Raw genomic sequence first — 57671 nt, forward strand, 5'->3', positions numbered from 1 at the left:
AGAAAAACATGGAAAACTGGGGGGCCATTTCGCTGGATATGACTCAGGCCTACAGCACCCTGGCTGATGACAGTGAGCATCAGGGGCAATCGCTGCGCGTGCTGTACGCGAAATCACTCAATCCGCTTGGTACCAACCTGCAACTGCTGGGATACCGCTACTCGACCTCCTCGTTTTATACGCTGGATGAAACGACGTGGAAAAGGATGTCGGGTTATGACGGCAATCGGGAAGACGATGGCGATACAACCAACGGGTCTGATTACTACAACCTTTACTACACCAAACGCGGCAAGGTGCAGCTGAATATCTCCCAGCAGCTAGGCCGCTACGGTTCCTTTTTCATTACCGCGAGCAAGCAAAGCTACTGGCATACCGATGAAACTAACTCGCTGCTGCAGGTGGGGTATAGCGATACCGTCGGTGGCATCTCATGGAGCGTATCGTACAACGACAGCCAATCGCCTGGGGAGGCGGAGAGCGATCAGATTCTGTCGCTGAACATGTCCTTGCCGCTGACGCAGTGGCTGAGCCATGGCGATGATCTCACGCGCTCGCCGCATAACGCCTACGCCACCTTTAGCGCCAGCAGCGACAAACAGCATAACGTGACGGAAAACATGGGGATTAACGGTACGTTGCTGGATGAAAACAACCTCAGTTATAGCGTTCAACAGGGCATGCAAAATCACGGTGGCGGCGAGAGCGGTGCGGCCAGCATGGAGTATGACGGCAGCCGCGGCGACGCGAGCGTGGGTTACAACATGAATGATAACGGCAACTACCAGCAGGTGAACTACGGCCTGAACGGCGGGCTGGTGGTGCATTCTCACGGCGTGACCCTCAGCCAGCCGCTGGGAAGCACCAATATCCTGGTGGCAGTGCCGGGCGCGGCGGATGTCGGTATTGAAGAGGAGTCCGGTATTCATACCGACGGTCATGGCTATGCCGTGGTTCCTTATGCCACGACCTATCGACAAAACCGGATGGCGCTCGACGTGAACACTCTGGCGAATGATGTCGATATCGATGATTCGGTGACCAATGTCGTGCCTACCGAAGGCGCGTTAGCGGTGGCTCGCTTTCAAGCGCGGGTAGGGCAGCGCGCGTTGCTGACCGTGCGCTATCACGGCAAGGCTGTGCCGTTTGGCGCGACGGCAACGACCGAGGGCATTGACGCCATTGTCGGCGACGATGGCGAGGTGTATCTGCCCGGGCTGGCGAATCAGGGCGCGCTGCAGCTTCAGTGGGGGAAACAGGCGAATCAGCGCTGTGAAGCGCATTACCAACTGCCAGCGGCCTCACAGGCGCTGGTCCGACAAACCGTGGAATGTAACTAAATGAAAGTACGCGTGTTATTACTCCTGCTGGCCGGTGTGCTGCTGGCGCAGCATGCGTTGGCCGACGTCTGTAAAAACGTGAACGGCTCGCCTTCCAGCGTGGATTACGACCTGACGACAACGCTGACTGCCGCGCAGAACCAGGCGGGCAAGACCGTGCAGCTGGCGAGAAGCCAGGAAGTTAACGTGCAGGCGGTATGTCCCGCGGGATCGGCTCCCTATAATCACACCTATCGTTCCTATGTCTCGCCTTATCCCGTCGTGGAAACCGACGGGCGCTGGCAATACTTAAAGCTCGACCCGGATTATCTGGAAGGCGCCATGCAGATTCAGGATTCGGCGGTGGGTAATTTCTACCCGCCTGTTAACTATTACATGATGGGGACTGACGGTAACGTCAACACCGGCACGCCATTCTATATTCGCGATTCCAACCTTATTTTCCAGTTGAAGGTTGTGAAGCCTTTCGTGGGATCCGTCGTCATCTCACCCAAGACGATGTTCAGCGTCTACGTAACAACCAACAACAGCGATCCTCTTACTGACGTGGTTTACAACATTGTCTACAGCGGCAGCATCACCGTGCCGCAAAGCTGCGAAATCAATGCCGGACAAACCATTGTTGTCGACTTTGGTTCGCTGTATAGCGGCAATTTTACGCATACGGGAGAGAAACCGCCGGGCGTGAGGACGCGCAGCTTTAACGTCCCGGTTAAGTGCAACGGCGTGGATTCGACGGTCAACATGAGCATGCGCGTGATGGCGACCGCCGACAGCCATTTTCCCCAGGCGATCGCCTCAAGCAACCCCGATGTCGGCGTGGTGGTGGAAACCCGCGACGGCAATGTGCTCACGCCTGATGACGCCAGCAGTCGCGACCCTTTTGTCACGGATGACAGCGGACGGGCGAATATCGCTCTGCAAGCTTATCCGGTGAGTACAACCGGAAACGTGCCGGCGGAAGGGGCCTTCACGGCGCTGGCTAACCTACGGGTGGATTTCGATTAAATGGACAAACGCCTGTATCTCTTTGCTGCGCTGGCGCTGGCGCCTTTATGCCGGGCTGATGATTCGGGCTACAACCTCGAATTTACCGGCACTATCGTGGCGCAAACCTGCGATGTTGATATCTCCAGCCTGAGCCAGAGTATCGATCTCGGGCAATTTTCGGTGGACGACTTTCCGTCCGCCGGAACGACGACAAAGTTTAAGCCTTTCAACATTAACCTGAAAAACTGCTCACGAGAGATCAGCGGTACCAGAATCTGGTTTACCGGCCAGGCCGACAGTGACAATCCGTCGCTGCTGGCGCTGACCGACACCGGAATGGGCAACGAAAATATGCTGGCCAGCGGCGTGGGCGTTGAAATCCTCGATGAAAACCAGAATGACGTCAGCATCAACAACAGCGACTCGGCGGTTTATCCGCTTAAAGCGGGGCGAAACACGCTCTCGTTTTACATCCGCTACAAATCCACTCAGCCCGTCGTGACCTCAGGTAATGCGACGGCGGTGATGTATTTCGATCTTCAGTATGAATAAGGGGCGGCAGTGAAAATTCATCTTTGCGCCGCTTGCGGCATTGCGTTGAGTCTGGCGGCGTTCGCGACGCTGGCCCACGATGGACGTGTCTACGTCACTGGCACTATCACCAATAACACCTGCACGCTTTCGCCAGATTCACAGAATATGACCGTGGCGATGGGCGACGTCTCTAACCGCCAGTTTTTGCATCCTGGCGAGGGGGCCGCCTGGCAGTCGTTTGCTATCGATCTGTTGAACTGTGGTTCAACCGCCAGCGGTGTTTCGGTGAGCTTTAGCGGCAGTGAGGATGAGAGCAATCACAATCTGTTGGCGCTGACGCCCGAAGAGGGCAATGCCACCGGCGTGGGGATCGCGCTGTATGACACAAACAAAAATGCCATCCCGCTGGGCGCTGACAGTGCGACGATGCCGCTGAACGGCGGGCAGGCGTCCGTACATTTACAGTTTTATGCGCGTTATGTGGCGGATGGCGGCACGGTCGCATCCGGCACGGCAAACGCTTCGGCGACGTTTAAGCTGACCTATGAATAAGTTGATTCTTCGCCTGGCGACAATCGGGTTATTGCTGTCGCTCTCTCCGGCACGGGCTGGCGTGGTGATTGGCGGCACGCGGTTTATTTATCCGGCTGGCGCCTCATCGCTCAGCGTACCGCTGCGCAATACCTCTGCCACAAGCTGGCTGATCAATAACCATATTCAGTCTGCCGTACGTTGGCCTGGCGCCGACCCGACCCCTGTCGCTTCACCGCCGTTTATCGTCACGCCGCCGCTCTTCCTGCTTGCCGCAGGCCAGGAGAATACGCTGCGTCTGGTATACAGCGGCGGCTCGTTGCCGAACGACAGAGAGAGCCTTTTTACGCTCAGTATTGCCGCGATCCCTTCCGGGAAACCGAGTGCCAACAGCGTGCAGATGGCTTTTCGTTCGGCCATGAAACTGCTTTATCGCCCCTCCGGGCTGAGCGGCGACCCGCAGCAGGCGTACCGGCAACTGCGCTGGAGCCTGGCCCCGGACGGCCTTTCGGTGCATAACCCAACGCCTTATTACATCACCCTTTTTTTACTGAACATTGACGGTAGCGCGAGGGATGGAGCGGGCGTCGTCGCCCCTTTTTCCACCCGGCGTCTGCGCGGATGCCAGAAGGCGGCGCGCTGCGCGATTCGTTGGCAAAGCATTAATGATGATGGCCGGGTGATGCCGCCGGTGGTCTTTAACGCCGTTGAAAATCGCTAATTTTTCCCCTTTAGAGAATGAGGACTCTCGTATGTTACATCCTGTTTTAGCACGCCGTTCATGGGCGGCGCTGGCATTGTTCAGCGCCATCTCGCTTCCCGCGATGGCGACCGATAACGCGCAGATTGGCCCAGAGGCCGAAGCCTATATTGCCAGCCATCCTGACAAAGTCGGGCAGGCGGTTGCGACGTATCTGGCGAATCATCCCGAGTTTTTAGTGGCGGCTAGCGAAACCCTGCATCAGCGCCAGCAAATTGCCCAGCAGCAGGCTTACGTGCAGCTGGCGTCGCAGTATCGTGCCGATTTGCTGAGCGATAGCAGCCCTTCCGTCGGCCCTGCCGATGCGAAAGCCGCCGTGGTCATGTTCTTCGATTACCAGTGCTCGTGGTGCAGCAAAATGGCGCCGGAAGTCGAAAATCTGGTCAAAGCGAACCCCGATACGCGCTTTATTTTTAAAGAGTTTCCGATTTTTGCCTCTCGCTGGCCGGCATCCGGACTGGCGGCGCGCGTCGGCGAGCAGGTCTGGCTGACCCACGGCGGCGCGAAGTATCTCGACTGGCACAATGCTCTGTACGCGACGGGTAAAGTGGAAGGCGCGCTGACGGACAAGGATATTTATTCTCTGGCGCATCACTATCTGAATGACGCGCAAATTGCGGCGGTGAATAGCGCGCAAAGCAGCGGCCGTATTCATGATGCGTTGATGCTCAATCAGGCGCTGGCGCAGCATATGGACTTCACCGGCACGCCAGCCTTTGTGGTGATGCCGCAGGCGGCCAATGCCGATAGCAAACGGATCTCTGTCGTTCCCGGCAGCACATCGCAGGATGCATTACAGATGGCGATCCTGAAAGCAAAAGGGTAATGCGCTGATGGCGAGGTTCACGGAATGAGAAATCGGGTAGGCGGCACGGTGCTTATTTTGCTATTGCCGTGGGCATGTACCACAGGCGCGGCCGCAATTGGCAATATTGTCTTTTCCGGCAGCGTGGTGGAAATGGGCTGCTGGAATGAGACGGATGCGCTTGAGATTCTTTGTCATCGTCACGATAGCGTTGAGCGTCACGTCATTGTGGAGAATCTGACCACGCCGATCGCGCAGCCGTACGCATCGGTCGAAACCCATTATCTCGATGAAGACAAGCAACTGACGCTGTTGCGCATTGTCTATGATTAACTTTTGCAACGCTGAATACTTCGGTATGTCCGGTTTTCTTTTGATTATATTTCGTTAAAAACGAATTGTTGAGCAATAATAATCTTATTTTTTCGAGCAGTTAAGGGGTTTAGAATGGTTTAAACGAGTTATTGACGGAACAGAGAGAGTAAAAGTGAAGCATCTTCAGCGTTTCTTTAGCAACGATGCCTCTGGGGGCATTATCCTCATTATTGCTGCCGTACTGGCGATGCTGATGGCGAACATGGGATTCACCAGCGGCCTGTATCGGGCTTTTTTAGATACCCCGGTGCAGGTTCGCGTCGGCGCCCTTGAGATCAACAAAAACATGCTGCTGTGGATTAACGATGCCCTGATGGCGGTGTTTTTCCTGTTGATTGGCCTCGAGGTTAAACGCGAGATGATGCAGGGATCGTTAGCGACGCGTCGTCAGGCGGTTTTCCCTGTCGTGGCCGCGCTGGGCGGTATGGTTGTGCCCGCGCTGGTCTATCTGGCGTTTAACGCGCAGGATCCGGTGGCCAGCAGCGGCTGGGCGATTCCGGCGGCAACGGATATCGCTTTTGCACTTGGTGTGCTGGCGCTGCTCGGCAGCCGGGTTCCGGCATCGCTCAAGATCTTCCTGATGGCGCTGGCAATTATCGACGACCTGGGCGCTATTGTGATTATTGCGCTGTTCTACACCAGCGATTTATCGCTGCTGTCACTTGCCGTCGCGGCCGTTGCTATTGCGGCGCTGGCCGTCCTGAATCTGAGCGGCGTACGGCGCACCGGTATTTATATTTTGGTCGGCGTCATTTTGTGGACCGCGGTGCTGAAGTCGGGTGTGCATGCCACGCTGGCGGGCGTGATCGTGGGCTTCTTTATTCCGCTGCGCGAGCAGGACGGCAAGTCGCCAGCGAAACAGCTTGAGCACGTTTTACATCCGTGGGTGGCCTTTATGATCCTGCCGCTATTTGCCTTTGCGAATGCGGGCGTCTCGCTGCAAGGCGTGACGCTGGACGGGCTGACTTCGCTGCTGCCGCTGGGCATTATCGCCGGTCTGTTTATTGGCAAACCGCTGGGCATTAGCGTGTTCTGCTGGCTGGCGCTGAAGCTGAAGCTGGCAAAGCTGCCGGAAGGCACCAGCTTTGCGCAGATTATGGCCGTGGGTCTGCTGTGCGGGATTGGTTTTACGATGTCTATTTTTATCGCCAGCCTGGCCTTTGGCAGCGTCGATCCGTCGCTGATTAACTGGGCGAAGCTTGGCATTCTGATCGGCTCCGTCCTGTCAGCGGTGGTGGGATACAGCTTGCTACGTGCACGCTTAAAGCCGGTAGCGAAATGAGAATGAAAGGAGAGGGGAGCACAGGGCATGTCGCATATTAACTATAACCATCTTTACTACTTCTGGCATGTCTACAAGGAAGGTTCTGTCGTGGGCGCGGCGGAGGCGCTGTACCTCACGCCGCAGACCATTACCGGACAGATTAAGGCACTGGAAGAGCGCCTGCAGGGCAAGCTGTTTAAGCGTAAAGGGCGCGGCATTGAGCCGACGGAGCTCGGGGAACTGGTCTTCCGCTACGCGGACAAAATGTTCACCTTAAGCCAGGAGATGCTGGATATCGTGAACTACCGTAAGGAATCGAACCTGTTGTTCGACGTCGGCGTAGCCGATGCGCTGTCGAAACGGTTGGTCAGTGGCGTACTGGATGCCGCGGTGGTGGAAGGTGAGCAAATTCATCTGCGCTGTTTTGAGTCGACGCATGAAATGTTGCTTGAGCAGCTCAGTCAGCACAAGCTGGATATGATTATCTCTGACTGCCCGATCGACTCCACGCAGCAGGAAGGGCTGTTCTCGGTCAAAATCGGTGAGTGCAGCGTGAGCTTCTGGTGCACCAATCCGCCGCCGGAGAAACCTTTCCCGGCCTGTCTGGAAGAGCGGCGTTTGCTGATTCCGGGCCGCCGCTCCATGCTCGGACGTAAGCTGCTGAACTGGTTTAACGTGCAGGGGCTGAAGGTCGAGATACTCGGTGAGTTTGACGATGCGGCGCTGATGAAGGCCTTTGGCGCGGCGCATAACGCCATATTTGTCGCGCCGACGCTCTATGCCCACGACTTTTATGCCGACGACAGCATTGTGGAAATTGGCCGTATGGATAACGTGATGGAAGAGTATCACGCAATTTTTGCCGAACGCATGATTCAGCATCCATCGGTACAGCGCATCTGCCATAGCGACTATTCGGCGCTGTTTGCCGAACCGTCGAAGTAATCTTGTCGCCCGGCATGCCGGGCGACGTCAATCGCAGGCATAAAAAAACCCGCTTTACGCGGGTTTTTCTACAAAGCTGATAACAAGCGGGCGATTAAGCCAGTTTGTTGATCTGTGCAGTCAGGTTTGCTTTATGACGTGCAGCTTTGTTTTTGTGGATCAGACCTTTAGCAGCCTGACGGTCCACGATCGGTTGCATTTCGTTAAATGCTTTCAGTGCAGTAGCTTTGTCGCCAGCTTCGATAGCTGCGTATACTTTCTTGATGAAAGTACGCATCATAGAGCGACGGCTAGCGTTGTGTTTGCGAGCCTTTTCAGACTGAACGGCGCGCTTCTTAGCTGATTTGATATTAGCCAAGGCCAACTCCCAAATGTGTTCTATATGGACAATTCAAAGGCCGAGGAATATGCCCGTTTAGCCTTCTTTTGTCAATGGATTTGTGCAAATAAGCGCCGTTAATTTGACAACGCTGCATTACGTATTGATGGCGCAGGATTCTACCAGCTTGTCGCCGATGAATACAGTCTTTCCGGCACAAAAATCACGCGTCTCGACTATATTTTCTTGCCTTTTTAACGGATGCTGATGAAATCATTCCCTCTTTCCGTTACGAGGTGTAATCGCCGGTTAACCTTGACTGCTGTACAAGGTATACTCTGACGATTTTCACTCTTTTGAGCCAGACATGAAGCTGATACGCGGCATACATAATCTCAGTCAGGCCCCACATGGGTGCGTTCTGACCATTGGTAATTTCGACGGTGTGCATCGTGGGCATCAGGCGTTACTGCAAGGCTTACGTGCCGAGGGCAGAGCGCGCGGTTTGCCTGTGGTGGTGATGATTTTTGAACCGCAGCCGCTGGAGCTCTTCGCGGCTGACAAGGCCCCTGCGCGCTTGACGCGCCTGCGCGAAAAGCTGCGCTATCTGGCCGAGAGTGGAGTGGACTACGTCCTGTGCCTGCGTTTTGATCGCCGCTTTGCGGCGCTGACCGCGCAGGACTTTATCAGTGAGCTGCTGGTGAAGCGTCTGGGCGTGCATTTCCTTGCCGTGGGGGATGATTTCCGCTTTGGCGCTGGTCGTCAGGGGGATTTCTTGTTATTACAGAAGGCGGGCGCGGACTTCGGTTTCGACATCACCAGCACGCAAACCTTCTGCCATGGCGGAGTACGCATTAGCAGCACCGCGGTGCGCCAGGCATTGGCCGACGATAATCTCGAGCAGGCGGAACGTCTGCTGGGTCATCCTTTTATTATCTCCGGGCGTGTGGTGCACGGCGATGAACTGGGCCGCACAATCGGTTTCCCGACGGCGAATTTACCGCTGCGTCGTCAGGTTTCCCCTGTTAAAGGGGTTTATGCGGTGGAAGTGGCAGGGCTGGGCGACAAGCCGCTGCCGGGCGTGGCTAACATTGGCACGCGTCCAACGGTTGCGGGCATGCGCCAGCAGCTGGAGGTTCATTTGCTGGACGTTGCAATGGACCTGTACGGTCGCCATATAGATGTGATACTGCGTAAAAAGATACGCAACGAGCAGCGATTCGCGTCGCTTGATGAGCTTAAGGCTCAAATCGCACGCGATGTGCTAACGGCCCGGGAGCATTTTGGGCTATCAACACCGGCTTAATGCCTGAACACGTTTTAAATACGGAATCGATAATCTGATGAGTGACTATAAATCTACCCTGAATTTGCCGGAAACAGGGTTCCCGATGCGCGGCGATCTCGCCAAGCGTGAACCGGGGATGCTGGCGCGTTGGACCGATGATGACCTGTACGGCATCATTCGTGCAGCCAAAAAAGGCAAAAAAACCTTCATTCTGCATGATGGCCCTCCATATGCGAATGGCAGCATTCATATTGGTCACTCGGTTAACAAGATTCTGAAAGACATTATCGTGAAGTCCAAAGGACTTTCCGGTTACGACTCGCCGTACGTCCCGGGTTGGGACTGCCATGGCCTGCCGATCGAACTGAAGGTAGAGCAGGAATACGGTAAGCCAGGTGAGAAATTCACTGCGGCAGAATTCCGCGCCAAGTGCCGCGAATATGCCGCCACTCAGGTTGACGGCCAGCGTACCGACTTTATCCGTCTGGGCGTGCTGGGTGACTGGCAGAAGCCGTACCTGACCATGGACTTCAAAACCGAAGCCAACATCATTCGCGCGCTGGGTAAAATTGTCGCTAACGGCCACCTGCACAAAGGCGCGAAGCCGGTGCACTGGTGCGTTGACTGCCGTTCTGCGCTGGCGGAAGCGGAAGTTGAGTATTACGACAAAACCTCCCCGTCTATCGACGTCGCGTTCCACGCCGCCGATCAGGACGCGGTAAAAGCGAAATTTGGCGCGTCCAACGTGACTGGGCCTATCTCGCTGGTTATCTGGACCACCACGCCGTGGACTCTGCCAGCTAACCGCGCCATTTCCCTGGCGCCGGACTTCGATTATGCGCTGGTGCAGATCGACGGTCAGGCGGTGATTCTGGCGAGCGATCTGGTCGAAAGCGTGATGAAACGCATGGGCGCCGCTGACTACACCATCCTCGGTACCGTCAAAGGCGCTGAGCTGGAGCTGCTGCGCTTTACCCACCCGTTCATGGGCTTCGATGTGCCGGCTATCCTCGGCGATCACGTCACTCTGGATGCGGGTACCGGCGCGGTGCATACCGCCGGTGGCCACGGCCCGGACGACTACGTGATCAGCCAGAAATACGGCCTGGAAATCGCGAACCCGGTTGGCCCGGACGGCGCATACCTGGCGGGTACCTATCCGGAGCTGGACGGTGTGAACGTCTTTAAAGCCAACGACAAAATCGTTGCGCTGCTGACGGAGAAAGGCGCGCTGCTGCACGTCGAAAAAATGCAGCACAGCTATCCGTGCTGCTGGCGTCATAAGTCGCCGATCATCTTCCGTGCGACCCCGCAGTGGTTCGTCAGCATGGACCAGAAAGGCCTGCGCATTCAGTCTCTCAAAGAGATCGACCGCATTGAACAGGAAGGCCTGGCGAAAGAAGATCTGAGCGGCTGGATCCCAGCATGGGGTAAAGCGCGTATCGAATCCATGGTGGCTAACCGTCCTGACTGGTGTATCTCCCGTCAGCGTACCTGGGGCGTGCCGATGGCGCTGTTCGTGCATAAAGACACCGAAGAGCTGCATCCGCGCACTACCGAATTGATGGAAGCGGTGGCCAAATACGTTGAGAAAGATGGCATTCAGGCGTGGTGGGATCTCGACCCGCGTGAAATCCTCGGCGACGACGCAGACAACTACGTCAAAGTGCCGGATACGCTGGACGTATGGTTCGACTCCGGTTCAACCAGCTACTCCGTTGTTGACGCCCGTCCGGAATTCGGCGGTCACGCAGCGGATATGTACCTGGAAGGTTCCGACCAGCACCGCGGCTGGTTCATGTCCTCGCTGATGATCAGCGTCGCCATGAAAGGCAAAGCGCCATACCGTCAGGTACTGACCCACGGCTTCACCGTCGATGGTCAGGGCCGTAAGATGTCCAAATCTATCGGTAACACCGTTTCTCCGCAGGACGTGATGAACAAACTGGGCGCGGATATCCTGCGTCTGTGGGTGGCATCCACCGACTACACCGGCGAAATGGCGGTGTCTGACGAAATCCTGAAACGTGCTGCCGACAGCTATCGTCGTATCCGTAACACCGCGCGCTTCCTGCTGGCGAACCTCAACGGGTTCGATCCGAAGAAAGATATGGTGAAACCTGAAGAGATGGTCGTGCTGGATCGTTGGGCCGTCGCCTGTGCGCAGGCCGCTCAGGAAGATATCGTGAAAGCGTACGCTTCCTACGATTTCCACGAAGTGGTACAGCGTCTGATGCGCTTCTGCTCCGTTGAAATGGGCTCGTTCTACCTCGACATCATCAAGGACCGCCAGTACACCGCGAAAGCCGACAGCGTGGCGCGTCGTAGCTGCCAGACTGCGCTGTACCATATCGCAGAAGCACTGGTTCGCTGGATGGCGCCAATCATGTCCTTCACCGCCGATGAAATCTGGGGCTACCTGCCGGGCGACCGTGAGAAGTATGTCTTCACCGGCGAATGGTACGAAGGGCTGTTCGGTCTGGACAATGCCGAAGAGATGAACGACGACTTCTGGGAAGAGCTGCTGAAAGTTCGTGGCGAAGTGAACAAGGTTATCGAACAGGCGCGTGCTGACAAGAAAGTTGGTGGTTCCCTCGAAGCGGCAGTGACCCTGTACGCGGATGCGGAGCTGGCGGCCAAACTGACGGCGCTGGGTGACGAATTACGATTTGTCCTGTTGACCTCCGGGGCGACCGTTGCCGATTATGCAGCGGCGACCGCTGACGCTCAGCAGAGTGAACTGCTGAAAGGTCTGAAAGTCGCGCTGAATAAAGCCGAAGGTGAGAAGTGCCCGCGCTGCTGGCACTATACTCAGGATATCGGCAAGGTGGCGGAGCACGCAGATATCTGCGGACGCTGTGTGAGCAACGTGGCCGGTGACGGCGAAAAACGTAAGTTTGCCTGATGAGTAAATCGATTTGTGCAACAGGGCTGCGCTGGCTGTGGCTGGTCGTCGCCGTGCTGATTATCGATCTGGGCAGTAAATACCTGATCCTCCAGAACTTTGCTCTGGGGGATACGGTGTCGCTGTTCCCGTCGCTTAATCTCCATTATGCGCGTAACTACGGCGCCGCGTTCAGCTTCCTGGCTGACAGCGGCGGTTGGCAGCGCTGGTTCTTCGCGGGTATCGCTATCGGTATCTGCGTGGCGCTGGCGGTGCTGATGTACCGTTCCAAAGCTACGCAGAAGCTGAATAACATCGCCTATGCGCTGATTATTGGCGGCGCGCTGGGTAACCTGTTCGACCGTCTGTGGCACGGCTTTGTCGTCGACATGATCGATTTCTACGTCGGCGACTGGCACTTTGCCACCTTCAACCTGGCCGATACGGCAATTTGTATCGGCGCGGCGTTGATTGTGCTGGAAGGCTTCCTGCCGAAAAAGCAGGCGTAAGATAATGCCGGATGGCGCTGCGCTTATCCGGCCTACGATCCATTGTAGGCCCGGAAAGCGTCGCGCCATCTGCAATCGCTACGCCGAACACATAACAATAATCGTCATTTCAATGTCGTAAGATAGAAGGCTGTACCTGCATGTCTAACTCGATTCAAAGCAATAGCGCGGTGCTGGTGCACTTCACGCTGAAACTGGACGATGGCTCTACCGCTGAGTCAACCCGTAACAACGGCAAACCGGCGCTGTTTCGTCTGGGCGATGCCTCCCTGTCTGAAGGGCTGGAGCAGCATCTTCTCGGCCTGAAGGCCGGGGACAAAAAATCCTTCTCTCTGGAGCCGGATGCGGCGTTCGGTATCTCGACGCCCGACCTGATCCAGTATTTCTCCCGCCGCGAATTTATGGATGCGGGCGAGCCGGAAATCGGGGCGATCATGCTGTTCACCGCGATGGATGGCAGCGAAATGCCGGGCGTGATCCGCGAAATCAACGGTGATTCCATCACGGTTGATTTTAACCATCCGCTGGCGGGTCATACCGTTCATTTTGATATTGAAGTACTGGAAGTCGATCCGGTACTGGAGGCGTAACATGCAGATCCTGTTGGCCAACCCACGCGGCTTTTGTGCAGGCGTTGACCGCGCTATCAGCATTGTTGAAAATGCGCTTGCCATTTATGGCGCGCCAATTTACGTTCGTCACGAAGTGGTGCACAACCGCTACGTGGTGGACAGTCTGCGTGAACGCGGCGCGATTTTTATCGAGCAGATTAGTGAAGTGCCGGACGGCGCTATCCTGATCTTCTCCGCGCACGGGGTCTCTCAGGCCGTCCGTAACGAGGCTAAAAGCCGCGAGCTCACGGTGTTCGACGCGACCTGTCCGTTAGTCACGAAAGTGCATATGGAAGTGGCGCGCGCCAGCCGTCGTGGTGAAGAATCCATTCTGATTGGCCATGCTGGTCACCCGGAAGTGGAAGGTACGATGGGTCAGTACAGCAACCCGAAAGGGGGCATGTACCTCGTTGAGTCGCCGGAAGATGTGCTGAAGCTGGCGGTGAAAGACGAAAGCAAGCTGTCGTTTATGACCCAGACCACGCTCTCGGTGGACGATACCTCAGACGTCATTGATGCCTTACGCCAGCGCTTCCCGAAAATCGTTGGTCCGCGCAAAGACGATATCTGCTACGCCACCACGAACCGCCAGGAAGCCGTGCGATCGCTCGCCCAGCAGGCCGACGTGGTGCTGGTGGTCGGCTCGAAAAACTCGTCCAACTCCAACCGTCTGGCCGAACTGGCGCAGCGGATGGGCAAAGCGGCCTATCTGATTGACGATGCGGCGGACATCCAGGAAGCCTGGGTGAAAGACGCCGCCTGTGTCGGCGTGACAGCCGGAGCTTCCGCGCCGGATATTCTGGTGCAGAACGTGATTGCCCGCCTGCAATCGCTGGGCGGGGGCGAAGCCATCACCCTTGAAGGCCGCGAAGAGAATATTGTTTTCGAAGTTCCGCGCGAGCTGCGAGTGGATGTTCGTGAAGTCGAATAAATTATTTCTCCCGCGAATGTGAAAAAATGCCAGGCTTAACGTCTGGCATTTTTTTAGGGAGAAATCATGCGTCTACCTATTTTTCTGGATACCGATCCCGGTATTGATGATGCGGCGGCGATTGCCGCTGCGCTGTTTGCCCCGGAGCTGGATCTTCAACTGATGACCACCGTTGCCGGCAACGTTTCGGTCGAAAAAACCACCCGTAACGGCTTACAGCTCCTGCATTTCTGGGACGCCGATGTTCCACTTGCACAAGGGGCCGCCGCGCCGCTGGTGCGTCCGCTACGTGACGCCGCCTCGGTTCACGGCGAGTCGGGCATGGAAGGCTACGACTTTGTTGAGCACAACCGTCAGCCGCTGGCCAAACCGGCGTTCCAGGCGATCCGTGATGCGCTGATGCATGCGCCGCAGCCGATTACGCTGGTGGCTATCGGGCCACTCACCAATATTGCACTGCTGCTGACTCAGTATCCGGAGTGTCGTTTTAATATCCGTCGCTTGGTGATCATGGGCGGCTCCGCCGGACGCGGTAACTTTACGCCGAACGCCGAGTTCAATATCGCTATCGACCCGGAAGCCGCGGCGCTGGTGTTCCGCAGCGGTCTGGAGATTGTGATGTGTGGGCTGGATGTCACCAATCAGGCCGTGTTGACGCCGGAGTATCTGTCTACGCTTCCCGCGCTCAATAAGACCGGCAGCATGCTTCACGCGTTGTTCAGCCACTATCGTAGCGGCAGTATGCAGAGCGGCCTGCGCATGCACGACCTCTGCGCCATTGCCTGGCTGGTCCGTCCGGACCTGTTTACGCTGCACAGCTGCTTTGTGGCGGTGGAAACCCAGGGGCAATACACCGCTGGCACCACGGTGGTGGATATTGAAGGGCGTCTGGGGCAGCCCGCCAACGCGCAGGTGGCGCTGGATCTTGATGTGGAGGGTTTTCGTCAGTGGGTGGCTGAGGTATTCGCCCGTGCGCCGTAATCAGGTGTGTAGCGGTATCTTCTCGCTGAGATAGTCAATCATCGCCCGCATTCTGGCGGGTATATGTTGATTGCGCGTCCACAGCAGCCACAGCTCGCCGCTGTAGTCGCTAATAAATTCCCATTCTGGCAGGACCTGGACGATCTCTCCGCTCGCAAGTGCTTCGCGGGCGGTAAAGAGCGGCAGGCTGCCGATTCCCAGGTCATTTTTTACCGCATCCAGACGTACGCCAGTGTGGTTGGCGGCGTAACGGCCATGAGTTTGAATGGTCTCCACGCGTTCACCGCGGCGAAACTTCCAGCGCGAATCCGCAGGGGTCTCGCCAAGGCTGATACAGCTATGGTCGCGCAGTGCCTGCGGGTGTTCTGGCGTACCGTGCTCGCGTAGGTACGCGGGGGTACCGCATATCACATGGCTAACCGGCATCAGCGGTTTCCCGTACAAGCCAGGGGAGGGAGACTGACTGATGCGCAGCGCAAGGTCGACGCCGTCGTCGATTAAATCCATATAGCGGTCTTCCAGCCTGAGGCGGACGTCCACTTGTGGATAGCGCGTAAAGAATTCGGCCATCAGAGGATGAATGACAAATCGCCCCACCGCTTTCGGCACGCTGAGGGTCAGCTGGCCTTGCGCAATAGTTTGTCGGCTGCTGCCTGAGTCGACGGCCATTTGTGCCGCATGCAGCATTTCCTGCGCGTGTGCATACACCATTTTGCCCGTTTCGCTGAGCGCCAGCTTGCGCGTCGTACGATGTAGCAGTTTGCTCCCCAGCGCCTTCTCAAGGCGTGAAACGCTGCGGCTAATAGCGGAAGGCGTAGCGCCCGAGGCTTTGGCGGCGGCGGAAAAGCTCCCGTGGTCGATAATCAACACAAAGGTGGCGAGGTCGGGAAGAAGGTTAGGATTCATTTGTGCGTACCAGGCAAAGATGCATTGAACCAGCGCAGGATTATCGCTGCCAGTAAAGTGAATATACTCTCCCCATCAAGAGGAGAGCAATCATGACCGAACGTCTTTATTACACCTGCGATAATACTGAAGGCCAAGCCACGGTGATGAGCTGTACGGCGCGAGCGGAAGGAGGCTATGCGGTGGTGCTGGATGGCACGCTTTTTCACCCACAGGGCGGTGGGCAACCCGCGGATGCCGGCTGGATTGATGAGATCCCCGTCGAGACGGTGACCGCGCGTGATGACGACGTGCTACATATCGTAGCAACACCGATTGAGCCTGGCGTAGTCAAGTTGAGGGTTGATGCGTCACAGCGTCAGCTGCATGCGCGGCTGCACTCTGCGGGGCATCTTATCGGCCTGGCGGGTACAGAGTACGGATGGCAACCGGTGAAAGCGCACCACTGGCCTGGCGAAGGGCGCATTACGTTTTCCGCAAAAGGTAGCAGTTCGCTGCCGGATTGTGCCTCGCTGCTAGCGAAAATCAGCGCCTGGCAGGCGGAGGATCTTCCTCGCCGGGTGACATTCGACGGCGGTTTGCGTGAAGTCGGGTTTGGTGAGCTTCCCGCTTACCCTTGCGGCGGGACGCATGTTGCGCGTTTATCCGACATTGGGCAGGTGACGATTACCCAGGTGAAGATGAAAAAAGGGCAGATGATCGTTAACTACACGCTTGTGTCGTAAAACCGGGCTTGCGAAAGTCGCTATGCAGATTGGCTGTATTTTGTTCGGTTTTCCCGTCGTTTTCCCATCGGCTTACCGCTTACTGAGCGAGTTTGACTTCTTTCCTTTGCTGCGGCAATGATTCATCCTGCGGGATGAATCATGTCTTTTACTGATATTCCCCTCTGTTTATCATTAAATTCTAATTATGGGTGTTTTCAGCTAGCGACCTCCGGGCGCGCTGGTTACTCTGAAAACGATTTACGCAATTTTTACAAAAGAGAATAGCTATGCATGAAGCACAAATCCGCGTCGCCATTGCCGGCGCCGGCGGCCGCATGGGACGGCAGTTAATCCAGGCCGCCATGGCGATGGAAGGTGTTCAGCTGGGCGCCGCGCTGGAGCGTGAAGGCTCTTCCTTGCTGGGCAGCGATGCTGGCGAACTGGCGGGGGCGGGAAAGTCCGGCGTGACCGTTCAAAGCAGCCTTGAGGCGGTAAAAGATGATTTTGACGTGTTCATCGATTTTACCCGTCCGGAAGGTACGTTGACGCATCTGGCATTTTGCCGCCAACAGGGTAAAGGGATGGTGATTGGTACTACCGGCTTTGACGATGCTGGTAAACAAGCCATTCGCGAGGCGTCACAAGAGATTGCGATCGTTTTCGCCGCAAACTTTAGCGTCGGCGTTAATGTCATGCTCAAGCTGCTGGAGAAAGCCGCGAAGGTAATGGGCGACTACACCGATATTGAAATTATTGAAGCGCACCACCGCCATAAAGTGGATGCACCGTCGGGTACGGCGCTGGCAATGGGCGAGGCGATCGCCGGGGCGCTGGATAAAGATCTGAAGGACTGCGCGGTCTACTCGCGTGAAGGTTATACCGGTGAACGCGTGCCGGGCACGATTGGTTTTGCGACCGTACGCGCGGGCGACATTGTCGGCGAACACACCGCCATGTTTGCCGATATTGGCGAGCGTGTGGAGATAACGCATAAGGCTTCCAGCCGCATGACGTTTGCTAACGGAGCGGTAAGATCGGCATTGTGGCTTAAGTCGAAGCAAAACGGTCTTTTTGATATGCGTGATGTGCTGAATCTGAATGAACTATAAGTATTTATTACCCATCGTGATGTGGTTATTGTAGTCGTAATTACTTGATTACACAGGGCAATATTTTATTGCCCTTTATTTTATCTTATTTTTGTTTCTTTTGTATTAGGATGCTTGTTTTTATAAGATATCTACCTTAAAAGTGTTGGTTAAATGTAAATTTTGACCATCTGGTCTACTTTTTAAGGCGTCCTCTCATCATTTTACAGTCTTTCTGCTCCGCAAGCGTTTTCTCCCATGAGTTAGTTGATCTTTTTGATGCCTGGAGGTGGCTTGATTCGCCAGTGGCGCAAAATAATAATAAAAATTGCCCTTTGAGGTAGACTTTTGCCGAGGCTGTCACTAGAATGCCGCCGTTTGCCAGAAATTCATCGGTAAGCAGATTTGCATTGATTTGTGCCATTGTTATGAATTAATATGCAAATAAAGCGAGTAAATATTCTCTGGAGGGTGTTTTGATTAAGTCAGCGCTATTGGTTCTGGAAGACGGAACCCAGTTTTACGGTCGGGCCATAGGGGCAACAGGTTCGGCGGTTGGGGAAGTCGTTTTCAATACTTCAATGACCGGTTATCAAGAAATCCTCACTGATCCTTCCTATTCTCGCCAAATCGTCACTCTTACTTATCCCCATATTGGTAATGTCGGCACCAATGCCGCCGATGAAGAGTCCTCTCAGGTTCACGCTCAGGGTCTGGTTATTCGCGACCTGCCGCTGATTGCCAGCAACTATCGCAATACCGAAGACCTCTCTTCTTACCTGAAACGCCATAACATCGTGGCGATTGCCGATATCGATACCCGTAAGCTGACACGACTGCTGCGCGAGAAGGGCGCTCAGAACGGCTGCATCATCGCAGGCGATAATCTGGATGCTACGCTGGCCTTAGAAAAGGCCAAAGCGTTCCCGGGCTTAAATGGGATGGACCTGGCAAAAGAAGTGACCACGGCTGAATCCTACAGCTGGACGCAGGGTAGCTGGACGCTGGCGGGTGACCTGCCGGAAGCCAAGTCCGCAGAAGAGCTGCCGTTCCACGTGGTGGCCTACGATTTTGGCGCCAAGCGCAACATCCTGCGCATGCTGGTTGATCGCGGCTGCCGCCTGACCGTGGTACCGGCGAAAACCTCCGCTGAAGAAGTGCTGGCGATGAATCCGGACGGCGTGTTCCTGTCTAACGGCCCTGGCGACCCGGCACCGTGCGACTACGCCATCGACGCGATTGAGAAATTCCTCCAGACCGACATTCCGGTATTTGGCATCTGCCTCGGCCATCAGCTGCTGGCGCTGGCGAGCGGTGCGAAGACCATCAAGATGAAATTTGGTCACCACGGTGGTAACCACCCGGTGAAAGACATGGATAAGAATGTGGTGATGATCACCGCGCAGAACCACGGCTTTGCAGTTGATGAAGACTCGCTGCCAGCCAACCTGCGCGTGACCCACAAATCCCTGTTCGACGGTACCCTGCAAGGGATTCACCGTACCGATAAACCGGCGTTCAGCTTCCAGGGTCACCCGGAGGCGAGCCCAGGCCCGCATGATGCGGCGCCGCTGTTCGACCACTTTATCGAGCTTATTGAGCAATACCGTCAGTCCGCGAAATAATCAGGAGTAATAAGAGCCATGCCAAAACGTACAGACATAAAAAGTATCCTGATTCTGGGCGCGGGCCCGATTGTTATCGGTCAGGCGTGTGAGTTTGACTACTCCGGTGCCCAGGCGTGTAAAGCGCTGCGCGAAGAGGGCTACCGCGTCATTCTGGTGAACTCTAACCCGGCCACCATCATGACCGACCCGGAAATGGCCGATGCGACCTACATCGAGCCGATTAACTGGGAAGTGGTACGCAAAATCATCGAAAAAGAGCGCCCGGATGCGGTGCTGCCGACCATGGGCGGCCAGACCGCGCTGAACTGTGCGCTGGAGCTGGAGCGTCAGGGCGTGCTGGAAGAGTTCGGCGTAACCATGATTGGCGCCACCGCCGATGCGATTGATAAAGCAGAAGACCGTCGTCGCTTCGATGTGGCAATGAAGAAAATCGGCCTCGACACCGCGCGCTCCGGTATCGCGCACACCATGGAAGAAGCGCTGGCGGTTGCCGCTGACGTCGGCTTCCCGTGCATCATCCGGCCTAGCTTTACCATGGGCGGCACCGGCGGCGGTATCGCTTACAACCGCGAAGAGTTCGAAGAAATCTGCGAACGCGGTCTGGATCTCTCGCCAACCAACGAGCTGCTGATTGATGAGTCGCTGATCGGCTGGAAAGAGTACGAGATGGAAGTGGTGCGTGATAAAAACGACAACTGCATCATCGTCTGCTCTATCGAAAACTTCGATGCGATGGGTATCCACACCGGTGACTCCATCACAGTGGCCCCGGCGCAGACCCTGACCGACAAAGAATACCAAATCATGCGTAACGCCTCGATGGCGGTACTGCGTGAAATCGGCGTTGAAACCGGCGGTTCTAACGTCCAGTTCTCGGTGAACCCGAAAGACGGCCGTCTGATCGTTATCGAAATGAACCCGCGCGTCTCCCGCTCCTCGGCGCTGGCCTCGAAAGCTACCGGCTTCCCGATTGCCAAAGTGGCAGCGAAACTGGCGGTGGGTTACACCCTCGACGAACTGATGAACGACATCACCGGCGGCCGTACGCCGGCCTCCTTCGAGCCGTCTATCGACTACGTTGTCACCAAGATTCCACGCTTCAACTTCGAGAAATTCGCTGGCGCTAACGACCGTCTGACCACCCAGATGAAATCCGTCGGTGAAGTGATGGCGATTGGCCGCACGCAGCAGGAATCCCTGCAAAAAGCGCTGCGCGGCCTGGAAGTGGGCGCCACCGGTTTCGACCCGAAAGTGAGCCTCGACGACCCGGAAGCGCTGACCAAAATCCGCCGCGAGCTGAAAGACGCGGGCGCAGATCGTATCTGGTACATCGCCGATGCCTTCCGCGCAGGCCTCTCCGTCGACGGCGTGTTCAACCTGACCAACATCGACCGCTGGTTCCTGGTGCAGATTGAAGAGCTGGTGCGTCTGGAAGAGAAAGTGGCGGAAGTGGGCATCAACGGCCTCGACGCTGATTTCCTGCGTCACCTGAAGCGCAAAGGTTTCGCCGATGCGCGTCTGGCGAAGCTGGCGGGCGTGCGCGAAGCGGAAATCCGCAAGCTGCGCGACCAGTACAACCTGCACCCGGTCTACAAGCGCGTGGATACCTGCGCGGCGGAATTCGCCACCGATACCGCCTACATGTACTCCACCTATGAAGAAGAGTGCGAATCTAACCCGTCCGTTGACCGCGATAAAATCATGGTCCTCGGCGGCGGCCCGAACCGTATCGGTCAGGGTATTGAATTTGACTACTGCTGCGTCCACGCCTCGCTGGCGCTGCGCGAAGACGGTTACGAGACCATCATGGTCAACTGTAACCCGGAAACCGTCTCCACCGACTACGACACTTCCGACCGTCTGTACTTCGAGCCGGTCACCCTGGAAGACGTGCTGGAAATCGTGCGCATCGAGAAGCCGAAGGGCGTTATCGTGCAGTACGGCGGCCAGACCCCGCTGAAGCTGGCGCGTGAACTGGAAGCCGCAGGCGTACCGGTTATCGGCACCAGCCCGGACGCCATCGACCGCGCGGAAGACCGCGAACGCTTCCAGCACGCGGTTGACCGTCTGAAGCTGAAGCAGCCGGCGAACGCCACCGTCACCGCCATTGAACAAGCGGTTGAGAAGGCGAAAGAGATTGGTTACCCGCTGGTGGTGCGCCCATCCTACGTACTGGGCGGCCGCGCGATGGAAATCGTCTACGACGAAGCCGACCTGCGTCGCTACTTCCAGACTGCGGTCAGCGTGTCTAACGATGCGCCGGTGCTGCTTGACCGCTTCCTCGACGACGCTATCGAAGTTGACGTTGACGCCATCTGCGACGGCGAAATGGTGCTGATTGGCGGCATCATGGAGCACATCGAGCAGGCGGGCGTACACTCCGGCGACTCCGCCTGTTCTCTGCCAGCCTACACGCTGAGCCAGGAAATTCAGGATGTGATGCGCCAGCAGGTGCAGAAGCTGGCCTTCGAGTTGCAGGTACGCGGCCTGATGAACGTGCAGTTTGCGGTGAAAGACAACGAAGTCTACCTGATTGAAGTCAACCCACGTGCGGCGCGTACCGTACCGTTCGTCTCCAAAGCCACCGGCGTACCGTTGGCGAAAGTGGCGGCGCGCGTGATGGCCGGCAAATCGCTGACCGAGCAGGGCGTGACCAAAGAAATTATCCCGCCGTACTACTCGGTGAAAGAAGTGGTGCTGCCGTTCAACAAATTCCCGGGCGTTGACCCGCTGTTAGGGCCAGAAATGCGCTCTACCGGGGAAGTGATGGGCGTGGGCCGTACCTTCGCGGAAGCGTTCGCCAAGGCGCAGCTGGGCAGTAATTCCACGATGAAGAAACAGGGCCGTGCGCTGCTCTCCGTTCGCGAAGGCGACAAAGAGCGCGTGGTGGACCTGGCCGCTAAGCTGCTGAAACAAGGCTTCGAGCTGGATGCCACCCACGGTACCGCGATTGTGCTGGGCGAAGCCGGTATCAACCCGCGTCTGGTGAACAAGGTGCATGAAGGTCGTCCGCACATTCAGGACCGCATCAAGAATGGCGAATACACCTACATCATCAACACCACCGCAGGTCGTCAGGCGATTGAAGACTCTAAGCTGATTCGCCGCAGCGCGCTGCAGTACAAAGTGCACTACGACACCACCCTGAACGGCGGTTTCGCTACGGCGATGGCGCTGAATGCAGATGCCAAAGAGAAAGTGACCTCTGTACAGGAAATGCACGCACAGATTAAAAAATAAGTGCGAGCAACAAAAAACGCCGGGCATCTGCCCGGCGTTTTTGCTTTTGTAGCCCGGCGGCGCTTCGCTTGGCCGGGCTACATTTATTGTTCGGCTATGGGGGACGTTGCGACCGCCTGCTGCGACTTGCTGGCCTGCTCCTCGCGATATTTCAAATTATCCCAGATGCGGAAGAACGGGTAATACATCACCAGCGAAATCCCGAGGTTGACGATTTGCAGCACCGAGCCGGAAATATGCCCGCCGGTCGCCAGGTAGCCACTGACCACAATCGGCGTGGTGAACGGCAGCGCAATGCCCGCCGGTTTGGCGACTAAACCGGTGGTCATCGCCACGTAGGAGACAATCACCAGCACCACTGGCGTAAGGATAAACGGCACCACCAGATACGGGTTCATCACGATCGGAATGCCAAACACCATCGGTTCGCTGATGTTAAACAGGCTGCCCGGCGCGGCAATTTTACCCAGCTGTTTCATCTGCACGCTGCGGCTGCGTAAGATCATAAAGATAACCAGCCCTAACAGCGCCCCGGTACCGCCCGGCGCAATCCACAGGTCGTAGAACTGCTGGGTGATAATGTGGGGAATCGGCAGGCCGTTCTGGAACGCTTCCAGGTTTTCGGACATATTGCTCAGCCAGACCGGGCGGATAAACACCAGTACGATGGTGTCGCCGTGCAGACCCAGCATCCACAGAATGCCAATCAGCAGCACTGAAATAATCATCCCCGGCAGCGAGCCGCCGACGTGGCTCATCGGAATACCGACCAGCTCGGTGATCATGGTATTGATATCGCCAAACGGCGTCGCTTCAACCAGCAGACGCAGCGCCAGCACCACTGCCAGCACGCAGAAACCCGGGACCAGCGCGAGGAACGATTTTGCCACCGCCGGCGGTACGCCTTCCGGCATGCGGATGACCAGGTTGCGGTCGTTAACGAAGCGGTAGATTTCGGTGGAGAGCAGGGCAATCAGAATTGCCACGAACAGCCCCTGACTGCCAATCTGCCCCATAGGCATGACGCCTTTGACCAGCTGCGCCACGTCGCTACCCGCCGGGGTAAACATGATGTGCTGTGGAATGGTCATCACGAAGGCCACCAGGGAGACAGCCCCGGCGGTCAGCGGGTCGAGGGTGCGGTACTTCTCCGCCAGACGGTAGGCGATACCGAAGCTGGAGATCAGCGCCATGATGTCGTAGGTCGCTTTCACCGGATAGAGCACCTTTTCCTGCCACGTTGGGCCGAAGAGCTCGGTCATCAGCGTACCGTAGCCCGGCACCGGCAGATAGGCGAAGATCAGGAAGAACGAGCCTATCAACATAAACGGCATGTTCAGGATGATCCCGTCACGCACCGAAAGCACATGTTTTTGTCCGGCGATTTTGAGCGCGGTCGGTAAAACGTATTTATCTATTATCGACTTATTCACAGACACCCCCTGCCCGGCGCAGACGTTGCCGACCGGGCTATTGTTGTATTTATTGTTGGCTGAACTGCGGCAGCCACGCTTTATTGATGGTGAGCACTTCATCGACCAGCGCCGACGCCAGATTCACATCGGCGACCAGCGGGTTGGCAACCAACGCCAGCAGCGCTTTTTGCTTGTCACCGTGCACGGCGGCATCGATGGTCAGACGCTCAAAATCCTTGACCTGCTGGGTCAGACCGTTCATCAGCGGCGGCAGTTTGCCAAAGGCCAGCGGATGCGCGCCCAGCGCATCAATCAGGCAGTTGGTCTCTATCACCGCGTCGTCCGGCAGTCCTTGAATGGCACCGTTATTGGCGGTATTCACCACCATCTCAATGCCAAGATTGTTGTGCAGCGCGTTAATCAACTGCACCGCCACTTCGGAGTAGAACGAACCGCCGCGCTGGCTCAGCTCTTCTGGTTTCTTGTCCAGATTCGGGTCGGCATACAGCTTGAACAGCGACGCTTCGACCTTCATCACCTGCTCGGCGCGAGTGCCTTTGCTGTCGGCATCCGCCAGTTCGTCTTCCAGCATGGTGCGGGTCTGCCAGAAATAGCGGTGATACGGGCAAGGAATGGCGCGCAGCGCGCGCAGTAGCTCCGGTGGCCACGGAATGGCCTTGATATTGTTCATCGACAGCTGCTCGCCGTCGCACAGCATCTCGATAACCTCGTCGGTCGCATCGCGGCCCGCCGCCAGCACCTGATGTACCCACACCATATGATTCAGGCCGGCAAAGCGCAGCGAAACGTCGCCGTAAGGCAGCTTGAGCATATCGGCAATCATGTGGTGCATGGTCACCGGCACGTTGCACAGACCAATGATCTTTGCCTTGCTGTGGCGCGACACCGCTTCAGTAACGATACCGGCGGGGTTGGTGAAGTTGATGATCCATGCGTCAGGCGCCAGACGTTCGACGCGTCTGGCGATATCCAGCATCACCGGAATGGTGCGCAGCGCCTTGGCGAAGCCGCCAACGCCAGTGGTTTCCTGGCCCAACAGTTTATGGCTCAGGCCCAGACGCTCATCGGCAGCGCGGGCCGGTAGCTGGCCTACGCGCAGCTGGGTGAGCACAAAACTTGAGCCTCTGATGGCGTCGTCCGCATCGAAGTGAACCGAGACTTTTACCGCCTCCAGCCCGTTGCGATCGAGCATGCGACGAGAGAGCGCCGCGATAATTTCAACTTTTTCGCGGCCCGCTTCGACATCAACCAGCGCCAGTTCCGCCATTGGCAGGGAAGCATGACGCGCAATTAATCCTTCAACCAGTTCCGGGGTGTAGCTGCTGCCCCCGCCAATCACGGTAATTTTCATCGCTTTCTCCTGGGCCTCAGGCCATCAGTTGGATCGCTTTATCGAGTACGCGATCGCCGCGCATGGTGCCGTAGTCCATCATGTCGATCACTTCAACCGGTTTACCCAGCGGCGCAGACAGTTCGCGCAGGCGAGAGAGTTCGAACTGCACCTGCGGGCCCAGCAGCACCACATCCGCCTGCGGTAGCATGCTTTCTATCTCGGCAACCGGATAGGCGTTGATCTCCACCGCCAGCGCGCGTTTTTCCGCTTCGGCACGCATCTTCTGCACCAGCATGCTGGTGGACATTCCGGCGGCGCAGCACAACATGATCTTTTTCATGACAATATTTCCCTCGTTTGAAAACATATTTCACACATTAGCGGTTTTACGTAGCATGTATGAAAATTATTTTCATGAGTGTGATCGGCGTTAAAATATTGCTTTACGGCATGTCAGAGGGATAAAAATGTGATCGCGATAAGATAAATGAATCTTTGCCGCCGGTTAATCGCATAACGTGTCGCCCTTCGGCTGAATGAATTGAAAAATAATTTCAATAAATTATGATGTTTTTAATGAGCCGCACATGAGGACTCTCTGGTTATGGATATTGTTTATCAGCTGGTGCATGGGTTATCCGGACTGCCTGCGCAGGAATCCCGGCTGGCGCGCTTTTTCCTCGATAATTTTGCCCAGATCCCCGAGGCGACGATTGAAGAGCTGGCGGCAAAGGCTGGCGTCAGCCCGGCGACGCTGCAACACTTTTCGCGCAGCATTGGCTGTGCGGATATTAATGATTTTATTGGTCAGGTGCGCCATCAGCAGCAGGAGAGCCGCTTGAATAAAACGGCTGCCCCCATGCTGGGCGATGCGGCATGGATGGATCCGCATACTCTGCAACAGTTGGCGAAAAATGCGGGCGTCGGTAGCGATGTGCTGGACCGTTTTTCTCACTCGATTGGCCGCGACAGCAATGAGGATATCCTCAGCCTGATCCGTCAGCGGTTGCAGGATTTCAGCCAGCAGGAATCGCGCGTGGCGCAGACTATCCTCAGCGATGTCGCCTTTGCCGCCTCGGCCACCATTGACCAGTTGGCAACGGCGGCGGGCGTCAGCCCGGCGACCATCACCCGTTTTGCCCGTGCGGCGGGCTGTGACGACATTCGCGATCTGCGCATGAAGCTGGCGCAGGCCAGCGCGCCGGTGGCGGCGGGCGATCTGCCGGGGCCGTGGCGCGAAAGGCTTAGCCAAATCCAGCATTCGTTGAATGCCCAGCTCAGCGAACTTTCGTCCACAGAGGTTGAACGTGCCGCGGGTCTGCTAAAACAGGCCCGTGCGGTGCATATCTTTAGCGCCAGCACCGCCGACAGCCCATTTGCCAGCCTGCTGCAGTATCGGTTGCTTACGCTAGGTTATCCAGCCAACGTCTGCCAGGATCCGGCGCTGATGGGCATTACCGCCTCAATGCTGGGGGCGGGGCAGGTGCTGGTGGTGTTTGCCGGTAGTCCGGCGGGTAACGCGTTAGCGGCGGCCGTGCATCAGGCACGCTGGGCAGGGGCGGAGATCGTCATCATCGGACAGCAGGAAAGCGCACTGAGTCACCCACAAAACGTGACGCTACCGCTCAACGATCCGCGTTACGGAGCGCTGTTGGTGATGGATTTGCTTTGCGATGCAATGGCCCAATAGGGTCACCCCGGCGTTGGCGTTTACACGCCTCGTCCGGGCATGCTCCGGGTTCAGAACCCCGTTTCCAGCGTTTCCAGCACGTTGTAGTCCTCATCAACCAGCAGCAACGCTTTCCACTTATCGAACGTCAGGCAAGGGTGTGAAGTGGCAAAGACCAGAATGTCTCCCACTTTCACATCCGCTCCCGGCGCAAGCTTCAGCATCGCGTGCTGATCCATAATGCCGGTAGCTTCGATACTGTGCGCTGCCAGCGGGAGTGCCTTACCGTTGCGATAGTGGGCGATAGGCTGCGGTAATCCTGCGTCAAACGCGCTATCGCGTTTGCCGAAATTGACGATCGCCCGATCGCTTTCCGGCACCGATTGCACCATGGCCACCAGTTCCAGCGCGGAAGCCAGATCGCCGCCGAGATCGCAGGCGGTCTGGTCGCGCGCCAGAATGTCATTCTGCGCTTGTTGGTAGATGCCGGCATCGTGCGTGATGTAGCAGCCTGGGCGAATCACGACCCGGCAGTTCGCCGGTTTAGCGACAGACAGCCACACGTTGCACACCACGTCATACCAGACCGACCCGGCGCCAGTGAGGATAAATTCCCCGTCGACATGGCGTTCAAGCTGGCAGGCAAGCGCCGCGGCATCGCGCAGCAGTGCTTCAACCTTCGGCTGTGGGTTGTCGCCGTGCAGCACGCCTTCATACAGCTCCAGCCCACGCAGACGAATCGCCGGAAGCGACGAAATCTCCCCGGCGAGCGTCAGCGCTTGTTCAGCAGTGCGGCAGCCGCAGCGTCCGCCAGGCACGCCCAGCTCCAGCAGAATATTCAGGGTTTGGTTTTTCGCGGCGAAAAAGGCGGAGAGGGCGCGTGCGTTATCGAGGCTATCGACACAGCAGAAGTACTCAACTTCCGGGTATGCGCTTTGCAGTTCGGCAATTAACTGCATATTGGCTTTGCCGACCAACTGATTGACCATCAGCACGCGGCGAATTCCGCTCGCCATCGCGACGCTGGCCTGCCATGCGCTACCGACGCCAATTGCCCAGGCTCCCGCCTGCTGCTGTTGCTGAAAAATCCACGGCGTCATGGAGGTTTTTCCGTGCGGCGCCAGCGACACGCCGCGCGTGTCGGCATAGCGTTGCATCCAGTGAATATTGTTTTCTAATGCCGCTTTTTTGATGACGGCGGCAGGCAGGCAGACGTCTTCGTTAAGGAGATTCGCTGGGGTGAATAGCGGGGCGGATTTGTGGGGGACGAGGGTATTATTCTGGTATTTCATAACATTATTCCTTCGTAATCGGATTTTGTATCATCGTTTTGTTTGTATTTAACTTATTGTAAATAATGATTATTTATATAAATTATAATATTTAATGAATTAAAGTATCATAATTCCATGTTGGTTTTGCGTAGTCTTTCACTGTTTTCTGTGCTTGTAAATGGTCAAATTTGAGTCAGAAAACGACGGGAGTAAAGAAGCGATGCAGTTTGATTATCTGTTCAGGAATGTCACGGTGATTGATGGTAGCGGTGGCCCGCAGTATCGCGCCGACGTGGCGGTAAAGGGTGACCGTATTGCGGAAATCGCGCCTGCCATTCACGGTGAGGCGCTGCACGACATTGACGGCCATGGGCGTGTGCTCGCGCCTGGGTTTATCGACGTACACACCCACGATGATATCAACGTGATTCGCATGCCGGAGTACCTGCCCAAAATCAGCCAGGGCGTGACTACGGTGATTGTCGGCAACTGCGGGATCAGCGCGGCCTCGGCCAGCATCAAAGGTGAGGTGCCGGATCCAATGAATCTGCTCGGCGAAGCGGCGCACTTTATCTACCCGACGGTCGACGATTATGCACGGGCGGTAACCGAGGCACGCCCGGCGGTGAACGTCGGCACGCTGATTGGCCATACCGCGCTGCGTAATAATTATATGGACAACCTGTTCCGCCCGGCGAACGACGATGAAATTCAGGCCATGCGCGCGCAACTGCGTCTGGCGCTGGCACAGGGAGCCCTTGGGCTGAGCACCGGTCTGGCTTACGCGTCGGCATTCCAGTCAACAACCGAAGAAGTGATGGCCTTGGCTGAAGAGCTGGCGGCAGGCAACGGTATTTATACCACTCACCTGCGCTCGGAGTTTGAGCCGATTCTCGAGGCGCTCGACGAGGCGTTTCGCGTCGGTCGCCACGGTAAGGTGCCGGTGGTGGTTTCGCATCATAAATGTGCGGGCGCCAACAACTGGGGGCGGACGGTGGAGACGCTGAAACTGTTCGATGCGGTGCGTCAGCAGCAGGATGTCTCCTGCGACTGTTATCCGTACTCCGCCAGTTCGTCGACGCTGGACATGAAACAGATCACGGCGGATTTCGACATCGTTATCACCTGGTCCACGCCGCACCCGGAAATGGCGGGGCAGTCGTTAAAACAGATTGCCGAAAGCTGGTCGCTGACCCTGGAAGAAGCGGGCCAGAAGCTGATGCCTGCCGGGGCGATTTACTACAACATGGATGAGCAGGACGTGCGTCGCGTGTTGCGCTACCCGCTGACGATGGTCGGTTCAGACGGCCTGCCGAACGATCCGATGCCGCATCCGCGTCTTTGGGGCGCTTTCCCACGCGTGCTGGGCCACTACAGCCGCGACGAAAAACTCTTTCCGCTAACCACGGCTGTCCACAAAATGACCGGTATGTCCGCGGCGTGTTTCCAGCTTGCCGAACGCGGGCTGGTGAAGTGTGGCTACTTTGCCGATCTGGTGCTGTTTAACCCGGACACTATCCGCGATGTGGCGAGCTTCAGCGACCCACAGCGCCCGGCCGCTGGCATTGAGGCGGTGATGGTCAACGGCGTGATGAGCTTTGGTCAGAATAACAACGTTATCGGGCGTGCCGGGCGATTCTTACGCCGATAGGCCGCCAAAAATAAAGGAGCAACAATGAGCATTAAACGTTATGGCGTGGGCGGCAGTACCGGCACCGGCGGGCAGCATCTGCCGTTTGCAAAAGCGGTGGAAGCGGGCGGCTGGCTGTACGTCTCCGGGCAAACGCCGATGAAGGATGGCGAAGTGGTGGAAGGCGGTATCGTCGAGCAGTCGCGTCTGGCGATTCAGAACTGCGTGGACATTATGCAGGAGGCGGGATATACGCTGGCTGACGTGGTGCACGTGAAGGTTTATCTTACCGATGCGCGTTACTTCCAGTCGTTCAACAAGGTGTTCCGCGAATTTTTTGCCGACCACCCGCCAGCCCGGGTGTGCTGCGTGGCGGATCTGGTGGTGGACTGTAAGGTTGAGGTGGATTTGACCTGTTACAACGCGGAGCGGGTGAAGTAATTTGCGGGGTGGTACGAGTTTTACCCTCACCCCGGCCCTCTCCCTGGAAGGGAGAGGGAGAAAAGCGTGCCCATTTTGAGCGTCGAAGCGCCAAACCGTACATTCGGTCCCCTCTCCCCTTCGGAAGGGAGAAGGAGAAAAGCGTGCCCATTTTGAGCGGCGAAGCCCCAAACCGCACATTCGGTCCCCTCTCCCCTTAGGGGAGAGGGTTAGGGTGAGGGGAAAAACCGCACTAATCCCCCAGCGGCTGCCGATCAACCCCGCCCCGATGGCTATCCAGCGCCAGCTTAATTCGTCGCAGCCGGTTCTTGGTTTGCGTCTTATCCACCATCGCCAGCTCGGTCGCCAGCACGTCGACCATTGCCAGCATCGCATAGCGCGAAGTACTGGGCTTAAAGATATAGTCGTTTTCCCGCACGATTAGCGGCAGCACCACATCGGCATTGCTGGCCAGCGGTGTCCCCTCGGGCGTAATGGCAATGACTTTGGCCCCGTATTGACGGGCGATCGCCGCGCTTTCCACCACTTCCTGCGTGTAGCCGCCGAGGGATAGCGCCAGTACCACATCATTGGGCGCGACTGAGGAACACATCATCCGCACCAGTAGCCCGTCGCTTTGACTCACCACCGGTAACCCCAGTCGAAACAAGCGAAACTGCACTTCCTGTGCGCAAATGGTGGAGCCGCCGCCCATGCCGATAGCGAGGATCTGCCGCGCTCCGCTCAGCCACTCGACGGCACTGTTTAGCGTCGCGGGCTCCAGCGCCCGGCGGTTAATCTCCAGCACGTTGATGATCGTTTCGTAGATCCCTTGCACCCCTTCCAGATCCGGTACGTCGAGGATAAAACGCTGCCCAACCGCCAGCGACTGCGCCAGCTTCACCTTTAGCTCGCGCACATCCTTGCAACCAATGGCTCGGGCAAAGCGGGTGATCGATGCCTGGCTGGTTTCGGTCTGCCGCGCCATTTCGGCGATCGGCAGAGTGGTTGCGGCCTGAACGTCGTCGAGAATGAACTGTGCAATGCGCTTCTCGGTGGCGGTCAGCTCAACAAAACGGTCGGTAATGCAGGAAATGATATCAATGGAAACGGACATGGTAAGCCCCTGAAAATGAATAGCCGGTACTTTGTACCATAGAAATCCTACGTCGCGGGTATCCGTGGGGTTCATTGTTGCGAGCAGGCGCAAGTTTCGGCCTTTCTGCCCCCGGCATAATAACCCGGTTTCTTTCCGCGATTATTAGTTAACTATGGGATATGTATGGCTATTTTATTGTTTGATTGGGGCGGCACGTCGATTAAATACGGCGTATGGGAGCAGGATTCGCTGGTAGAAACCGCGTCGGTCAAAACGCCGGACAGCTGGGATAAAATGAAGGCGCAGCTGTTGGTGATTTTCCACGACTATCGCCAGCGTTATGCCATTAAGGGCGTGGCGGTCAGCGCGCCCGGCAACGTTGACCCGGAGCGCGGTGAGATTGGCGGGCTGAGCGCGATTCCGTATATCCATCGCTTCCCCATCGTTGAAGAGCTGACGGCGCTGTTCGGGCTACCGGTCAGTATTGAAAACGATGCCAATGCGGCGGGCATTGCCGAAGCGGCGATGGGAGCGGGGAAAGACTATCGTCATGTGCTGTTTATCATTGTCGGCTCCGGCGTTGGCGGCGCGATTGTGGAAGATAAGATCCTGCGCCGCGGCAGCCATCGCTATGCCGGAGAGTTTGGTCTGATGACGCTGGATAACGGACAAACTTTCAGCGAGCTGGGGACCGCAGTGGCGATGGCCAGACGCTATGCGCAACGCCTGTCGCTGCCGGTAGAGAGCGTCTCAGGGGCCGATGTTTTTCGCCTTGCCGAAGCGAGAGACCTTGTCGCTGGCGAAGAGGTTGAACGGTTTTATCACTGGATGGCGGTTGGGTTGCTGAATTTGCAGGTGTGCTATGACCCGGATTGTCTGGTGATCGGCGGGGGTATCTCCGCTAATGAGGCCATCTTTGCGGGTATTCAGGCTCGACTTCGGGCACTGGTGGCAGAAAAGCAGCTCACGGAATTTATGCCCACGCTGTTGCTCTGCCAGTATCGTAACGAGGCCAACCTGATCGGCGCAGCGGAGAGTTTCAGGCAGAAATTCGGCGAAAATTGCCGATAATGCCGCTTCGGAGCTTTCTGGTTTCCTTCCTGCATTCTGGCGGCTAACCTAAAATGGTTAGAGTGATAATGAATATTCGCTGAAAAGCAGGAGGGAAACATGATGCATTATAAATATAAACGACTGACCGCAGCGATTCTGACCGCGGGTGCGCTCTTTACCGTTGCTGGCTGTTCATCCAACCAGGCGCTGAAGACGACCGACGGCAAGACCATCGTGACCGACGGTAAACCTCAGGTTGATGAAGATACCGGTCTGGTGTCATATAAAAATGCGGAAACCGGGCAAACTGAACAGATTAACCGTGACCAGGTTCGCTCAATGAATGAGCTGAATAACTAAACGTTATCCGTGGCCCCGCAGTTTCAATGCCGTGTGGGGCCAGCGTATAACGCTTATGGCGGCAGGTTCTCTGCCGCTTTCCTTTCAACAATGCCATCCCCCCATTTCTTGCGATTGTGTTAACAGATCCTGTAAGTGTCACCATTAACTGTCTAAACTCAGCAATACAATAATGAAGTAAGACAGGCTAATCATGATTCTGATTGTTTATGCGCATCCTTATCCGCATCACTCGCATGCGAATAAACGGATGCTTGAGCAGGTAAGGACGCTCGACGGGGTGGAAATCCGTTCTCTCTATCACCTCTATCCGGATTTTAATATCGACGTTGCCGCCGAACAGGAGGCGCTGTCTCGTGCCGATCTGATCATTTTGCAGCATCCGATGCAGTGGTACAGCACGCCACCGCTGCTTAAGCTGTGGCTGGATAAAGTGCTGGCGCACGGCTGGGCCTATGGCCACGGCGGTACGGCGCTGCACGGCAAAAGCGTGATGTGGGCGGTCACCACCGGAGGGGGCGAAAGCCATTTTGATATTGGTTCGCACCCGGGGTTTGAGGTTTTGGGCCAACCGCTGGAAGCCACTGCCGTCTACTGCGGCATGAAATGGCTGCCGCCGTTTGCCGTACACTGCACGTTTATCTGCGACGAAGAGACGCTACAGGTGCAGGCGCGCCACTATAAACAACGGCTGTTGGCCTGGCAGGAGGAGCACAATCATGGATAGCCATACGCTCATACAGGCGTTGATTTATCTCGGTTCGGCGGCGCTGATTGTGCCCATCGCCGTACGTCTGGGGCTCGGCTCGGTGCTGGGTTACCTGATTGCGGGCTGCATTATCGGCCCATGGGGACTGAGGCTGGTGACCGATGCGGAGGCTATTTTGCACTTTGCCGAAATTGGCGTGGTGCTGATGCTGTTTGTCATCGGCCTGGAGCTGGATCCGCAGCGGCTGTGGAAACTGCGCGCCTCGGTGTTTGGTGGCGGCCTGCTGCAAATGGTGTTGTGCGGGGCGCTTATCGGTGTGTTCTGCATCTTCCTTGGTCTGCGCTGGCAGGTAGCTGAGCTGATCGGCATGACGTTGGCGCTGTCGTCTACCGCCATTGCCATGCAGGCGATGAACGAACGTAACCTGACGGTGACGCAGGTTGGGCGTAGTGCTTTCGCGGTGCTGCTGTTCCAGGATATCGCCGCGATTCCGCTGGTGGCGATGATCCCGCTGCTGGCAAGCAGCGGCGAGTCGACCACCCTTGGCGCGTTTGCCTTTTCGGCGTTGAAGGTTGCTGGCGCGCTGGTGCTGGTGGTGGTGCTTGGGCGCTACGTGACGCGCCCGCTGCTGCGCTTTGTGGCGCGCTCCGGCCTGCGTGAAGTGTTCAGCGCCGTGGCCTTGTTCCTCGTCTTTGGCTTCGGTTTACTGCTGGAAGAAGTGGGGCTGTCGATGGCGATGGGGGCGTTCCTCGCCGGGGTGCTACTCGCCAGCTCCGAGTACCGCCATGCGCTGGAAAGCGATATCGAACCGTTTAAAGGCTTGCTGCTGGGGCTGTTCTTTATTGGCGTGGGAATGTCGATTGACTTCGGTACGCTCATCCACCATCCGCTGCGTATTATCACGCTGCTGGTTGGTTTCCTGGTGATCAAATCCGTGTTGCTGTGGCTGATTGCCAAACCGCTGCAGGTGCCGCGTTCGCAGCGTCTGTGGTTTGCGGCGTTGCTGGGGCAGGGCAGTGAATTTGCCTTCGTGGTCTTTGGTGCCGCCCAGATGGCGAATGTGCTGGATGCTGAATGGGCGAAGGCATTGACGCTGGCGGTTGCGCTGTCGATGGCGGCTACGCCGGTTCTTCTGGTGTTGTTGACGCGGCTGGAAAAACGCGCCAGTGCAGGCGATGCGCGCGAAGCGGATGAAATTGACGAAGAGCAGCCGCGGGTTATCATCGCTGGGTTTGGTCGTTTTGGTCAGATTGCCGGTCGTTTGCTGCTCTCCAGCGGGGTTAAAATGGTGGTTCTCGATCATGATCCAGACCATGTCGATACGCTGCGTAAATTCGACATGAAGGTGTTTTACGGCGATGCCACCCGAGCCGACCTGCTGGAGTCCGCTGGGGCGGATAAAGCGGAAGTCTTGATTAACGCCATTGACGATCCTCAGGCCAGCCTGGAACTGACCGAACTGGCGAAAGAGCACTTCCCGAATCTGACGATCATCGCCCGCGCCCGCGACGTCGAGCACTATATTAAGCTGCGCCAGGCGGGCGTTAGCGCGCCAGAGCGTGAAACCTTCGAGGCGGCGCTGAAGTCCGGGCGTCAGGCGCTGGAGTCACTCGGGCTGGGCGCGTACGAAGCGCGAGAGCGCGCCGATTTGTTCCGTCGCTTTAACGTTCAGTTGATGGAAGAGATGGTGGAGATGGCCGAGAACGACGCGACCTCGCGGGCGGCGGCATTTAAACGTACCAGCGCTATGTTGACCGAAATTATCAACGAAGACCGTAACCATCTGTCGGTGATTCAGCGTCACGGCTGGCAGGGGACGGAAGAGGGAAAACACAGCGGTAACCCTGAAGATGAGCCGGAAGTCAAACCGACGCTCTAGTGATGTGTGAAGTGTAATGCTGGCTGTCCACTTTCCCTTCGTGGACTTGCCAGCAAATCTGAAAATTTTCTTATTCTTTACCTGGCTGCCAGTCGACGAAAGATTATGCTTTCCGTATAGTGGCGACAATTTTTTTCGCATCTGGGATACACTCAATGATCAGTCTGATTGCTGCGCTAGCGGTCGATCGCGTCATCGGTATGGAAAACGCCATGCCGTGGGACCTGCCGGCCGATCTGGCCTGGTTTAAACGCAACACCTTAAACAAACCCGTGGTGATGGGTCGCCTGACCTGGGAATCCATCGGTCGCCCGCTGCCGGGACGTAAGAACATTGTTATCAGCAGCCAGCCGGGCACTGATGACCGCGTGCTGTGGGTTAAATCGGTCGATGAAGCCGTTGCCGCCTGCGGCGACGCGGAAGAAATTATGGTCATCGGCGGTGGTCGCGTGTACGAGCAGTTCCTGCCGAAAGCGCAGAAGCTGTATTTGACGCACATCGACGCCGAAGTGGAAGGCGATACCCATTTCCCGGACTACGATCCGGACCAGTGGGAGTCAGTGTTCAGCGAGTTCCACGATGCGGACGAGCAGAATTCCCACAGCTACTGTTTTGAAGTGCTTGAGCGCCGTTAAGGCTGCGCTTAAATAAAAATGCCGGGTTTCTACCCGGCATTTTTTTGCTTATTCCATCAGACGACGTGCTGTCGTGGATGCATGGTGCTACGAAGCTACCGCCTCGCTCTCGCCCGGCGCCAGCCGACGGTTCGACGGCTGCACAAAATACGTTTTATCTTCCCAGCGCAGGCAGGTCAGATCGCCGCCCCAGCAGCAGCCGGTATCCAGCGCGTAAATATTCTCCGGCGTGCCTTTGCCTTCCAGCGAAGCCCAGTGGCCAAACGCTACGCTGTACTCCTCGGTCACCGGCCCTGGCAGCATAAACCAGGGTTTGAGCGGCGCGGCCACGTTCTCGGGGGACTCTTTGCTGTACATATCCAGCTGGCCGTTCGGGAAGCAATAACGCATACGGGTGAAGGCGTTGGTAATGAAACGCAGGCGCGCGAGGCCGCTCAGATCCCGCGACCAGTTGTTCGGCATATCACCGTACATCGCATCAAGGAAGAAGGGATAGGAATCACTTGAAAGCACGGCTTCCACGTCGCGGGCGCATTGTTTTGCCGTTTCGAGATCCCACTGCGGCGTAATGCCCGCGTGCGCCATCACCAGCTTTTTCTCCTCATCCACCTGCATCAGCGGTTGACGACGTAACCAGTTAAGCAACTCGTCTGCATCTGGTGCTTCCAGCAGCGGGTTCAACCGGTCTTTCGGCTTGTTGCGGCTAATACCCGCAAACACCGCCAGCAGGTGCAGGTCATGGTTACCCAATACGATTTTGACGTTATCGCCCAGCGATTTCACGTAGCGCAGGACGTCCAGCGAGCCAGGGCCGCGCGCAACCAAATCGCCCGTCAACCACAGGGTATCTTCGCCCGGCGTAAATTCCACCTGCTGTAAAAGGGCGATTAATTCATCGTAGCAACCGTGAACGTCGCCAATAAGGTATGTAGACATGATTAATGAATCAGCGTGGGAACAAAGAGACGGAAAACGGGAATGTCGATAGAGAACGGCACGCCGTCGACATCGACCATATCATAGTGGCCCTGCATGGTGCCGAGCGGAGTCTCCAGCACGGCGCCGCTGGTGTACTGATACTCTTCGCCAGGTTCGATGTGCGGTTGAACGCCAACCACACCCTCGCCCTGGACTTCGGTTTCTCGGCCGTTACCGTTGGTGATAAGCCAGTAACGGCCCAGAAGCTGAACCGCGCTTCGCCCGAGATTGCGGATGGTCACCGTGTAGGCGAAGACGTAACGCTCTTCTTCCGGTTGGGAGTGCGTCTCAATGTAGACGCTCTGTACCTGGACGCAAACTCGTGGCGAATCGATCATGGTTTAGCTCTCCTTGGAGGGCGCATTTTCTGCCAGATAGTTGGCCATCTTGCAGTACTGCGCAACAGAGATATTTTCTGCCCGCATCGCCGGGTCGATGCCCAGCTCCGTCAACACCTCAACGCTGAACAGGTTGCCAAGGCTGTTGCGGACCGTCTTACGACGCTGGTTGAACGCCTCGGTCGTAATACGGCTCAGGACGCGAACATCTTTTACCGGGTACGGCATGGTGCTGTGCGGCACGAGACGTACGACGGCAGAGTCGACTTTAGGTGGCGGTGTGAAAGCGCTCGGCGGCACTTCAAGAACCGGGATCACGTTACAGTAATACTGCGCCATGACGCTCAGACGACCATAGGCTTTACTGTTCGGCCCGGCAACCAGACGGTTAACCACCTCTTTTTGCAGCATGAAGTGCATGTCTGCAATGGCGTTAGTATAGCTAAACAGGTGGAACATCAGCGGCGTGGAGATGTTATACGGCAGGTTGCCGAACACGCGCAGCGGCTGGCCCAGCGTCTGGGAGAGCTCGCCGAAGTTCATGGTCATGGCATCCTGCTGATAAATAGTCAGCTTCGGCCCGAGGAACGGGTGCGTTTTCAGACGCGCGGCCAGATCGCGGTCAAGCTCGATCACGGTCAGTTCGTCAAGGCGTTCGCCAACCGGTTCGGTCAGTGCGGCGAGGCCCGGGCCGATTTCAACCATGGCCTGGCCTTTTTGCGGATTGATGGCCGCAACAATGCTGTCGATCACGAACTGATCGTTGAGAAAGTTTTGCCCGAAGCGTTTACGGGCTAAGTGGCCCTGATGGACTCGATTATTCATTAGAGTTAACAATCATTTTGATGGCGAGATTAAGCGCCGTAATAAAACTGCCGACGTCCGCTTTTCCAAGGCCTGCCAGTTCAAGGGCGGTGCCGTGGTCAACGGAGGTGCGAATAAAGGGTAAACCGAGCGTAATATTCACGCCACGGCCAAAGCCCTGGTATTTTAGCACGGGAAGGCCCTGATCGTGGTACATTGCCAGCACGGCATCGGCATGGTCAAGATACTTCGGCTGAAAAAGGGTGTCGGCAGGCAGCGGCCCGCTCAGATTCATCCCTTTTGCCCGCATCTCTTCGAGTACCGGAATAATGGTATCGATCTCTTCCGTACCCATATGGCCGCCTTCGCCCGCATGGGGGTTCAGGCCGCAGACGAGTACGTGTGGCTCGGCGAGACCAAACTTATTCCGCAAATCATCGTGCAGGATGGTGATAACCTCCCGCAGCAGATCCGGCGTGATGGCGTCGCTGACCGCTTTTAGCGGCAGGTGCGTGGTCGCCAGCGCGACGCGCAGTTCTTCGGTCGCCAGCATCATCACCACTTTCGCCGCGCCCGAACGCTCTTCAAAGAACTCGGTATGCCCGGTAAACGGGATGCCTGCGTCGTTAATAATGCCTTTGTGCACAGGCCCGGTGACCAGCGCGGCAAATTCACCGTTCAGACAGCCGTCACAGGCACGCGCCAGCGTCTCGACGACGTAGCGACCGTTCTCCACGTTTAATTCACCCGGCGTCACCGGCGCATGCAGCGCAACGGGCAGCAGCGTTAGCGTACCGGCGCGTTGCGGTTTTGCGGGCTGTTCGGGAGCGTAGGGGAGAAGCGTGAGGGGAAGACCAAGAAGTTTCGCCCGCTCGGTGAGCAGGCTGGCATCAGCGCAGACGACCAGTTCAAGCGGCCAGTCGCGCTGGGCCAGTTGGATCGCGAGATCCGGACCAATCCCGGCGGGTTCGCCGGGAGTGATAACGACACGATGTTGAGTCATTAGTTGCTCAGAATTTTAACGTAAGCGCTGGCGCGCTGTTCCTGCATCCAGGTAGCCGCTTCTTCAGAGAACTTACGGTTCATCAGCATACGATAGGCACGATCTTTCTGTGCCGCATCGGTGCGGTCAACGTTGCGGGTGTCCAGCAGCTGAATCAGGTGCCAGCCGAAGGAAGAGTGAATCGGGGCGCTAATCTGGCCCTTGTTCAGCTTCATCAGCGCATCGCGGAACGACGGATCGTAGATGTCCGGGGTGGCCCAACCTAAATCACCGCCCTGGTTAGCCGAGCCTGGATCCTGAGACAGCTCACGAGCCGCTTTCTCAAAGGTGGTTTTGCCACTGCGGATATCCGCGGCAACCTGTTCCAGCTTCGCGCGAGCCTGGTCGTCGGTCATCACCGGAGATGGCTTAAGCAGAATGTGGCGAGCGTGGGTTTCGGTCACAGAGATGCTCTGAGACTGGCCGCGCATATCGTTGATTTTCAGGATGTGGAAGCCCACGCCGGAACGGATTGGACCGACGATATCGCCTTTCTTCGCGGTGCTCAGTGCCTGAGCGAAGATGGCTGGCAGTTCCTGAATACGACCCCAGCCCATCTGGCCGCCTTTCAGCGCCTGTTGGTCCGCGGAGTAGGTGATGGCGAGCTTGCCGAAGTCTGCGCCGTTACGCGCCTGCTCAACGATAGATTCGGCCTGGCTCTGTGCTTCGTTCACCTGATCGGAGGTTGGGTTTTCCGGCAGCGGCACCAGGATGTGGCTGAGGTTCAGCTCGGTGCTGGCGTCGTTCTGGTTACCAATCTGGTTTGCCAGCGCGTCCACTTCCTGCGGCAGAACGGTAATGCGGCGACGCACTTCGTTGTTGCGCACTTCAGAAATCAGCATCTCTTTGCGGATCTGGTTGCGATAGGTGTTGTAGTTCATCCCGTCGTACGCCAGGCGGCTACGCATCTGATCCATCGTCATATTGTTCTGCTTGGCGATGTTGGCAATGGCCGCGTCGAGCTGCTCATCGGAGACTTTGACGCCCATTTTCTGCCCCATCTGCAGGATAATCTGATCCATAATCAGACGCTCCAGAATCTGGTGACGAAGTGTCGCATCATCCGGCAGCTGCTGGCCAGCCTGGCCAGCGTTCATCTTAACGGATTGCATCAGGCCATCGACGTCGCTCTCGAGGACAACGCCATTATTTACGACGGCTGCTACTTTATCGACAACCTGTGGGGCAGCGAAGCTGGTATTCGCAACTAAGGCGATACCGAGAAGCAGCGTTTTCCAGTTCTTCATACTTTTTCCATTTCAATTAACCGCAGTGCGGATGATGTGTCTAACCAGTTACTTTACAGCGAACTCTGGTACGGCATGATGTTGGAACGCAGCATCTGCTGGGTACCCAGACCGTAGTTAGAGCTCAGACCACGCAGCTCAATGTTGAAGCCGATGGAGTTGTCATATTTCGACTGCCCGCCGGTTGAACCGTTGTAATCCCAACCGTTGAGCTTGCGCTCGTAGCCGACGCGAATCGCGTAACAGCAGGAGTTGTACTGCACGCCCAGCATCTGATCGGCGGGACTGTGTGTGTTGGTGTCAAAGTAGTAGGCACCGACGACGGACCAGCGATCGACAATCGGCCAGCTGGCCGTTGCGCCCACCTGCGAGATACCGTTACGGTACTGCTCGGCGGTGGAGTAGGTCGGCAGCGTTGCCTGGATGTATTCCGGGCTGGCGTAGCGATAGGTCAACTGCACCAAACGTTCGTCATCCTGGCGGTATTCGATCGCCGAACTGCTGTTAGCGATGTTGTTCAGACGCGTATCGTACTGAATGCCGCCGCGCAGACCCCATTTGTCGCTGATGCGCCAGTAAGTATCGCCTGCCCATACCAGTGAACCCGTTTTGTTGTCTTTCTCCCAGTTAATGTTGTCATCACCGGTGCGAGACTCGGTGAAATAGTAGATTTGACCAACAGAAACGTTAAAACGTTCAACGGCGGCGTCATCATAAACACGTGATGTGACGCCGGTCGTGATCTGGTTTGCGGAGGCAATGCGGTCGAGACCACTGTAGGTACGATCGCGGAACAGGCCGGAATAGTCGGACTGCAGCAGCGTGGAGTCGTAGTTGTTGATCTTGCTCTGATCGCGGTACGGCACATACAGATACTGTACACGCGGCTCCAGCGTTTGAGTGTAGCCCGGGCTGAGCACCATATCGCGCTCGAATACCATCTTACCATCGACTTTCAGCTGCGGCATGGTGCGGCTGACGGAGCTTGCCAGCGGATTATGGCTGCTGTCGCTGTTGTAGTCGTCGATATTGGTCTGGTCATAGTGCGTTGCCAGCAGCTTGGCTTCGGTGTTCAGGCTACCCCAACGATTGCCCAGCGGCAGGTTGATGGTTGGCTCAAGGTGAACACGCGTCGCTTCTGGCAGGCTGCCGTTGGTGTTGACGAACTTCACCGCCTGGGCATAGACATGGGTGTCAAAAGGCCCTACGTCGTTCTGGTAGAAGTTAACATCCAGCTGTGGTTCAGCAGAATAGGAGTTGCTGTTCTGGCGGTCAAAGACCTGGAACTGTTTGGTCGACACAGTGGCGTCAAAGTTCTGCACCGCATAGCCTACGCTCAGCTTCTGCGTGGCATAGCCGTCGGTACTGGAACCGTACTTCGAGTCAAAGTCGTTGAAGTAGTCCGGATCGCTGACTTTGGTGTAGTCGATATTGAAGCGCCACACCTGATCCATCACCCCGGCATGACGCCAGTAGAACAGCCAGCGGCGGCTGTTATCGTCGCTCGGGTGGTCGTTAGAATAGACGCTGTCGGAAGGCAGATAGTCCAGCTCGAAAAGGCCTTGTCCGGCCTGGGTCAGATAGCGGAATTCGTTCTCCCACATAACGCCGCCGCGCTTATCCATGTAGTGCGGCGTGAGCGTCGCATCCATGTTTGGCGCGATGTTCCAGTAGTACGGCAGCATGAACTCGAAGCCGTTAGAACTGCCGTACTTGGCGTTGGGGATCAGGAAGCCTGAACGACGTTTGTCGCCAACCGGTAATTGCAGGTATGGACTATAGAACACCGGCACCGGGCCAATTTTGAAGCGAGCGTTCCAGATCTCGGCGACCTGTTCCTCGCGGTCATGGATCACTTCACTGCCGACCACGCTCCAGGTGTTAGAACCCGGCAGACAGGAGGTAAAGGTACCATTTTCCAGAATGGTATAGCGGTTTTCACCACGCTGTTTCATGACATCGGCGGTACCGCGGCCCTGACGGCCAACCATCTGGTAGTCGCCTTTCCAGACGTTGGTATCTTTGGTATTCAGGTTTGACCAGGCTTTTGGCCCTTTCAGAATCACCTGATTATCGTCATAGTGGACGTTGCCGAGCGCATCAACGGTGCGCACCGGCGTAGCCATACCCTCAGCCTGCTTTTGGTGCAGCTGAACTTCATCAGCCTGCAGGCGGCTATTACCCTGATTAATATCGATGTTGCCTTTAAATGAGGCATTATCCGGGTAGTTGCCATCAGCGTGGTCGGCCGTAATGGTGACAGGCTGCTCGTTTGTCGGGCCGCTCACCAGTGGACGATCGTAGCTCGGTATGCCAAGCATACATTGAGAGGCGAGATCGGCTGCCATTCCCTGCTGGCTGTACAAGGCGCTGGCGATCATGGTCGCGAGGAGAGTGGGAATACGTTTTTTCATACGTTGTATTTGTTGTTCCGTCATCTATAGCATTGCGGCATGCAAACGGTCAGAGACTAACGTACTCATCGTTCTCACGCTAGTTTTATCCTGCCCGTTCTCGCCAGAGGTGTTATGCACGGCATTGAATGACAGGTATGATAATGCATATTTTAGCCGCTGGCATGACGATTTGGGGAGTATATGCAGTATTGGGGAAAAGTGATTGGTGTGGCGGTTGCCCTGATGATGGGCGGTGGCTTCTGGGGCGTAGTCCTCGGGCTGCTCGTGGGTCACATGTTTGATAAGGCGCGCAGCCGTCGCGTGAACTGGTTTGCTAACCAACAGCAGCGTCAGTCGCTGTTTTTTGCGACCACGTTTGAAGTGATGGGGCACCTGACCAAATCGAAAGGGCGCGTGACGGAGGCGGATATTCATATTGCGAGTCTGTTTATGGACCGCATGAATCTGCACGGTGAGTCGCGCACGGCGGCGCAGCAGGCGTTTCGCGTCGGTAAGTCGGATAATTACCCGCTGCGCGAAAAGATGCGTCAATTCCGTAGCGTGTGTTTTGGGCGTTTCGATCTGATTCGGATGTTTCTTGAAATCCAGATTCAGGCGGCGTTTGCCGACGGATCGCTGCACCCGAACGAGCGCGACGTGCTGTACATCATTGCCGAAGAGCTGGGTATCTCCCGTGACCAGTTTGATCAGTTCCTGCGTATGATGCAGGGCGGCGCGCAGTTTGGCGGCGGCTATCATCAACACTCTCAGGGCGGTCAGGGTGGCGGCTGGCAGCAGGCGCAGCGCGGGCCGACGCTGGAGGATGCCTGCAACGTGCTGGGCGTGAAGCCGAGCGACGATGCCACGACCATCAAGCGCGCCTATCGTAAGCTGATGAGCGAACATCACCCGGATAAGCTGGTGGCGAAAGGGCTGCCGCCGGAGATGATGGAGATGGCCAAGCAGAAGGCGCAGGAAATTCAGAAGGCGTACGAGCTGATTAAAGAGCAGAAAGGGTTTAAGTAAGCGCCCGGCCCTGTCCCCAAAGGGGCAAGGGAGAAAACCGAAACCTGAAGCGCATGCGAACGGTTACCTCTCCCCTGCGGGGAGAGGTAAAACTGGCGCGGTCTAAAAATCCACTGGCGCCTTAAACGTCATGCTATTGCCAAACTTTGGATGCGTAATGGTTAACGTCTCGGCGTGCAGCTGCAACCGCGGCGCCATCGCCAGCGCCTCGTCGTGGGCGTAGAAGCGATCGCCGAGAATCGGGTGGCCCAGCGCCAGCATGTGCACGCGCAGCTGGTGAGAGCGCCCGGTAATCGGTTTGAGCTTCACCCGCGCGGTGTTATCCGCCGCATACTCCAGCACTTCATATTCCGTTTGCGCCGCCTTGCCGGTTTCATAGCACACTTTCTGCTTTGGCCGGTTCGGCCAGTCGCAAATCAGCGGTAAATCCACCAGACCTTCCTGCGGTTGCGGATGTCCCCACACGCGCGCCACGTACTGCTTTTTCGGCTCGCGCTCGCGGAACTGGCGCTTAAGCTCCCGTTCCGCAGCTTTGGTCAGGGCCACTACGATCACACCGCTGGTCGCCATATCCAGACGGTGTACGGACTCCGCCTGGGGATAATCGCGCTGCACGCGGGTCATGATGCTGTCTTTATGCTCCTCAAGACGGCCCGGGACGGACAACAAGCCGCTCGGCTTGTTGACCACCATAATGTGCTCATCCTGATAGAGAATAACCAGCCACGGGTCCTGCGGCGGATGGTAGTTTTCCATTCCCATAACGGCTCCGGTTACTGGTGAGTGACGACGATAAGACGCAGCGCGTCAAGACGCCATCCCGCCTGGGACAGGCTTTCCATCACCTGCTGACGGTTGCTTTCAATTGCCGAAAGCTCATCGTCGCGGATGTTCGGGTTCACCGCCTTCAGGGCTTCCAGACGCGACAGCTCGGCGCTGAGTTTCTCGTCCGCCTCTTCACGCGCGGCGGCAATCAGCGCCTGCGCGGCTTTCTCAATCTGCGCTTCGCCTTTTTGCAGGATTGTGTGCACATCCTGCTGCACCGCGTTCACCAGCTTGCTGCCGGTATGGCGATTCACCGCGCTGAGCTGACGGTTGAAGGTTTCAAACTCGACCTGCGCGGCGAGGTTGGTGCCATTTTTGTCGAGTAGCATACGCACCGGCGTCGGCGGCAAGAAGCGGTTGAGCTGCAGCTGCTTCGGCGCCTGAGCTTCCACCACGTAGATCAGCTCCAGCAGCAGCGTGCCGACCGGCAGCGCTTTGTTTTTCAGCAGCGAAAGGGTACTGCTGCCGGTGTCGCCGGAGAGGATCAGATCCAGCCCGTTGTGAATCAGCGGGTGTTCCCAGGTCAGGAACTGAGCGTCTTCGCGCGACAGGGCGATGTCTCGTTCGAAAGTGACCGTGCAGCCGTCTTCCGGCAGGCCCGGGAAGTCCGGCACCAGCATGTGGTCGGACGGCGTCAGGACGATCAGGTTCTCGCCGCGGTCGTCCTGGTTAATGCCGACGATGTCGAACAGGTTCATCGCGAAGGCGATCAGGTTGGTGTCGTCATCCTGCTCTTCAATGCTTTCTGCCAGCTTCTGCGCTTTTTCGCCGCCGTTGGAATGGATCTCCAGCAGACGGTCGCGGCCCTGTTCGAGCTGCGCCTTCAGCGCATCGTGCTGCTCGCGGCTGGATTTAATCAGCTCGTCGAAGCCTTCGGTGGTTTCCGGCGCGGCCAGATAGGTGATCAGCTGGTCGTGCACGCTGTCATAGATAGTACGACCGGTCGGGCAGGTATGTTCGAACGCATCCAGACCTTCGTGGTACCAGCGCACCAGCACGGACTGCGCGGTTTTCTCTAAATAAGGTACGTGGATCTGAATATCGTGCGCCTGGCCGATACGGTCCAGACGGCCAATACGCTGCTCCAGCAGGTCCGGGTTGAACGGCAGGTCGAACATCACCAGGTTGCTGGCGAACTGGAAGTTACGGCCTTCAGAGCCGATTTCCGAGCACAGCAGCACCTGCGCGCCGCTGTCTTCTTCGCCAAACCAGGCGGCGGCGCGGTCGCGTTCGATAATCGACATGCCTTCGTGGAACACGGCGGCACGGATGCCTTCACGCTCGCGCAGCACTTGCTCCAGCTGGAGCGCGGTAGCCGCTTTGGCGCAGATGACCAAAACCTTCTGGGAGCGATGGCTGGTCAGGTAGCCCATCAGCCACTCAACGCGCGGGTCGAAGTTCCACCAGGTGCCGGTATCGCCTTCAAACTCCTGATAAATCTGTTCCGGGTAGAGCATGTCGCGCGCGTGCTCTTCGGCGCTTTTGCGGGCGCCCATAATGCCGGAAACCTTAATTGCCGTCTGGTACTGCGCCGGCAGCGGCAGTTTGATGGTGTGCAGCTCGCGTTTCGGGAAGCCTTTCACGCCGTTACGGGTATTACGGAACAGCACGCGGCTGGTGCCGTGGCGGTCCATCAGCATGCTGATCAGCTCCTGGCGCGCAGCCTCGGAGCCTTCGCGATCGCTGTTGGCAGTTTGCAGCAGCGCTTCGATATCCTGCTCGCCAATCAGCTCGCCGAGCATGTTCAGCTCGTCGTTGCTGAGCTTATTCCCCGCCAGCAGCAGCGCCACGGCGTCGGCTACTGGACGGTAGTTTTTCTGTTCTTCGACAAACTGCTCAAAATCGTGGAAGCGGTTCGGGTCCAGCAGGCGCAGACGGGCAAAGTGGCTTTCCATTCCGAGTTGTTCCGGCGTTGCGGTCAGCAGCAGGACCCCCGGTACACGCTCGGCCAACTCTTCAATGGCCAGATATTCGCGACTTGGCGCGTCTTCGCTCCACACCAGGTGGTGCGCTTCGTCGACGACCATCAGATCCCACTCGGCGTCGCACAGATGCTCCAGGCGCTGTTTGTTGCGGCGCACGAAGTCCAGCGAGCAGATCACCAGCTGTTCGGTTTCAAACGGGTTGTAGGCATCGTGCTGGGCTTCGGCATAGCGCTCGTCGTCGAACAGCGCGAAGCGCAGGTTGAAGCGGCGCAGCATTTCAACCAGCCACTGATGTTGCAGGGTTTCCGGAACAATAATCAGCACGCGCTGAGCGGCGCCGGAGAGCAGCTGCTGGTGCAGGATCATCCCGGCTTCAATGGTTTTCCCTAAGCCCACTTCGTCTGCCAGCAGGACGCGCGGCGCATGACGACGGCCGACGTCATGGGCGATGTTGAGCTGATGGGGGATCAGGCTGGTGCGCTGGCCGCGCAGGCCGCTCCACGGCATGCGGTATTGCTCGCTCTGGTATTTACGCGCGCGGTAGCGCAGCGCAAATCGGTCCATACGGTCAATTTGCCCGGCAAAGAGACGGTCTTGCGGCTTGCTGAACACCAGTTTGCTGTCGAGCAGCACTTCGCGCAGCATCACGTTGGTTTCTTCGGTATCCAGGCGGGTGCCGATATATGCCAGCAGGCCATTTTCTTCTTTAACTTCATCAACGAGCAACTGCCAGCCTTCATGGCTTGTGATCGTGTCGCCGGGGTTGAACATTACGCGGGTCACGGGGGAGTCACTACGGGCGTACAGACGGTTCTCTCCGGTTGCCGGAAAGAGCAGGGTGACGGTGCGTGCATCCATTGCAACAACAGTACCAAGTCCCAGTTCGCTTTCTGTATCGCTGATCCAGCGTTGACCAAGTGTAAAAGGCATATATGTTCGGCTCTATCTTTAATAAATTGCAGGCAATATTCAGCCACCACCTGAAAGGAGGCGGCGAGTGAATTTGGTCCAGGAATGGAAAGGGCGCTATGGTACTGGATGGCGGGACGTTAGTCACCTGTCAAAACAACCCCAGTTGCCCCGTCACTATTGTAGCAAAATCGTCGTCAACAAAGGGGAGAATTCCTTCGGCGACGGGGGCTAATTGTTTGGTGAGATAGTGGTCGTAGTCGAGCGGCGACTGCTGGTAGTCCAGTGGCTCCGGGCCGTTGGTGGTCCAGACGTAGCGGATGCTACCGCGCTGCTGGTACTGCTGCGGACGTCCTAACCGCACGTTCTGTTCATCAGCAAGGCGCGCGGCGCGGACATGCGGCGGCACGTTGCGCTGATAGTCTGCAAGCGGACGCCGCAGCTGCTTGCGGTAGACTAACTGTTCATCCAGCTCGCCGTTCATCAGCTTATCAATGGTTTCGAGGATAAAATCCCGGTACGGTTCGTTGCGGAAGATGCGCAGATACAGCGCCTGCTGGAACTGCTGCGCCAGCGGTGTCCAGTCGGTGCGTACGGTCTCCAGCCCCTTATACATCATCCGCTGCTTGTCGCCGTCCTGAATCATCCCGGCATAGCGTTTCTTGCTGCCGGTATCGGCACCGCGAATGGTCGGCATCAGGAAACGGCAAAAGTGGGTTTCAAACTCCAGTTCCAGCGCGCTGGTCAGCCCGCTTTTTTGCAGCTCGTCGGCCCACCATTGGTTCACGAAGCCGACCAGCGCGCGGCCAATGGTTGCTGCCTCTTCTTCGCCATGTGCGCGTTTGAGCCAGACGAAGGTGGAGTCAGTATCGCCGTAAATCACGTCATAGCCCTGAGACTCAATCAGCGCCCTGGTCTGGCGCATGATCGCGTGGCCGCGCATGGTGATAGATGACGCCAGGCGCGGATCGAAAAAGCGGCAAGCGCTGGTGCCCAGCACGCCATAGAAGGCGTTCATAATGATCTTTAGCGCCTGAGAAAGCGGCTTATTTTTCTGCTGTTTGGCTTCATCACGGGCGTGCCAGATCTGGCTGACGATCCCTGGCAGACAGTGTTTGTCACGCGAAAACCAGGCATCCAGAAAACCTTCGGTACTGTGCGCCGCATCGGGGTGCGCCATCCCTTCAATCAGCCCTACCGGATCGATCAGGAAAGAACGGATGATCGACGGGTACAGGCTTTTGTAGTCGAGGACCAGTACCGAGTCGTACAAGCCGGGGCGGGAGTCCATGACATAACCGCCGGGGCTGGCCTGCGGCGGCACTTCGCCGAAATTCGGCGCGACGTAGCCGAGGCGATGCATCCGCGGAAAATAGAGGTGGCTGAAAGCCGCGACCGAACCGCCGTGCCGATCGACCGCCAGGCCGTTGACCGTGGCGCGCTCCAGTAAAAAAGGCATGATCTCGGTCTGGTGGAAGATGCGCGTCACCAGCTCGCAGTCTTTGAGGTTATAGGTCGCCAGTGCGGGCTTATCTTCGGCGAAACGGCGGTCAATTTCGTCCATTCGGTCCCATGGGTTATCTATCGCCTTGCCTTCGCCCAGCAGCTCGCGGGCGACGTTCTCCAGCGAAAACGAGGTGAAGTTCCAGAAGGCGGATTTCAGCGCCTCGATGCCGTCGATAATCAGCCGCCCTGCGGCCTGAGCGAAGAATACGCCGTTCTTAAAGCCGTGTTCACGCCACTCCAGTTCGCTGCCGCCGCGCCCGAGCAATAGCGGCACTTTGTAGCGTTCGGCGCTTTTTTGCAGTACGCGCAGGTCGAACTGCACGACGTTCCAGCCAATCAGCACGTCCGGGTCATGTTCGGCAAACCAGGCGTTGAGTTTTTCCAGCAGCAGCGGGCGGCTGGCGACATATTCGAGATGAAAATCGACCTGCGGCGGCTGCGCGGGCGGGCTGCCGAGCATGTAGACGGTGCGTTGCCCGCAGCCTTCCAGCCCGATGCAGTACAGTTCGCCGTGGCGGCTGGTTTCGATATCCAGCGACACCCATTTCAGCGGCGGGCGGTACTCGGGGTGCGGCTTCATGCGTGCGTTACGCAGCCCGGTTGCCGATTTTTCGCCTTCAACCCACACGGGGGCGGTGATAAAGCGCTCCATCAGATAGCGCTCCGGCGGGCGGATATCGGCTTCGTAGACGGTGATGCCGTTCTCGCGGAGCACTTTTTCCAGCCGCATGAGCTGGCGATGGGCGCGGCAGTACAGGCCGAAAACCGGCTGACGGTGGAAATCTTTGAGGGCCAGCGGGGCTACCCGTACGCCGTTTTCGCCGTGCAGCAGGCGTTCAACCTGCGTACGCTGAGATTCAGGGATAAATGCAACAGATTCCTGCGGCGGCAGGGTGACCTGTAGCGGGCCGTCGTCGGTCGCCAGCCAGAAAGCCAGTTCAGTGCCCTGCGGCGTATCCCGCCAGTGGCGGGTGAGTAAAAAACCGGCTTGTGGCTGCGTCACGCGTGCTCTCATCAACAAAAAACCAGGCTTGAGTATAGCCTGGTTTAGATAAAGAAGCTGGTGTTTTATACAGGTGTCGCCGGGGGATTCCGGAGTAGGCTGCGCCTCGTCCAGGCTACTGCCCGTAATACGCTTTCGCGCCGTGCTTGCGCAGATAGTGCTTATCCAGCAGCGTCTGCTGCATCTCCGGTAACTGCGGCGCCAACTGGCGGCAGAAGATGCCCATATAGGCGATCTCTTCCAGCACGATGGCGTTATGCACCGCGTCTTCGGCGTTTTTCCCCCACGCGAACGGGCCATGAGAGTGGACCAGTACGCCGGGCATTTGCGCCGGATCAATGCCGTTATCACGGAAGGTTTCGACAATGACCGCGCCGGTTTCCCATTCGTAGTCGCCGTTGATTTCTTCATCGGTCATCAGGCGAGTGCAGGGCACCGGGCCGTAAAAATAGTCGGCGTGGGTGGTCCCTGTCGCCGGAATTGGCTGCCCGGCCTGCGCCCAGATGGTGGCGTGACGCGAGTGGGTGTGCACGATGCCGCCGAGCGTTGGAAACGCCTGATACAGCAGGCGATGAGTCGGTGTATCGGAGGATGGCTTTTTGTTGCCTTCCACCACTTCTCCGGTTTCCAGGCTGACCACCACCATATCTTCGGCGGTCATCACGCCGTAATCAACGCCGGACGGCTTAATCACCAGCAGGCCACGCTCGCGGTCGACGGCACTGACGTTGCCCCAGGTGAGGGTGACCAGATTGTGTTTTGGCAGCGCCAGATTAGCGTTCAGGACCTGGCGTTTGAGTTCTTCTAACATGTTTTGCTCCGAGTCTGAATTTCCCTCACCCCGACCCTCTCCCATAGGGAGAGGGGGAAGGGCGGAGTCTGTGCCCGATTGGTTCCCTCTCCCCGTTAGTGAGGGGGAAGGGCGGAGTTCTCGCTCGATCGGTCCCCTCTCCCGTTGGGAGAGGGTTAGGGTGAGGGGGAAAGCGGCTTAACGTTTGGACCCGTAATACACTTCGTTCCAGCGCAGCGCGTCTTTAAAGGCCGGCATGCGGGTGTCGTTGTCGATCACCGCAATTTCGATATCATGCAGCTCGGCGAACTGGCGCATATCGTCTAGCGTCAGCGCGTGGCTGAACACGGTGTGGTGCGCACCGCCCGCAACGATCCACGCTTCAGACGCGGTTTCGAGGTTTGGATGCGCTTTCCACAGGGCGTTCGCTACCGGCAGCTTCGGCAGATCGTGCGGGGTTTTTACGGTTTCAATGGTGTTAACCAGCAGGCGATAGCGATCGCCGAGATCGATCATGCTGGCGACGATCGCCGGGCCGGTTTGGGTGTTGAAGATCAGACGCGCCGGATCGGCCTTGCCGCCGATGCCGAGGTGCTGGACGTCGAGCAGCGGTTTCTCTTCCACCGCGATAGACGGGCACACTTCCAGCATGTGTGAGCCGAGCACCAGGTCGTTACCGCCGTTAAAGTGGTAGGTGTAGTCTTCCATAAATGAGGTGCCGCCCTGTAGACCGGTCGACATCACTTTCATAATGCGAAGCAGGGCGGCGGTTTTCCAGTCGCCTTCGCCCGCAAAGCCATAGCCTTGCTGCATCAGGCGCTGCACGGCGAGGCCCGGGAGCTGTTTCAGGCCGTGCAAATCTTCAAAGGTGGTGGTGAAGGCGTGGAAGCCGCCTTCTTCGAGGAAGCGCTTCATGCCCAGCTCGATGCGTGCGGCGTCCAGCACGTTCTGGCGCTTGTCGCCGTGAATCTGGGTAGCCGGAGTGAAGCGGTAGCTGCTTTCGTATTCGTCAATCAGCGCGCTGATTTCACCGTCGGTAACTGCGTTGACGACCTGCACCAGGTCGCCCACCGCCCAGGTGTTCACGGAGAAACCGAACTTGATCTGCGCCGCGACTTTATCGCCGTCGGTGACCGCCACTTCACGCATGTTGTCGCCAAAGCGGCACACTTTCAGCTGACGAGTATCAATCTTAGAGACCGCCTGGCGCATCCATGAGCCAATGCGCTCTTGCGCATGTTTGTCCTGCCAGTGGCCGGTGACCACGCTGTGCTGTTGACGCATGCGTGCGCCGATGAAACCGAACTCGCGGCCGCCGTGTGCGGTCTGGTTCAGGTTCATAAAGTCCATATCGATGCTGTCCCACGGCAGCGCCGCGTTGAACTGGGTATGGAATTGCAGCAGCGGTTTATTGAGGATGGCGAGGCCGTTGATCCACATCTTCGCCGGAGAGAAGGTGTGCAGCCAGACGATCAGACCAGCACATTTCTGGTCGTAGTTCGCGTCGTGGCAGATGGCGGTGATTTCGTCCGGGCGGGTACCCAGCGGCTTCAGCACCAGTTTGCACGGTAGTTTCCCTTCGGCGTTTAAGGCATTGACCACGTGCTCCGCGTTTTGCGTCACCTGACGCAGCGTTTCCGGCCCATACAGGTGCTGGCTACCAATGACAAACCACACTTCATAATTATCAAAAACGGTCATGTTCGTATCCTTTAATGAGTCAGGGCTGCGCGGGTAGCGGCGGTTTTTTCCGACGAAGCAGCAGGGAGATAATGGTGTTCAGCGCTTTCGGCCCATTGCTGGTAGCGCTGATAGAGTTCTTCAAAGCGTGCAGCCTGCGCCGGGCGTGGCTGTAAGGTATGTTCTACGCGGCTGGCCATTTTGCCCTGCGCGGTCGGGATATCGGCGTAAACGCCGGCGGCTACCGCGGCGAAGATAGCCGCACCCAGCGCGCAGCATTGGTCGGAGGCGACGATTTGCAGCGGACGATTCAGCACGTCGCAGCAGGCCTGCATGATGACGCGGTTTTTACGCGCGATGCCGCCCAGCGCCATGACGTTGTTCACTGCAATACCCTGGTCGGTGAAGCACTCCATGATGGCTCGCGCGCCGAAGGCGGTGGCGGCAATCAGCCCGCCAAACAGTGCCGGAGCGTCGGTGGCGAGGTTTAAATCAGTAATGACCCCTTTCAGGCGCTGATTCGCGTTCGGGGTGCGGCGACCATTAAACCAGTCGAGCACCACCGGGAGATGGTCGAGCGACGGGTTAGCGGCCCAGGCTTCGGTCAATGCAGGTAACAGCTGTTTCTGGCTGGCTTTGATCTGCTCTTTCAGCTCCGGGTGCTGTGCGGCAAGCTGCTCCAGCGGCCAGCCAAGTACGCGACCAAACCAGGCATAGATGTCGCCGAATGCGGATTGACCTGCCTCCATACCGATAAAGTCCGGCACCACGCTACCGTCCACCTGGCCGCAGATACCTTTCACGGTACGGTTGCCAACGCTCTGTTTATCAGCAATCAGAATGTCGCAGGTTGAAGTGCCAATGACTTTCACCAGCGCATTAGGCTGTGCGCCTGCGCCAACCGCGCCCATATGGCAGTCGAACGCGCCGCCGGAAATAGCGACTTGGGTAGAAAGCCCCAGGCGCTCCGCCCATTCGGCGGTTAGCGTGCCGACCGGCACGTCGGCAGTCCAGGTTTCGTTAAACAGCGGGCAGGGCAGATGCTGGTTGATAATGGGATCCAGTTCGTCGAAGAACGACGCCGGCGGCAGGCCGCCCCAGCTTTCGTGCCACAGCGATTTATGCCCGGCACTGCAGCGACCGCGACGGATATCCTGCGGGCGGGTGGTGCCGGAAAGCAGCGCGGGAACCCAGTCGCACAGCTCAATCCACGATGCTGCGGCTTGCGCCACGGCGGGGTCTTCGCGAGTGACATGAAGAATCTTGGCCCAGAACCATTCGCTGGAGTAAATACCGCCAATATAGCGAGAGTAATCTTCTTTGCCCGGCTGGTGGCACAGGCGGGTGATGGCCTCTGCCTCTTCTACTGCGGTGTGATCTTTCCACAGTACGAACATGGCGTTCGGGTTGTCGGCGAACGCCTCTTTCAGCGCCAGCACGTTGCCGTCGGCGTCAATCGGCGCCGGGGTGGAGCCGGTGCTGTCAACGCCGATGCCGACCACGTCCGCGCGCTGGGCGCTGGAAAGCTCGGCCAGCACGCCCTTCAGCGCCGCTTCCATGGATTCAATATAGTCGCGCGGGTGGTGGCGGAAACGGTTGTTCGGCGCGTCGCAGAAACGCCCTTCCTGCCAGCGCGGATACCACTCAACGCTGGTCGCGATTTCTTCCCCCGTCGCGCAATCTACTGCCAGGGCGCGGACTGAGTCACTGCCAAAATCGAGGCCAATTGCGATTGCCATCGTGTTACTCCATCTCAATGAAAACGTGATAGTGAAACAGTAGATATCCCCGCAAAAAAACGTCAGGCTGGAACCGCTAATCTTATGGATGATCTTGCTGTGACCTCACAAAGTGTGACGCCGTGCAAATAATCAATGTGGACTTTTCTGTCGTCTTTATAGACACTTCAGTTGTGGTTATGAGCCGGCTTCTCTTCCGGCTTTATTCTCTAAGTGCCTTGAAATAACAGGGTTGACAGCCGCGTCGGTTCTGTTATTCATTGAGCGCGGCGGCCGTGCCGATAAAAAGCCGAATATGGATAATTGGTTTCTTTAAATATCAGTGAGAGCGTGCAGAAATGGCTGAAATGCAAAACGATCCCCTGCTGCCTGGTTATTCCTTTAACGCCCATCTGGTGGCGGGGTTAACGCCGATTGAAGCCGGTGGTTACCTGGACTTTTTCATCGACCGACCGCTGGGCATGAAGGGGTTTATTCTGAACCTGACGGTGCGCGGTGAAGGGGTGATTGAAAACCAGGGTAAGCAGTTTGTCTGCCGCCAGGGGGACATGCTGCTGTTCCCGCCGGGCGAAATTCACCACTATGGACGTCACCCGGACGCCAGCGAGTGGTATCATCAGTGGGTCTATTTCCGCCCGCGAGCCTACTGGCACGAGTGGCTAAACTGGCCCGCCATCGTGGCGCAAACCGGTTTTTATCGCCCGGATGAAGCGCACCAGAGCGAAATTTCCGAGCTGTTCGGTAAAATTATCGACGCCGGACAGGGCGTAGGGCGCTATTCCGAACTGCTGGCCATCAACCTGCTTGAGCAACTGCTGCTGCGGCGCATGGAGGCGATCAACGAATCGCTGCATCCGCCCATGGATAACCGCGTACGCGATGCCTGCCAGTACATCAGCGATCATCTTGCCGATAGTCAGTTTGATATTGCCAGCGTGGCCCAGCACGTCTGCCTGTCGCCATCAAGGCTGTCGCATCTTTTCCGGCAGCAACTGGGCGTTAGCGTGCTGAGCTGGCGTGAGGATCAGCGCATCAGCCAGGCCAAGCTGCTGCTGAGCACCACGCGCATGCCGATTGCCAGCGTCGGGCGCAATGTCGGCTTTGAAGATCAGCTCTATTTCTCCCGGGTCTTTAAAAAATGTACCGGTGCCAGCCCCAGCGAATTCCGCGCTGGCTGTGAATAAAAAGTAAAGAAAAGGAAATGCACTGTGTCGGCTTTTGTCTTTGCCAGTAAACTATTTAGACAATTGATGGCTTGACGATGCAGAGGGGGCTCTGGAGAATCCCTGCTTCGTTTTCAAACCGGGCACACTATGCAAGCATTGCTGGAACACTTTATTACGCAGTCCACGACCTACTCGCTGATTGCGGTGGCGCTGGTGGCGTTTCTGGAATCACTGGCGTTAGTGGGGCTGATTTTGCCGGGCACCGTGATGATGGCAGGCCTGGGCGCGCTTATTGGCGGCGGCGAGGTGAACTTCTGGCAGGCGTGGCTGGCGGGGATCGTGGGCTGCCTGCTGGGTGATTGGATCTCCTTCTGGCTGGGTTGGCGCTTTAAAAAGCCGCTGCACCGCTGGTCGTTTATGAAGAAAAACAAAGCGCTGCTCGATAAAACCGAATACGCGCTGCATCAGCACAGTATGTTTACGATTCTGGTTGGCCGCTTTATTGGGCCCACACGCCCCGTGGTGCCCATGGTGGCGGGCATGCTCGACCTGCCGATTGCCCGGTTTATTCCCCCGAATATCATTGGTTGCCTGCTGTGGCCGCCACTCTATTTCCTGCCGGGGATCCTCGCCGGCGCGGCGATTGATATTCCCGCCGATGAAAATAGCGCCAGCTTTAAGTGGCTGCTGCTGGCGGCGGCGTTGCTGTTGTGGCTCGGCGCGTGGCTGTGCTGGCGACTGTGGCGTAGCGCAAAGGAGAATCACGACCGTCTCAGCAACGTGCTGACGCGTCAGCGTTTACTGATTCTGGCGCCGCTGATTCTGGGAGTTGGCGTGGTGGCGCTGGTCAGCGTGATTCGCCATCCGCTGATGCCGGTGTATATCGAGATTTTGCGTAAGGTGGTCGGGCTGTAACGTGCCTGATGGCGGCTACGTGCGTACCCATTTGTAGGCCGGATAAGGCGTAGCCGCCATCCGGCAATCCCTCACTCAGCGATACCTAACAATGCCGAAGCGCTGGCCTTACCGCTCAGCAGCGCTTCGGTCTTACCATCCCAGGCGATTCGCCCTTCCGCCACCACCATTGCTCGCGCCGCAATTCGCGCCGCGTCTTCAACGCTGTGCGACACCATCAGCAGCGTCAGATTCTGGCGCTGACACACGTCGTCGACTAATTGCAGCATCTCCTGACGTAGCGCCGGATCGAGCGCGGAAAAGGGTTCGTCCAGTAGCAGAATGGGTTGCTGCCGCACCAGGCAACGGGCCAGCGCGGCGCGTTGGCGCTGGCCGCCGGAAAGCTCGCCCGGTAGCCTTTCCAGCATTGATTCAATCCCCATTTGCCCGGCGATGACCTGTAGCCTGCGTTGCTGATCGTCGGTGAGCTTGAGGCGCGGGCTCATCCCCAGGCTGATGTTCTGGCGCACCGTCAGGTGGCTGAAGAGATTATTTTCCTGAAACAGCATCGACACCGGTCGCTGGGACGGCGGCGTATGCGTATGGACGCGGCCTTCCAGCATGATGGTGCCGCTGGCGGGCGTCAGAAATCCAGCGATCAGATTGAGCAGCGTCGATTTCCCCGCGCCGCTTGGGCCGAGCACCGCAATTTTCTCGCCCTGGGCAATCGTGGCGCTAAAGCGCATCGGCAGGTGCTGATACAGCCAGGTCACATCATTCAGTTTTAGCATGGCGTCCGGGTAACTTTTCAATCACGGTAAAGAGCAGGAAGCAGAGCAGTAACAGTATCAGCGCCGTCACCGCGCCGTCCTGACTGCGGTAGGCGCCAATCTGCTGGTAAAGATAAAACGGCAGCGTGCGGAAATTCTCGTTGCCGAATAACGCCACCACGCCGAAATCGCCGATCGACAGCACGCAGGCAAACGCCAGCGCTTGCGCCAGCGGTCTTTTGAGCGCGCGTAATTCAATTACCCGCAGGCGAGTAAACCCGCTAAGCCCCAGCGACTCGCAGAGAATGCTGTAGCGTGCAGTGATGTCGCGCATCGGCGTTTCCAGCACCTTCAGCGCGTAGGGTACCGCCATCAGCGCGTTGGTGAAGATGACAATCCCGTCGGCGGAGTCGGGCAGGCCGATGGTGTTATTAAGCAGCAGGAAGAAGCCGGTGGCCAGCACGATGCCCGGCATCGCGAGAATCAGCATCCCGCTCAGT

Annotated in this window: 51 protein-coding genes and 1 pseudogene (1 of these 52 running past the window's edge); 31 read left to right on the forward strand and 21 right to left on the reverse strand. The window is 57.3% G+C overall.

Annotated features, from left to right (window positions below; all coding sequences use genetic code 11):
• From NNN71_RS03630 to nhaR, 9 genes are all read left to right on the forward strand, one after another.
• A partial coding sequence (locus NNN71_RS03630) for a fimbria/pilus outer membrane usher protein (RefSeq protein ID WP_271457898.1) occupies window positions 1–1340 on the forward strand: 1340 nt, incomplete at its 5' end.
• On the forward strand, window positions 1341–2348 hold the full coding sequence (locus NNN71_RS03635) for a fimbrial protein BcfD (RefSeq protein WP_271457899.1): 1008 nt from the start codon (window positions 1341–1343) through the stop codon (window positions 2346–2348).
• Window positions 2349–2882 (forward strand): fimbrial protein BcfE, encoded by a 534-nt coding sequence (locus NNN71_RS03640; RefSeq protein WP_167576865.1) that lies wholly within the window; start codon window positions 2349–2351, stop codon window positions 2880–2882.
• Window positions 2883–2891: 9 nt separating this feature from the next.
• The gene (locus NNN71_RS03645; protein ID WP_442910502.1) at window positions 2892–3416 is read left to right on the forward strand and encodes a fimbrial protein BcfF; all 525 of its coding nucleotides are present in this window, start codon (window positions 2892–2894) and stop codon (window positions 3414–3416) included.
• Window positions 3409–4116 carry a pili/flagellar-assembly chaperone gene (locus NNN71_RS03650; RefSeq protein ID WP_271457900.1) on the forward strand — a complete coding sequence of 236 codons (708 nt, stop codon included), beginning with the start codon at window positions 3409–3411 and terminating at the stop codon, window positions 4114–4116. Before NNN71_RS03645 ends, NNN71_RS03650 begins: the two co-directional genes overlap by 8 nt.
• Window positions 4117–4147: 31 nt before the next feature.
• Window positions 4148–4981, forward strand: coding sequence for a DsbA family protein (locus NNN71_RS03655; RefSeq protein ID WP_223803342.1), 834 nt, complete (start codon window positions 4148–4150; stop codon window positions 4979–4981).
• Between the two features lie 24 nt (window positions 4982–5005).
• Complete coding sequence (locus tag NNN71_RS03660; protein ID WP_223882118.1) at window positions 5006–5293, forward strand: hypothetical protein; 288 nt, start codon at window positions 5006–5008, stop codon at window positions 5291–5293.
• Window positions 5294–5447: 154 nt separating this feature from the next.
• Window positions 5448–6617, forward strand: a complete 1170-nt coding sequence (gene nhaA, locus NNN71_RS03665; protein ID WP_271457901.1) for a Na+/H+ antiporter NhaA — start codon at window positions 5448–5450, stop codon at window positions 6615–6617.
• A 27-nt stretch (window positions 6618–6644) separates the two neighbouring features.
• A complete protein-coding gene (gene nhaR / locus NNN71_RS03670; protein WP_163448213.1) occupies window positions 6645–7544 on the forward strand; it encodes a transcriptional activator NhaR in 900 nt (299 codons plus the stop codon).
• A gap of 94 nt (window positions 7545–7638) precedes the next feature.
• Here the strand turns inward: nhaR and rpsT are convergent, their stop codons facing one another.
• A complete protein-coding gene (gene rpsT, locus NNN71_RS03675) occupies window positions 7639–7902 on the reverse strand; it encodes a 30S ribosomal protein S20 (protein ID WP_003018940.1) in 264 nt (87 codons plus the stop codon).
• A 123-nt stretch (window positions 7903–8025) separates the two neighbouring features.
• Here rpsT and NNN71_RS03680 point away from each other — a divergent pair.
• The 7 genes and pseudogenes from NNN71_RS03680 to rihC all read left to right on the forward strand — a co-directional run bounded on the left by NNN71_RS03680 (window position 8026) and on the right by rihC (window position 15067).
• A pseudogene (locus tag NNN71_RS03680) lies at window positions 8026–8205 on the forward strand (DUF2575 domain-containing protein).
• Window positions 8206–8230: 25 nt separating this feature from the next.
• A complete protein-coding gene (ribF, locus tag NNN71_RS03685; RefSeq protein WP_271457902.1) occupies window positions 8231–9169 on the forward strand; it encodes a bifunctional riboflavin kinase/FAD synthetase in 939 nt (312 codons plus the stop codon).
• Between the two features lie 37 nt (window positions 9170–9206).
• Window positions 9207–12056, forward strand: coding sequence for an isoleucine--tRNA ligase (ileS, locus tag NNN71_RS03690; protein WP_271457903.1), 2850 nt, complete (start codon window positions 9207–9209; stop codon window positions 12054–12056).
• Entirely contained in the window at window positions 12056–12544 is a 489-nt protein-coding gene (gene lspA / locus NNN71_RS03695) for a signal peptidase II (RefSeq protein WP_163448215.1), read from the forward strand. The genes ileS and lspA overlap by 1 nt, the downstream gene beginning before the upstream one ends.
• A 140-nt stretch (window positions 12545–12684) precedes the next feature.
• The gene (fkpB, locus tag NNN71_RS03700) at window positions 12685–13134 is read left to right on the forward strand and encodes an FKBP-type peptidyl-prolyl cis-trans isomerase (RefSeq protein WP_064547280.1); all 450 of its coding nucleotides are present in this window, start codon (window positions 12685–12687) and stop codon (window positions 13132–13134) included.
• Window position 13135: 1 nt separating this feature from the next.
• Window positions 13136–14086 carry a 4-hydroxy-3-methylbut-2-enyl diphosphate reductase gene (gene ispH, locus NNN71_RS03705; RefSeq protein ID WP_163448216.1) on the forward strand — a complete coding sequence of 317 codons (951 nt, stop codon included), beginning with the start codon at window positions 13136–13138 and terminating at the stop codon, window positions 14084–14086.
• A gap of 66 nt (window positions 14087–14152) precedes the next feature.
• Window positions 14153–15067: a ribonucleoside hydrolase RihC gene (rihC, locus tag NNN71_RS03710; protein WP_223803337.1), complete on the forward strand. Its 915-nt coding sequence runs from the start codon at window positions 14153–14155 to the stop codon at window positions 15065–15067.
• Here rihC and NNN71_RS03715 read toward each other — a convergent pair whose 3' ends face one another.
• Window positions 15068–15973: a LysR family transcriptional regulator gene (locus tag NNN71_RS03715; protein WP_271457904.1), complete on the reverse strand. Its 906-nt coding sequence runs from the start codon at window positions 15971–15973 to the stop codon at window positions 15068–15070.
• 92 nt (window positions 15974–16065) lie between these two features.
• On the opposite strand from NNN71_RS03715, the gene NNN71_RS03720 reads away from it, so the two are divergent.
• The 4 genes from NNN71_RS03720 (at window position 16066) to carB (ending at window position 22636) form a co-directional block, all read left to right on the forward strand.
• Window positions 16066–16698 (forward strand): alanyl-tRNA editing protein, encoded by a 633-nt coding sequence (locus tag NNN71_RS03720; RefSeq protein WP_271457905.1) that lies wholly within the window; start codon window positions 16066–16068, stop codon window positions 16696–16698.
• Between the two features lie 269 nt (window positions 16699–16967).
• Complete coding sequence (gene dapB / locus NNN71_RS03725; protein WP_223803334.1) at window positions 16968–17789, forward strand: 4-hydroxy-tetrahydrodipicolinate reductase; 822 nt, start codon at window positions 16968–16970, stop codon at window positions 17787–17789.
• Between the two features lie 455 nt (window positions 17790–18244).
• A complete protein-coding gene (gene carA, locus NNN71_RS03730; protein WP_163448221.1) occupies window positions 18245–19393 on the forward strand; it encodes a glutamine-hydrolyzing carbamoyl-phosphate synthase small subunit in 1149 nt (382 codons plus the stop codon).
• Between the two features lie 18 nt (window positions 19394–19411).
• A complete protein-coding gene (gene carB, locus NNN71_RS03735; protein WP_167576849.1) occupies window positions 19412–22636 on the forward strand; it encodes a carbamoyl-phosphate synthase large subunit in 3225 nt (1074 codons plus the stop codon).
• Window positions 22637–22719: 83 nt separating this feature from the next.
• Here the strand turns inward: carB and celB are convergent, their stop codons facing one another.
• Genes celB through NNN71_RS03750 form a run of 3 tightly spaced genes read right to left on the reverse strand, consistent with a single transcriptional unit; the run spans window position 22720 to window position 25745 of the window.
• Window positions 22720–24069 (reverse strand): PTS cellobiose transporter subunit IIC, encoded by a 1350-nt coding sequence (gene celB, locus NNN71_RS03740; protein WP_271457906.1) that lies wholly within the window; start codon window positions 24067–24069, stop codon window positions 22720–22722.
• Window positions 24070–24118: 49 nt separating this feature from the next.
• Complete coding sequence (locus tag NNN71_RS03745) at window positions 24119–25423, reverse strand: 6-phospho-beta-glucosidase (protein ID WP_167576841.1); 1305 nt, start codon at window positions 25421–25423, stop codon at window positions 24119–24121.
• Between the two features lie 16 nt (window positions 25424–25439).
• Window positions 25440–25745 carry a PTS sugar transporter subunit IIB gene (locus NNN71_RS03750; protein WP_106925318.1) on the reverse strand — a complete coding sequence of 102 codons (306 nt, stop codon included), beginning with the start codon at window positions 25743–25745 and terminating at the stop codon, window positions 25440–25442.
• Window positions 25746–26009: 264 nt separating this feature from the next.
• Here NNN71_RS03750 and NNN71_RS03755 point away from each other — a divergent pair, with 264 nt between their 5' ends.
• Window positions 26010–27095 (forward strand): MurR/RpiR family transcriptional regulator, encoded by a 1086-nt coding sequence (locus tag NNN71_RS03755; protein WP_167576839.1) that lies wholly within the window; start codon window positions 26010–26012, stop codon window positions 27093–27095.
• 50 nt (window positions 27096–27145) lie between these two features.
• On the opposite strand, the gene NNN71_RS03760 is transcribed toward NNN71_RS03755, so the two are convergent.
• Entirely contained in the window at window positions 27146–28366 is a 1221-nt protein-coding gene (locus NNN71_RS03760) for an amino acid deaminase (protein ID WP_271457907.1), read from the reverse strand.
• 202 nt (window positions 28367–28568) lie between these two features.
• On the opposite strand from NNN71_RS03760, the gene NNN71_RS03765 reads away from it, so the two are divergent.
• Together NNN71_RS03765 and NNN71_RS03770 are read left to right on the forward strand one after the other, a co-directional pair.
• Window positions 28569–29999 carry an N-acyl-D-amino-acid deacylase family protein gene (locus NNN71_RS03765; RefSeq protein WP_271457918.1) on the forward strand — a complete coding sequence of 477 codons (1431 nt, stop codon included), beginning with the start codon at window positions 28569–28571 and terminating at the stop codon, window positions 29997–29999.
• A 24-nt stretch (window positions 30000–30023) separates the two neighbouring features.
• On the forward strand, window positions 30024–30419 hold the full coding sequence (locus NNN71_RS03770) for a RidA family protein (protein WP_163448231.1): 396 nt from the start codon (window positions 30024–30026) through the stop codon (window positions 30417–30419).
• Between the two features lie 232 nt (window positions 30420–30651).
• Here the strand turns inward: NNN71_RS03770 and NNN71_RS03775 are convergent, their stop codons facing one another.
• Complete coding sequence (locus tag NNN71_RS03775) at window positions 30652–31515, reverse strand: MurR/RpiR family transcriptional regulator (RefSeq protein WP_163448232.1); 864 nt, start codon at window positions 31513–31515, stop codon at window positions 30652–30654.
• Window positions 31516–31680: 165 nt separating this feature from the next.
• On the opposite strand from NNN71_RS03775, the gene NNN71_RS03780 reads away from it, so the two are divergent.
• From NNN71_RS03780 to folA, 5 genes are all read left to right on the forward strand, one after another.
• Window positions 31681–32568 (forward strand): ROK family protein, encoded by an 888-nt coding sequence (locus tag NNN71_RS03780; RefSeq protein WP_271457908.1) that lies wholly within the window; start codon window positions 31681–31683, stop codon window positions 32566–32568.
• A gap of 102 nt (window positions 32569–32670) precedes the next feature.
• Entirely contained in the window at window positions 32671–32910 is a 240-nt protein-coding gene (locus NNN71_RS03785; protein ID WP_163448268.1) for a YgdI/YgdR family lipoprotein, read from the forward strand.
• A 193-nt stretch (window positions 32911–33103) separates the two neighbouring features.
• A complete protein-coding gene (gene kefF / locus NNN71_RS03790) occupies window positions 33104–33637 on the forward strand; it encodes a glutathione-regulated potassium-efflux system oxidoreductase KefF (RefSeq protein WP_163448234.1) in 534 nt (177 codons plus the stop codon).
• Window positions 33630–35498, forward strand: coding sequence for a glutathione-regulated potassium-efflux system protein KefC (kefC, locus tag NNN71_RS03795; RefSeq protein ID WP_167576833.1), 1869 nt, complete (start codon window positions 33630–33632; stop codon window positions 35496–35498). Before kefF ends, kefC begins: the two co-directional genes overlap by 8 nt.
• Before the next feature lie 155 nt (window positions 35499–35653).
• Window positions 35654–36133 (forward strand): type 3 dihydrofolate reductase, encoded by a 480-nt coding sequence (gene folA / locus NNN71_RS03800; RefSeq protein WP_223803325.1) that lies wholly within the window; start codon window positions 35654–35656, stop codon window positions 36131–36133.
• Between the two features lie 87 nt (window positions 36134–36220).
• Here the strand turns inward: folA and apaH are convergent, their stop codons facing one another.
• The 6 genes from apaH to lptD are packed head-to-tail and all read right to left on the reverse strand — an operon-like array spanning window position 36221 to window position 42956.
• On the reverse strand, window positions 36221–37069 hold the full coding sequence (apaH, locus tag NNN71_RS03805) for a bis(5'-nucleosyl)-tetraphosphatase (symmetrical) ApaH (protein ID WP_163448236.1): 849 nt from the start codon (window positions 37067–37069) through the stop codon (window positions 36221–36223).
• Between the two features lie 2 nt (window positions 37070–37071).
• Window positions 37072–37449: a Co2+/Mg2+ efflux protein ApaG gene (apaG, locus tag NNN71_RS03810; RefSeq protein ID WP_163448237.1), complete on the reverse strand. Its 378-nt coding sequence runs from the start codon at window positions 37447–37449 to the stop codon at window positions 37072–37074.
• A 3-nt stretch (window positions 37450–37452) separates the two neighbouring features.
• Complete coding sequence (gene rsmA, locus NNN71_RS03815) at window positions 37453–38274, reverse strand: 16S rRNA (adenine(1518)-N(6)/adenine(1519)-N(6))-dimethyltransferase RsmA (protein ID WP_064547358.1); 822 nt, start codon at window positions 38272–38274, stop codon at window positions 37453–37455.
• Window positions 38267–39256, reverse strand: a complete 990-nt coding sequence (pdxA, locus tag NNN71_RS03820) for a 4-hydroxythreonine-4-phosphate dehydrogenase PdxA (RefSeq protein WP_167576827.1) — start codon at window positions 39254–39256, stop codon at window positions 38267–38269. Before pdxA ends, rsmA begins: the two co-directional genes overlap by 8 nt.
• Window positions 39256–40542, reverse strand: coding sequence for a peptidylprolyl isomerase SurA (gene surA, locus NNN71_RS03825; protein WP_163448239.1), 1287 nt, complete (start codon window positions 40540–40542; stop codon window positions 39256–39258). Before surA ends, pdxA begins: the two co-directional genes overlap by 1 nt.
• 53 nt (window positions 40543–40595) lie before the next feature.
• Window positions 40596–42956, reverse strand: a complete 2361-nt coding sequence (lptD, locus tag NNN71_RS03830; RefSeq protein WP_271457909.1) for an LPS assembly protein LptD — start codon at window positions 42954–42956, stop codon at window positions 40596–40598.
• 183 nt (window positions 42957–43139) lie between these two features.
• Between lptD and djlA the strand changes: the two genes are divergently transcribed.
• Window positions 43140–43964 (forward strand): co-chaperone DjlA, encoded by an 825-nt coding sequence (djlA, locus tag NNN71_RS03835; protein WP_163448241.1) that lies wholly within the window; start codon window positions 43140–43142, stop codon window positions 43962–43964.
• Between the two features lie 102 nt (window positions 43965–44066).
• Here djlA and rluA read toward each other — a convergent pair whose 3' ends face one another.
• The 6 genes from rluA to araB all read right to left on the reverse strand — a co-directional run bounded on the left by rluA (window position 44067) and on the right by araB (window position 54341).
• Window positions 44067–44726: a bifunctional tRNA pseudouridine(32) synthase/23S rRNA pseudouridine(746) synthase RluA gene (rluA, locus tag NNN71_RS03840; RefSeq protein ID WP_163448242.1), complete on the reverse strand. Its 660-nt coding sequence runs from the start codon at window positions 44724–44726 to the stop codon at window positions 44067–44069.
• Window positions 44727–44737: 11 nt separating this feature from the next.
• The gene (gene rapA / locus NNN71_RS03845; RefSeq protein WP_271457910.1) at window positions 44738–47644 is read right to left on the reverse strand and encodes an RNA polymerase-associated protein RapA; all 2907 of its coding nucleotides are present in this window, start codon (window positions 47642–47644) and stop codon (window positions 44738–44740) included.
• 130 nt (window positions 47645–47774) lie between these two features.
• On the reverse strand, window positions 47775–50132 hold the full coding sequence (polB, locus tag NNN71_RS03850; RefSeq protein ID WP_271457911.1) for a DNA polymerase II: 2358 nt from the start codon (window positions 50130–50132) through the stop codon (window positions 47775–47777).
• Between the two features lie 115 nt (window positions 50133–50247).
• Window positions 50248–50943, reverse strand: coding sequence for an L-ribulose-5-phosphate 4-epimerase (gene araD / locus NNN71_RS03855; RefSeq protein WP_167576821.1), 696 nt, complete (start codon window positions 50941–50943; stop codon window positions 50248–50250).
• A gap of 177 nt (window positions 50944–51120) precedes the next feature.
• Window positions 51121–52623, reverse strand: a complete 1503-nt coding sequence (araA, locus tag NNN71_RS03860) for an L-arabinose isomerase (protein ID WP_271457912.1) — start codon at window positions 52621–52623, stop codon at window positions 51121–51123.
• An 11-nt stretch (window positions 52624–52634) separates the two neighbouring features.
• On the reverse strand, window positions 52635–54341 hold the full coding sequence (araB, locus tag NNN71_RS03865) for a ribulokinase (RefSeq protein ID WP_271457913.1): 1707 nt from the start codon (window positions 54339–54341) through the stop codon (window positions 52635–52637).
• 338 nt (window positions 54342–54679) lie between these two features.
• Between araB and araC the strand changes: the two genes are divergently transcribed.
• Window positions 54680–55525: an arabinose operon transcriptional regulator AraC gene (gene araC / locus NNN71_RS03870; RefSeq protein WP_163448247.1), complete on the forward strand. Its 846-nt coding sequence runs from the start codon at window positions 54680–54682 to the stop codon at window positions 55523–55525.
• 129 nt (window positions 55526–55654) lie between these two features.
• Window positions 55655–56422: a DedA family protein gene (locus tag NNN71_RS03875; RefSeq protein ID WP_163448248.1), complete on the forward strand. Its 768-nt coding sequence runs from the start codon at window positions 55655–55657 to the stop codon at window positions 56420–56422.
• 71 nt (window positions 56423–56493) lie between these two features.
• Here the strand turns inward: NNN71_RS03875 and thiQ are convergent, their stop codons facing one another.
• On the reverse strand, window positions 56494–57192 hold the full coding sequence (gene thiQ, locus NNN71_RS03880) for a thiamine ABC transporter ATP-binding protein ThiQ (protein ID WP_163448249.1): 699 nt from the start codon (window positions 57190–57192) through the stop codon (window positions 56494–56496).
• A protein-coding gene (gene thiP / locus NNN71_RS03885) for a thiamine/thiamine pyrophosphate ABC transporter permease ThiP (protein ID WP_271457914.1) crosses the window boundary here: on the reverse strand, window positions 57176–57671 show its end. 1115 nt of this gene lie beyond the right edge of the window; the window shows 496 of its 1611 coding nt (coding positions 1116–1611); the start codon falls outside the window, past its right edge — the gene reads right to left on this strand; the stop codon is at window positions 57176–57178. Before thiP ends, thiQ begins: the two co-directional genes overlap by 17 nt.

Source organism: Kluyvera sp. Awk 3 (genome assembly GCF_028069715.1).
In the GTDB taxonomy this organism is placed as follows: domain Bacteria; phylum Pseudomonadota; class Gammaproteobacteria; order Enterobacterales; family Enterobacteriaceae; genus Kluyvera; species Kluyvera georgiana_A.

Excerpts from the sequence above, each read along its gene's own strand:
- NNN71_RS03635 (WP_271457899.1), top strand. The coding sequence starts at position 1,341 with ATGAAAGTACGCGTGTTATTACTCCTGCTGGCCGGTGTGCTGCTGGCG.
- NNN71_RS03640 (WP_167576865.1), top strand. The coding sequence starts at position 2,349 with ATGGACAAACGCCTGTATCTCTTTGCTGCGCTGGCGCTGGCGCCTTTA.
- NNN71_RS03650 (WP_271457900.1), top strand. The coding sequence starts at position 3,409 with ATGAATAAGTTGATTCTTCGCCTGGCGACAATCGGGTTATTGCTGTCG.
- NNN71_RS03655 (WP_223803342.1), top strand. The coding sequence starts at position 4,148 with ATGTTACATCCTGTTTTAGCACGCCGTTCATGGGCGGCGCTGGCATTG.
- NNN71_RS03660 (WP_223882118.1), top strand. The coding sequence starts at position 5,006 with ATGAGAAATCGGGTAGGCGGCACGGTGCTTATTTTGCTATTGCCGTGG.
- nhaR (WP_163448213.1), top strand. The coding sequence starts at position 6,645 with ATGTCGCATATTAACTATAACCATCTTTACTACTTCTGGCATGTCTAC.
- ribF (WP_271457902.1), top strand. The coding sequence starts at position 8,231 with ATGAAGCTGATACGCGGCATACATAATCTCAGTCAGGCCCCACATGGG.
- ileS (WP_271457903.1), top strand. The coding sequence starts at position 9,207 with ATGAGTGACTATAAATCTACCCTGAATTTGCCGGAAACAGGGTTCCCG.
- lspA (WP_163448215.1), top strand. The coding sequence starts at position 12,056 with ATGAGTAAATCGATTTGTGCAACAGGGCTGCGCTGGCTGTGGCTGGTC.
- fkpB (WP_064547280.1), top strand. The coding sequence starts at position 12,685 with ATGTCTAACTCGATTCAAAGCAATAGCGCGGTGCTGGTGCACTTCACG.
- ispH (WP_163448216.1), top strand. The coding sequence starts at position 13,136 with ATGCAGATCCTGTTGGCCAACCCACGCGGCTTTTGTGCAGGCGTTGAC.
- rihC (WP_223803337.1), top strand. The coding sequence starts at position 14,153 with ATGCGTCTACCTATTTTTCTGGATACCGATCCCGGTATTGATGATGCG.
- NNN71_RS03715 (WP_271457904.1), bottom strand. The coding sequence starts at position 15,973 with ATGAATCCTAACCTTCTTCCCGACCTCGCCACCTTTGTGTTGATTATC.
- NNN71_RS03720 (WP_271457905.1), top strand. The coding sequence starts at position 16,066 with ATGACCGAACGTCTTTATTACACCTGCGATAATACTGAAGGCCAAGCC.
- dapB (WP_223803334.1), top strand. The coding sequence starts at position 16,968 with ATGCATGAAGCACAAATCCGCGTCGCCATTGCCGGCGCCGGCGGCCGC.
- carB (WP_167576849.1), top strand. The coding sequence starts at position 19,412 with ATGCCAAAACGTACAGACATAAAAAGTATCCTGATTCTGGGCGCGGGC.
- NNN71_RS03745 (WP_167576841.1), bottom strand. The coding sequence starts at position 25,423 with ATGAAAATTACCGTGATTGGCGGGGGCAGCAGCTACACCCCGGAACTG.
- NNN71_RS03750 (WP_106925318.1), bottom strand. The coding sequence starts at position 25,745 with ATGAAAAAGATCATGTTGTGCTGCGCCGCCGGAATGTCCACCAGCATG.
- NNN71_RS03755 (WP_167576839.1), top strand. The coding sequence starts at position 26,010 with ATGGATATTGTTTATCAGCTGGTGCATGGGTTATCCGGACTGCCTGCG.
- NNN71_RS03760 (WP_271457907.1), bottom strand. The coding sequence starts at position 28,366 with ATGAAATACCAGAATAATACCCTCGTCCCCCACAAATCCGCCCCGCTA.
- NNN71_RS03765 (WP_271457918.1), top strand. The coding sequence starts at position 28,569 with ATGCAGTTTGATTATCTGTTCAGGAATGTCACGGTGATTGATGGTAGC.
- NNN71_RS03770 (WP_163448231.1), top strand. The coding sequence starts at position 30,024 with ATGAGCATTAAACGTTATGGCGTGGGCGGCAGTACCGGCACCGGCGGG.
- NNN71_RS03775 (WP_163448232.1), bottom strand. The coding sequence starts at position 31,515 with ATGTCCGTTTCCATTGATATCATTTCCTGCATTACCGACCGTTTTGTT.
- NNN71_RS03780 (WP_271457908.1), top strand. The coding sequence starts at position 31,681 with ATGGCTATTTTATTGTTTGATTGGGGCGGCACGTCGATTAAATACGGC.
- NNN71_RS03785 (WP_163448268.1), top strand. The coding sequence starts at position 32,671 with ATGCATTATAAATATAAACGACTGACCGCAGCGATTCTGACCGCGGGT.
- kefF (WP_163448234.1), top strand. The coding sequence starts at position 33,104 with ATGATTCTGATTGTTTATGCGCATCCTTATCCGCATCACTCGCATGCG.
- kefC (WP_167576833.1), top strand. The coding sequence starts at position 33,630 with ATGGATAGCCATACGCTCATACAGGCGTTGATTTATCTCGGTTCGGCG.
- folA (WP_223803325.1), top strand. The coding sequence starts at position 35,654 with ATGATCAGTCTGATTGCTGCGCTAGCGGTCGATCGCGTCATCGGTATG.
- apaH (WP_163448236.1), bottom strand. The coding sequence starts at position 37,069 with ATGTCTACATACCTTATTGGCGACGTTCACGGTTGCTACGATGAATTA.
- apaG (WP_163448237.1), bottom strand. The coding sequence starts at position 37,449 with ATGATCGATTCGCCACGAGTTTGCGTCCAGGTACAGAGCGTCTACATT.
- rsmA (WP_064547358.1), bottom strand. The coding sequence starts at position 38,274 with ATGAATAATCGAGTCCATCAGGGCCACTTAGCCCGTAAACGCTTCGGG.
- pdxA (WP_167576827.1), bottom strand. The coding sequence starts at position 39,256 with ATGACTCAACATCGTGTCGTTATCACTCCCGGCGAACCCGCCGGGATT.
- surA (WP_163448239.1), bottom strand. The coding sequence starts at position 40,542 with ATGAAGAACTGGAAAACGCTGCTTCTCGGTATCGCCTTAGTTGCGAAT.
- lptD (WP_271457909.1), bottom strand. The coding sequence starts at position 42,956 with ATGAAAAAACGTATTCCCACTCTCCTCGCGACCATGATCGCCAGCGCC.
- djlA (WP_163448241.1), top strand. The coding sequence starts at position 43,140 with ATGCAGTATTGGGGAAAAGTGATTGGTGTGGCGGTTGCCCTGATGATG.
- rluA (WP_163448242.1), bottom strand. The coding sequence starts at position 44,726 with ATGGGAATGGAAAACTACCATCCGCCGCAGGACCCGTGGCTGGTTATT.
- rapA (WP_271457910.1), bottom strand. The coding sequence starts at position 47,644 with ATGCCTTTTACACTTGGTCAACGCTGGATCAGCGATACAGAAAGCGAA.
- araD (WP_167576821.1), bottom strand. The coding sequence starts at position 50,943 with ATGTTAGAAGAACTCAAACGCCAGGTCCTGAACGCTAATCTGGCGCTG.
- araA (WP_271457912.1), bottom strand. The coding sequence starts at position 52,623 with ATGACCGTTTTTGATAATTATGAAGTGTGGTTTGTCATTGGTAGCCAG.
- araB (WP_271457913.1), bottom strand. The coding sequence starts at position 54,341 with ATGGCAATCGCAATTGGCCTCGATTTTGGCAGTGACTCAGTCCGCGCC.
- araC (WP_163448247.1), top strand. The coding sequence starts at position 54,680 with ATGGCTGAAATGCAAAACGATCCCCTGCTGCCTGGTTATTCCTTTAAC.
- NNN71_RS03875 (WP_163448248.1), top strand. The coding sequence starts at position 55,655 with ATGCAAGCATTGCTGGAACACTTTATTACGCAGTCCACGACCTACTCG.
- thiQ (WP_163448249.1), bottom strand. The coding sequence starts at position 57,192 with ATGCTAAAACTGAATGATGTGACCTGGCTGTATCAGCACCTGCCGATG.